Source organism: Corynebacterium propinquum DSM 44285, assembly GCF_000375525.1.
Taxonomy (GTDB): domain Bacteria; phylum Actinomycetota; class Actinomycetes; order Mycobacteriales; family Mycobacteriaceae; genus Corynebacterium; species Corynebacterium propinquum.
Window position 1 is genome coordinate 1 of the sequence record NZ_AQXC01000005.1, and the last position, 57,671, is coordinate 57,671.

Consider the following 57,671-nt stretch of genomic DNA (forward strand, 5'->3'; position numbering starts at 1 on the left):
ATCACAACACCGCGAACCAGACTGCCACACAAGCAACCAGCGAAACCCACCCACAACAACCACCAACCACACAGTCAGCAGCCACCAAAGGCAAGCATCGGCCCTATAAAATTATCATCCATCCCCGCCAGACAAACAAAGCAGAACAACCACCAGAAACAACATCCTGTGAAGTTATTTTCTCTGTCAGCCCCTCGCGGCGACTTGGATAAGCTTAAGCGATAACAAAAGTTTACGCAAATCGATTGTTCAACGGTTTCGTTGATGCAGGTCAAGCCATGTTTTTTCTTAACATGTCGCATAGACTTAACCGCGTTATAACCCGCTTATAACCGCGTCTATGTCAGGTGTTTAAGTCTTAATTCCCGCTAAACCTTTGTGCGCCCGCTTCCTTTCCGCCAAGCCCCGCATCCCGCGCCTCAACACCAGAATTTCCCAGTCTCTTACTGCCTTTCTCCTTGAATCTCCCTGTTAACGGTCCGGTTTAATCGACTCATTGCCCGTATTCAGGCAAACTAGATAGAGAAACTTATTTAGATCTATTAGAGAAACGGACTTAGGAGACATGCTTGAACGCACAGTTGTGTACGTCGATACCTCTTATTTGCTTGCGAGCTTTTATAACTCGTGGGAGATCGGCGCCCGCGCTCAATTAGAAATCGATTTACCTGAGGTCGTCGCCATCCTTGATGGCATGATCTCGAACCAACTAGGCCAACGCGTGCACCGGCAGAACTGGTACGACGGGATCCCCGATACCGGGCCACACCGCTACCAACGCGCCTTACGGACGTGCGAGGGGGTGCAACTTCGCACCGGCCAATTAATCGAATGGGGAGAACGGCGCACACAAAAAGCCGTCGACACGCGGCTTGTTGCAGACATGGTGACCACCGCTTGCAAACAACAATTCACCGATATGGTGCTGGTTTCTGGCGACGCAGACATGATTCCGGGCGTACAGGAAGCAACCAACGCCGGAATTCGCGTGCACCTCTACGGGTTTGGTTGGGATTCTATGTCGGCTGCGCTGCGTCACGCCTGCGACACGACCACGATCCTGGATCCCCGGGAGGATTTCACCGGTGCCATGGAACTACAGGTTTTGGAAGGCCCCCTGCCGCCTACCGTGCGAGAAACCCAGTGCGCTTCCCCAGAAGCAGACGATGCCAAGTCAGAAGCTGGAGCCGATGTGCAGGCAGGTTCTGCACAGCCTGAGGTTGACGACAACGACCCAACAACATCTGCATCAACCACAGGTGAATCAATTACGCCGGAAACTGCGGTCGCTGGCACCACTGCCAAAGCTTCCGAACCAGGAACTTCAGCTACCGCGACCGACCGCTCTGCATCGATTGCTCCGGGTGTTCCGGCTTCCTCTTCTGCCCCGGCGTCGACCGGATCGCCGAAGTTGCCGGACAACAAACACTCGGCGTCGGCAAGCGGCGCAAAACCGGGCGAAAACCTACGGAAACCAGACAGCGACGAATTCGCAGAGACCGTTGCGCCTGCTCCGAAACCAAGCGAGGTGTCCACGGCAAAGGATGCGCCCGTAGCGTCTGACGACGTAGCGCCGACTCCACCCACTACTCCCGGCGGCGACAATTCTGCACCAAAAATCAGCCCGGCAGCGCCTACTACCCAGCCCGAAACCGCGCCAGGCGAACAACTTGACGACGACAACGATCCGTCTGAAGTCGAGGCCGAATTGCATGCACAAAGCCGCGCAACCCCGGGTACGCACCAGGCTGAATCCCGTGCCTACGCTAAAAACAACGAAGGCACCCAGCCCGCAGCACCCGCATCCTCCCCGAAACCAGCCACGCCGCGGCCATCCCCATCCATGATGGCGCCGCGTCGCAAACTTCGTTCCCGCTACGTTCCATTGCCGGAGGAAGTCTGGACCTCGGCAGGATTCCAAACCCCTTACGACGTCGGCCAGCAGTACGCTCGTTGGTGGTACGACAACGCAGCATCGACTGAGCAACGCGATCAGGCGCACTTGCTTTCCGGTGGCGGATTACCCCCAGAGGTAGACCGGCCACTTCTGCAGTTCGCGTGCGAAACGCTCCACGAATACACCTTGAGCGAATCCCAACGCGTGAAACTGCGTGACGGGTTCCACTCCGGAATCCGCGGCGTCTTGCTCAACGCTGCGCGCGATAACTAACGGGTTCGCAGACAACCGGATAACCAGTAGATAGCCGCCAAACACAAAGCGCGGGCCACCTCAACGTGGTCCGCGCTTTTCGTTGTACAAAAGCCGGTCTCGACGGCTTATCGCCGTCGGCTACTGCGTACAAGAACCGGCATACTATTGCCAATCAGGGCCTGGAGCCTACCGTCTGCTGTCTGCTTACTGCTTTCCGTCGCCGTTGTCAGCAGAGTCAATAGCTTTGTTGTGCGATCCCGCACCAGTACCCATCGAGGCGCGAATCTCGTCTAATTTCGCACTGGCCTTGATATCACGGGTTGAAGTCCCAGCAGAGATCTCCGCCATGGCATCGTTCGCAGAACTACGGGAAAGTTCTTGTGCTCCCAGAGCATTCGCATAACGACGCTCGATCTTATCGCGAACCCCATCCAACGTTGGGGTGGAATCATTACTGCCAATCTGTGCATTCATCGAGTCCATCGCCTCGCTGGTCTTTTCCTGCATCTTGGTCTGATCGACCTGCTGCTCCAGGCGACGAACTTCATTGAGCTGTTCTTCTAACCGCGCCTCAGATTTCTGCAGCTCCGCTTTCGCCTGCTCCGAAGAACGTTTCGCGGAACTATACATTTCCTTGGTCTGTTCCAGCTCTTTTTCCACGCCGACTAACTGGGAAGCAATCAGCTCTGCGGTCTCGTTGAATCGCTGGGCCTTCGCCGCGTCTCCGTCGCGCTCAGCCTTATCTGCCGCCTGCAAAGCTTCCCGGGCTTGTGACTGATATTCCTCTTGACTCCGCAACAAGCGGTTCAGCTGCATTTCCAGCTGTTTCTGGTTACCAATCACCTTGGATGCTTGCTCAGAAATTTCCCGGTGCTGCTGTTTCGCAGCATCGGCTGCTTGCTTGATCTGTACCTTCGGGTCTGCGTGCTCGTCGATCTTGTTGTCGAACGACGCCATGAGGTATTTCCAGCCCTTGCTAATCGGGTTAGCCATGTTCGCTTCACTCCTTGGTTGCAACAGCCTGCTGTGCAATAGCATTCGCTGCCTAGCTCAATTGCATTCTTGCAGCCCATAATACGGAATCTATGTGCATGGTTCCGGAATGCGCAGACAGACAAAACCGGCCCGCCGATCCAGATTGTGTGGATCGGCGGGCCGGTAACCGCAAAATTATGCGTTCTACCGCTGCATCAGCAACACTGGCCAGCGACTAGCGGCTCGGCAGCCTGACAGCAACGGCAGGATTTACGCACCAACGATTTCGCGCATCAGGTTAGCTGCTTCGGTTGGGGTCTTACCGACCTTGACACCAGCAGCCTCCAGGGCCTGCTTCTTGGCTTCTGCGGTTCCGGAAGAACCGGAAACGATAGCACCCGCATGCCCCATGGTCTTACCTTCTGGAGCAGTGAAGCCTGCGATATAACCAACCACCGGCTTGGTGACGTGCTCCTTAATGTATTCCGCTGCGAATTCTTCAGCGTCGCCGCCGATCTCACCGATCATGATGATGGCTTCGGTATCAGGATCGTTTTCGAATGCCTCGATCGCGTTGACGTGAGTAGTGCCGATGACTGGGTCGCCACCGATACCAACGCACGAAGTGAATCCGATGTCGCGCAGCTCGTGCATCATTTGGTAGGTCAAAGTACCGGACTTGGAAACCAAGCCGATCTTTCCTGGGTTTGGAGCAGTCTCTGCTGGGATGATGCCGGCATTGGACTTGCCCGGAGAAATCAGACCTGGGCAGTTTGGTCCAACGATGCGGGTCTTGCCGCTCTTTTGTGCAGCAGCGTGGAATTCCGCGGTGTCCTTTACTGGTACACCTTCGGTGATCACGACGACGAGTGGCATCTCGGCATCAATGGCTTCTTCCGCAGCAGCCTTGGTGAACTTCGCTGGCACGAAGATGACAGAAACGTTGGCTCCGGTCTCGTTCTTTGCATCTTCCACGGAGCCGAACACTGGAACGGTCTTACCGCCCTCGAATTCGACCTGCTCGCCGGCTTTCTTTGGGTTGACACCACCAACGATATTGGAACCCGAGTTGAGCATGCGCTGGGTGTGCTTCATGCCCTCAGAGCCGGTCATGCCCTGAACGATGATCTTCGAATCTGAGTCGAGAAAAATAGACACTGTTTTTATGCCCCTTCCTTAAGCCTGGTCAGCCAGTTCGGCTGCGCGGCGTGCTGCTTCGTCCATGGTGCTTGCCTGCTCAACGTGTGCCAGGTCGGCTTCACTGAGGATCTTACGTCCCAGCTCTGCATTGTTGCCGTCCAAGCGGACGACCATTGGCTTAGCCTGAATGCCCTGATCAGCCAAAATCTTGTTGGCCTGGACGATACCGTTTGCTACCTCATCACACGCAGTAATACCGCCGAAGACGTTGACGAAAACGGACTTGACTTGCTCGTCGCTGAAGATAACCTCCAGTCCGTTAGCCATGACCTTCGCATTAGCGCCGCCGCCGATGTCCAGGAAGTTTGCTGGCTTTGGCTTCGAGCCAAATTCTTCACCTGCGTAGGCAGTAACGTCCAGCGTGGACATAACCAGACCAGCACCGTTACCGATCACGCCGACGCTGCCGTCGAGCTTGACGTAGTTCAGATCCAGCTCCTTGGCACGACGCTCCAGCGGGTCAGCTGCTTCGACGTCTTCCAGGTTGGCATGATCGCCGTGACGGAACAGCGCGTTGTCATCCAACGAGACCTTGCCGTCGAGAGCAATGATGCGACCGTCGTCGGTCTTGACCAGCGGGTTAACCTCAACCAACTGAGCGTCTTCCTGCTCATAAACTTCGTAAAGCTTACGGAAAACCGGAACCAGCTGCTCAGTTTCCTCGTCGCTAAAACCGGCTTCCTTGGCGATATCACGAGCGATATCGTTGGTCAGACCAGACAGTGGCGAGAAGTTCTTGCGCACCAGCTTTTCTGGCTGCTCTGCGGCGAGCGTTTCAATCTCCACGCCGCCTTCTTTGGAGCACATGGCCAGGTAGCGACGCTTGGTGCGGTCCAGCAGGATCGAGAAGTAGTACTCTTCTGCGATATCTGCACCCTCGGCAACCATGATGGTCTTAACGGTGTGGCCCTTAATGTCCAAACCGAGGATTTCCTCAGCCTTTTCAGCAACCTCAGCTGGGCTCTTGGCCAGCTTAACGCCACCGGCTTTACCACGGCCGCCGGTTTTCACCTGTGCTTTAACCACGAAAAGATCCGAGTTGATCTTCTCGGCTGCCTGCTTTGCCTGCTCTGGATTCGTTGCGACAATGCCCTGCAGCACAGGGACATCGTGTGCGCTGAACAAGTCACGAGCTTGGTACTCGTATAGATCCACGTTTGCTCCATTCCGAAATCGAATTTCGTCTATCGCCGTACCCCAAAAATAATACGGAATTCTGAGCGGCTTTTCAGTGACCTATCGCATAGTAGGCAGGCGCGGACGTCGCTGTGCCGTCGCGGGTTGGCGTGTTATCGGGATTTGCGGGCCTGCCGTCTCAGAAAGATATCGCTGAATCCGCTGCAAAACCCTAGGAATAGCCAAAACCGGCGAAATAAATGGAACGTTGCATTGGCTTCGTTCTACCTATTCCACCGGTCAAAATCCGGGCAAGAATCACACAGGAAACCCGTCGTGATCTAGAGCCGAAATCTAGGAATTGTCCTGCTGCGCGTTCTGCTCTGCAAGCTGCTTGCGCACATCATCCATGTCAAGCCCCTTCACCTGCTGGATAACATCTTCCAGCGCTGCAGGTGGCAAAGCACCGGCCTCACGGAAGACCATGATCGAATCACGGAAGATCATCAGAGTAGGGATCGACTGAATCTGCAAAGCCGCAGCAATGCCCTGGTTGTTATCAACGTCCAGCTTGGCATGTACGACGTCGTCATGCTTTTCCGACGACTTTTCGAAAGTAGGCGCAAACTGGCGGCAAGGACCGCACCAGTCAGCCCAAGAATCAACGATAACGATGTCGTTATCCGCAACAGTGCTTTCGAAGGTGTCTTCAGTAATGTCTACGGTTGCCATGGTGGCATTCTCCTCTAATTGATCGCATAGGGTCTACTTGCTTTTATCGACAGATCCCCACGGTACGCGCTCATGCTCGCCTGTGCGTCGGCTGGCTGCCGAGACGGCGTAGCGATGCGCACCGAAAGTACGTCGTACATATGACACAACAACTAACTTGCCGACGCTATTCCATCGGCTGTTGCACCGCCTAGATGTTCTGTACGTAGTTGTCGAAACGCGAAAAGCGCAACCGGTGCGCCACGGTCACGGTATCGATCGGCCCGCCACGGTGTTTCGCAAGAATAATATCGGCCTCACCCGCACGCGAATCATCGCGGTCTTGCGAATCCGGACGGTACAACAGCATGACCATATCCGCGTCCTGCTCCAACGAACCCGACTCACGCAGGTCCGCCAGCTGCGGCCGCTTATCCGTACGAGCTTCCGGGCCACGGTTCAACTGCGAAATAGCCACCACGGGCACCTCTAGTTCTTTCGCCAACAGCTTCAGCTGCCGCGAAAACTCCGAAACTTCCTGCTGACGCGACTCAACACGTTTACCGGAGCTCATCAACTGCAAATAGTCCAACACCAGCAAATCCAAACCATGCTGCTGCTTCAACTTGCGGGCTTTCGACCGGATCTCCATCATCGTCAAGTTTGGCGAGTCATCGATGAAGATCGGCGCATTTTGCACCGTGTTGAGCTTGTCAGTGAGTTTTTCCCACGCCCGCTCATCCATCTTTCCGGCACGCATATCCGTCAGCTGAATCTCTGCCTCAGCGGAAAGCAAACGCATCACGATCTCCGAGGCGGACATCTCGAGTGAGAAAATCACCGACGTCTTGCCGTTGTCGATCGAGCACGAGCGCATGAAATCCATCGCAAGTGTCGACTTACCGACACCTGGACGCGCCGCGACAATAATCATCTGGCCTGCATGCAAACCATTGGTGATCTTGTCCAGGTCGATAAATCCCGTCGGCACTCCGGATTCCAAACCACCCACGCGCTCCAATGCCGCCAGCTCGTCGACCGTGGGTTTAATCAGGTCACTCAACGCCTGATAATCCTCTGTTTTGCGCTTTTGCGCGACCGCAAATACCTCCTGCTGGGCGCGGTCGATCACCGAAGCGACCTCCGCGTCTTCCGTTCCGGAATAGCCCAACTGCACCACCCGGGTGCCGGCGTCGACAAGCTTGCGCAATACGGCCTTCTCCGCGACAATTTCCGCATAATACAGCGCATTCGCGGCCGTGGGAACCGTCGAAATCAGGGTGTGCAAATACACCGGACCACCGGCCCGCTCCTGATTGTTGAACCTGTTGAGCCGATCGGAAACGATCACCGGGTCAATATTTTCGCCATTGGCATACAGATCCAGCATTGCCTCATAAATCAGGCTGTGCGCAGGATAATAGAAATCCTCGGGATCTAATTCTTCGATGACTTCCATCACGGTGTTCGGGCTCATCAACATCGCTCCCAGCACACCTTGCTCTGCGTCGCGGTCATGCGGCGGCTGGCGCAATTCCGCGTACTCGTCGGCCTGCTCCTGCTGGAATTTACCGCGCCTGCCCCTGTTCCGGGAGCGGAACTGCGCGTCATTACCGGAGAATGTATTCGAGGAAAAATTACTATCCGAGACACTGAAGCCCGCATCGTGCGGATCAGGAACCGCGAAATTATCGAAGCTGGGCTCCTCCGGGGGTGGTTCCGGAAGCTGATAATCGTCATCGAAGTTCGCGTTGGCTTCCGGGCTCATGGGTTCTCCTTAGCGTGGCGGGTTATTCTGTGGAGTTTATTTTAACGACACGACCCTTGCGGTAAATTTCGGTGGTTTTCGTGCCTGGTGATGGCGGTCCGGTCTGGCTTGTGGTTGCAGGCTGGTGTGTTCGATCGCGGTGGGTGGTGTTTGCGGTCGGGTGAGTCTTTTCGTTGCAGGCGGAGACGCTTGCCGACGAGGCCGTCACCCCGGCCACGGCCACAACCAAAAGTTATCCACAGGTTTATTCACAGGCATGGTGGAGAATCCGTGGAGATTGCCACCGTGAGCGACTGCGACCTGCTGGTTTTCCGCAGCTTGTGGAATTCTTGTGGATAACCGTGTGTGCATATTTGCCATTCGCCATAAAACCCCAGCTAGACGGCATTACAAAGAATTAAACAGCTTGTGCACAAACTCTGAATATTCGCTGTACCAGCAGAAAGTTCTCTGCCCACAATGTTGGATTTTACGCAAATCGCACACCATCAGCACCATCGGGCGGGGAAACTTCTTCACAAATCCCACAAGTTATCCACAAGTGCGCTCGGCGCTGTGGGCAACTGTGCGGCGGGGGTGCGCAACCCTGGCGCGAACGTGTGCAACTGTCGGGCGGGCGTGCGCAACCCTGGCGCGAACGTGTGCAACTGCGGCGCGTCCTTGGTGCATTTTTACAAATAGGCACCGATTTAGGCCTTGTTTTGAGCCACTATTTGTAAAAATGCACCACCTTGGCCCGCCGCGCCCCATCGACCCGCGATGAACTCAAGCGGCGATGACCATGCAGGCATAGCTACGACAAAACTCCCCACCCAGGTGGTCCCCTCACAGACCACCCGAACGGGGAGTAATGCAAATGCTGTTGTCGTTAACTTAAAGAGCTTCTCTAGGACTCTCTAGGAAGCAGAGACGACAGAGAAGTTGATCTTGCCCTTGATATCGGAGTGCAATTCAACCTCAGCCTGGTAGTTACCAGTCTTTTTCACCAGAGCCTTTGGCAGGTCAATGATGCGCTTGTCCAGCTTCGGACCGCCGGCCTTAGCAACGGCCTGGGCGACGTCTTCTGCGGTAACCGAACCGAAGAGCTTACCCTTCGAGGAGGTTTTAACCTTGACGACGACGTCGTTCAGGGACAGCTTGTCCAGAGCTTCGCGGACCTCAACAGCGTGATCCAGGTCGCGGATCTCGCGCTGTTGCTGCGCACGGCGAATGCCTTCGATGTTCTTCTCTGCTCCGGCGGTGGCTGGGATAGCCAGGCCACGCGGCAGCAAGTAATTGCGTCCGTAGCCGTTTTTGACCTCTACGACTTCGCCTGCGGCGCCGAGGTTCTCAACGGCAGCGGTGAGGATCAGTTTCATGATCCCTGCCTTTCGTTGTTTGTGTGCTTTGGCCCCGCCAGTGATATGGGTGATTTGGCGCGGTGCAGCAGTTTTGCGGTGAATAAACGAGCTAAATCTTAGAACGGAGGTTCGCTGTCTCCGCCGAATCCACCAGCAGGTGGGGCAGAATTCCACGGGTCGTTATCCGGGCCGTTGTTGTTCGACTGGTTGGATTGGTTTCCACCAAATCCGCCCTGAGAACCGCCAGCAGGAGCACCGCCGCCGAAACCGCCCTGGTTGGACTGGTTGTTTCCGCCACCGCCGAAGTTACCGGACCCGCCCTCACGCGAGTTGCGGTTCACTTGTGCGGAAGCGTATTTCAGCGATGGGCCTACTTCATCCACTTCGATTTCAAAGACAGTGCGGCTTTCGCCTTCTTTGGTTTGGAAGGAACGCTGGCGCAACCGGCCGGTCACGATCAACCGCATGCCCTTGGACACTGATTCTGCAACGTTTTCGGCCATATTGCGCCATGCGTTGCAGGTCAAAAACAGGGCCTCACCGTCTTCCCACTGCTGCGTTTGCGCGTTGTAGCGCCGCGGCGTGGAAGCGATGCGGAAGTTAGCCACCGCTGCACCCGAGGGGGTGAAGCGCAATTCCGGGTCCGCAACCGCGTTGCCGACCACCGTGATGTTGGTATCTCCCTGTGCCATGTTTTCTCCTCAGTGCTTTCCGGGATGCAGGTTCGTGGTCTACGACCTCCAGTATCCGGATTTAGCTGTCGGTACGCAGAACCTTGGTACGCAGTACGGTATCGGAAAGGTTCAAACGCCGATCAAGCTCTTTAACCGAATCCGGTTCGCATTCCAGGTTGATGACGGCGTAGATGCCTTCGGAACTCTTCTTTATTGGGTAAGCCAAGCTGCGCTTGCCCACCACATCAACGTTTTCCACCTTGCCGTTATCCTTGCGGACAGTTTCCAGGAACTTATCCAGGGATGGGGCAACGGTGCGTTCATCCTGCTTAGCATCCAGAATGATCATTACTTCGTAGCGACGCACGGACCTCATCACCTCCTATGGTCTTGTTGTTTCGGCCATATCACCTTCGCGGATATGGCAGGAGGGTTCGTTGCGTCAAGCAACCATCAAAGACTAGCGCACCCAGGGTCTTTCCGCAATCACCCACGCCTGCGCCGTGGCGGATACCGCGCATCCATATCGGGGTACGCGGTGCGCCGGGGTGCCAAGGCTTCGGTCGCCAACAAGCGAAGCAAGCGAAGCTACCCGGCGTTGGTGGTGGCGAAAAATATTGCCAGCACTGTGGGGATGACGGTCAAAAACAGCAGCGCGACTAACCCGAGCACCACAGCGGGCCGCCGCGTAGGTTTGCGATGGATTGCCCAATACGCAGCACCTATGCAGGACAGCCCAATGATGATAGAGATAACTCCGAGGATCACGATGACGTTCATGCAGTCTCCTTAGCTGGGTGTCCTTGCCTGGTTTCAGGGGTTTGTTGTCCGCCGACGTGTTCTGCGGCTTTCTCGGGTGTCACTTGCAACGGTCCCGCCAGTGGGTCATATCCATTATGTGCGCGGTACACGGGATCTGCTTGGTTCCGGTCTCCCGATATCTGTTGCCCCGGTAGATTTTTTCCGAGCATTTGCCGCACCACGCACACCACCAGCACGACGATCAGTCCGGTGCGGGTGAGCACAACGACATCCAAAAATTCTGCAGGCAGGCCATTGTTGTCCGCGCCGTGCATATGCCACATCAATACCGGCCAGACCAGCATGTCGACGGCCATCCAGGTCAACAACAGCCGCCACCGTGGAAACGCAAGTACTGCCGGAATAACCAACCACAGCGAATATTGCGGCGACCAGACCTTATTAAACAGCAAAAACGCGGCAATAATCAGGAAAACTAGTTCCGCCATTCGTGGTTGCCGCTTGACGACGAGTCCGAGGATCGCAATCGCGACGCAACTGGCGATAAACAGTGCCAGGCTCACCGTGTTCAGAATCTGCGGTACCTCTGCACCGTCCGGGTCGAAGCCGTCGAAAAGCGTCAATCGTGCGGCCACTGCATAAATGGTGGTCCATTCCCAGCTACGGGTGCTGTTTAAACGATTGAACTCGTTCCAGGCCTCGGGGTATGCCAGCATCACTGGCAGGTTGACCACCAGCCACGTCACCGCGGTGGTTATTGCCACGATGATGAGCGCGCGGAATCTACGCAGCCGCAGTGCTAAGACGATGATCGCGCCCAGCAAAAATAGCGGCCAGAGTTTCGTCGCCGTGCCTAAGCCAATGGCGACGCCTGCCCACGCGGTGCGTCCGCGAGCAAACAGCAGCAACCCGGCGACCGCGAAAAAGATCGCCAGAATATCCCAGTTGGTAAACGCGTGCACCAGCACCAACGGGCTGGCTGCAACCAGCATGATGTCCCAGATTCGTCGTCCAGCAAGGGCGCACGCCATGCGCACGGTTGCCACCCAGAACAGGGAAAGCACCAGGACAGTCAGTATGAAATACCAGCCAGCCATCGGCACCGGTACCAGATATTTGCTCACAGCTTCCACCGGCGGATAGCTGACCCGGGCTAACCATCCCATGATTCCTTGGAAATAACCGGTGAGCACGGGATATTCCAGGTAGCGCGTGACGTCGTCTTCCTGCCAGGAGTAGGCATAGGGAAATCCCCCGGTATCCAGCCCTCGCCCGGCAAACAATGGAATTATGTCGTTGTAGCAAGCAGAAACATATGCCCGGTTACCGGACCAGTCCAGGTCGATTGCTCCGGTATCGGGGTTGATGCTGCCCCTGGTGCAGTGTGCTTTGGTGAGAAATCCACCGGCCAGGAACAGCATCGCCACCGAGACGATCACCTGCACGGGGTGGAACCAGCGCGACTCAGCCAGCCTGCCGTGCTTGTCGACGGGACCGCCGAGGAAATCGATGAATTTCCGGGCCGCCGGTTCGGTCTCAGCAGGCGCGACCCAGCCAGCCCGGTTGGTCATTACAGCAGGTTCTCCAGTTCGTTGATGGCATCTTCGATAACCTCACCAGGCGCCGGTGCCGCAGGTGGGGCCTGTCCGCCACCTTGTTGTCCTCCCTGGCCGCCCTGCTGACCGCCTGGTTGTCCTCCCTGGCCACCTTGGCCACCCTGACCACCTGGGCGTCCGCCCTGCGCTGGTGCTTCGTCGCCCTCGTTTGGCTCGCCGTCGTCCTCGTCTTCCGGCGCTTCTGGGCTCTCAGATGAGGTTGCAGCACCGCTTTGCGAACCGCCACCGGAACGTCCCGAACCGCTGGATGCCGGTGGCACGTAGCTTTCGATCAGGTTGGAGCCGCTGCCGCCGTAGGTGCGCCAGCGCACCGGAGCTGCACTCTCGAAGGACGTCTGCTCGCGGCCTTCCAGCGCGCGGTCCAGGGAATCCTTCCAGATCGATCCCGGGGTGTTTGCGCCGTACATGTTGCCGCCGTATTGGTTGAAGATCGCGGAGGTGTTATCAGCGGTACCGACCCACACTGCGGTGGACAGTTCTGGGGTGCCACCGACCATCCAAGCATCCTTGTTCAATCCGGTATCACCCAACTGCGCGGTGCCGGTCTTGCTTGCCGACGGGCGTCCCCCGGCCAGTACCTGCCCAGCGTGGGCTGCCACTGGCTGCATGGCCTGGATGACGTTGTCGGCCACCGTTTCGGAAACGCGTCGTTCCGGCTTGTGGTCGTTGTGTTCGTACAGCACCTCGCCGCGGGAGGTTTCTACGCGGGAGACGAAGTGCGGTTGGTTGTAAACACCGTGGTTGGTCAGGGTGGCCATCACGGTTGCCATATCGATCACGCGCGATTGGTACTGGCCCAGCACGATGCCTTCATAAGGTTGTTCGCCGTGTTCGGTCAGGGTTTCTTCCACCCCTGGGAATGACTTGGCGACGCCGAGCGCATGCCCCATATCGGCGGTGTCTTGTGTGCCGTTGACCAAATCGTCCTGCAGCCGGATGAACGAGGTGTTGTAGGAGTATTCCAATGCAGTGGCGATCGAACACACGCCACAGCCGTTGCCGTCCCAGTTGGTGACTTCAATGCCACCCGGCAGCGTTACTGGTGTCGATGCGTAGTTCGCGCCCAGCGGGATGCCCTGTTGCAAGGCGGCGGCCAGTCCGACGATCTTGAAGGTCGATCCGGTTTGCAGCCCGGCGGAAGCGTAATCCCAGCCGGAGGCCTCGTCGCCACCGTAGTAACCGCGCACGGCACCCGTGCTCGGCTCGATGGTGGCTACGGCAGAGCGCGCGTCTTCCTGCAGCCCGGCCATGTTTTCTTCTACGGATTGCAGCACGGAATCCTGCACGTGCTGGTCAATAGTGGTGGTGATCTGTAGGCCGCGGTTGGTCACATCATCTTCGGTGATACCTAAGGTTTCGAGCTCTTCGATGACCTTGTTTTTAATGTGCCCGTTCGGCCCGGTCGCCTCGGTGTATGCGGAGTATTCCGCCGGGTCGCGGGTTTCTGGGTAGACCATTCCGGCGCGTTGTTCGCCGGGCAGCAATTGCATTTCCACCATTCCGTCCAGCACGTAATTCCAGCGACCTTCGGCTTGCTCTAGGTTATTCCACGGATCAAGCTGGTTTGGCACCTGGATGGTCGCGGCCAGCACGGCTGCTTCTTCAATGGTCAGCTCGGTGGCCGGTTTGTTGAAGTACGCAGTCGAGGCAGCCTCAATGCCATAGGCGTTGCGCCCGAAGTACACGGTGTTGAGGTAGGACTCCAGGATCTGCGCCTTGTCCCACTCGTTGGTCATTTTGATGGAGTGGACAAGCTCATTCCATTTGCGGGCATAGGAGTGGTCGTCACCCACGATGACATTTTTCACGTACTGCTGGGTGATCGTAGAACCACCGCCGGCGCTGGCGTTTCCGGTGATTTGCCCCCAGGCGGCACGCAGAAATCCGGACAAGGAGAATCCGCTGTTGTCCCAGAAATCGCGGTCCTCGGCAGCTAGTACTGCATTAGAGACGTAGTCCGGGAGATCATCTAACGAGACGAAGGTGCGGTTGCCTTCCGGTGGCACCAGCCGTGCCAGTTCTGTACTGCCGTCGGCGGCATAAATATGGGACACCTGTGCGGTGGTGACTTCCCCGGGTTCTGGGGTATCTGCGCGCACATAGGCGACCGCAAAAATCATGCCGGGGATCGCCAAAATGGCCACGAAGATGATCGCGAGCGTGATCCATATCTTCTGGCGCCGTGTGCGCGGCTGCCGGGCATCATCGGTGCGGGAATCGTCGGTGTCAGTCTGGGAGTTCTCAGTCACCGTCAAACCTCTGTCATTGCCTTGTAGAAATATCTCCTCAAAGAATACGGGGTGTGTCCAATTCGGGGAAACCACTGCGAGCCCCTCGTAGTCGATCTTGATCGATTCACCTGGTTCTTCTTAATCGATACACCATCCATCGGGTGCAGTTTCTGCGTCCTGCCGGATTTATCCTGGGCTGGCTAACGAAAGGAGCACACCATAATGTCTAAAGTTCGTGTGGCCATCGCCGGTGTCGGTAACTGCGCTACTTCCCTGGTGCAAGGCGTGGAGTTTTACCGCGATGCCGCCGTCGACGAGAAAATCCCTGGCCTCATGCACACCCAGTTGGGTGATTATCACGTCGGCGATGTGGAGTTCGTCGCGGCGTTTGATGTGGATGCTGCGAAGGTCGGCACTGATCTTGCCGACGCCCTCGACGCTTCGCTGAACTGCACGATCCGCATCGCTGATGTCCCGCACACCGGGGTGACCGTGCAGCGCGGGCCGACGTTGGATGGTTTGGGCATGCATTATCTTGCCTCTATCGAGGAATCCGCGGAAGAGCCGGTTGACGTCGCCCAAGCGCTGCGCGATGCCGAGGTCGATGTGTTGGTGTCTTATCTGCCGGTTGGCTCGGAAGAAGCCGATAAGTTTTACGCGCAGGCTGCTATTGATGCTGGCTGCGCTTTTGTGAACGCGCTACCGGTGTTTATCGCATCCGATCCTGAGTGGGCGCAGAAATTCGTCGATGCCGGGCTGCCGATCGTCGGCGACGATATTAAGTCGCAGGTGGGAGCCACGATCACCCACCGTGTGATGGCGAAGCTCTTTGAGGACCGCGGCGTGCGTTTGGACCGCACTATGCAGTTGAACGTCGGCGGAAACATGGATTTCAAAAACATGCTGGACCGCGACCGCTTGGAATCGAAGAAGTTGTCCAAGACGCAGGCGGTGACCTCAAATCTGCACAATGGCCCGTTGGCGGGTCTGAAATCCGGCCGCGACGTGCACATCGGCCCATCGGATTATGTCGAATGGCTCGATGACCGCAAGTGGGCGTATGTTCGTTTGGAAGGTTCTGCGTTTGGCGAGGTTCCGTTGAATCTGGAATACAAGCTTGAGGTCTGGGATTCACCCAATTCTGCGGGTATTATCATCGACGCCGTCCGTGTGGCCAAAATCGCTTTGGATAGGAAAGTAGCTGGCCCGGTGGATTCCGCGTCGTCCTATCTCATGAAATCACCACCGATTCAGCTTTCCGACGACGAAGCTTCGGCCAAGCTAGAAGCATTCATTGCAAAAGGTGACTAAGCTATCAGTTATGAGCAAAACAGCGGAAGAAGTGGCAGCGAAACTCCAGGAACCAATGACTCGTTTGCGAGTACTATACGATCGCATCGCTAGTCACTATTCGTTGACCCCCGCGCAGATGACCATCATGGAGTTTCTGTACAAAAATGGCGCTAGCCGTATTAGTGCAGTCTCTGAAGCCGAAGGTATCCGGATGCCCACCGCGTCCAATGCCTTGGTGCAGTTGGAGCGCCGGGAGTTAATTCGTCGTGTACGTGACAGCGTTGATCGTCGTGGAGTGAAAGTCGCCCTAACTAACTTGGGCAAAACTGAATATGAAGAAGCGCGCGAGGCACGTCGGAAGACGTTGGCGCAGCTTCTGGATACTTTGGATGAAGATTCTTTAGCCACCGCGCTTGAGCTTGCCGACGTCATCGTCGAGTTGGCGGAGCGTTATACCCCCGCAAAGCACAACGAACTACACTAAGGTTCATGGCCCCTGATTCTGCCGGCGCTGTCTCGTCGACAAGCACGCGCCAACCCGCACGCATCCTCGTCGCCTGGAATCCCTCTTCTTCTGGGCACGAGGCCATTGCTTATGCCGCCTGGCTCACCCGTGCCATGCCCGTCAGAATCCGGGTCGTATCCATTCTGTTACGCCCGTGGCCAGCGACTTCTTTGGCGAAACTCGGTGGGAAATACAAAAAGTCTTTCAAAAAAGAAGCCAAAGCGTGCAAGGAAGCGGTCGAACAAGTTTTGACTGAGACTGGGGTGGACCAGCAGTACTGGGATGATGACGTCTCGGTGCTTGCCGACGGCTCGTCGCCCGCCCCGATCCTGACCGACGCGGCGAAAGAATTTAACGCTGACCTCGTGATCGTCGGATCGAGCACGTCGACGCCCAAGGGTCGTTTCAATACCTCCTCAACAACATCCGCGCTGCTGCACTCGTCGCCAAGCCCACTGGGCCTGGCACCACGGGCAACGAAGCTGTCGAAAAACGGCATCACCCGCCTGAATTACGCCTTCTTAGAATCCGGCGAAGACACCTCGCAGGCAGGCTTGTTATATGCCGCGAATTTAGCGGACAAGTTGTCGGTTCCCCTGCGCATCATGGCGTTTTCCCCGACCGGGCTGGTGGATATCCCGGTGATGATCAAGAAATCGTTGGTGCAAGACCTTACTGATCAGTGGCACGAAAATGCGCTGGCGATGCTGGATCGGGCGCGCGATCGGATCATGGACTGCTTCCCCGACATCACGGTGGAAACGGGCATCGGTTCCGGCGACGGTTGGAGCGGTGCCATTGATGCCTTGAAGTGGAAGAAAGGCGATCTGTTGTGCCTGGATTCCAGCAACGGCGGCCCTGCCCCGCGGGTGTTTATCGGCTCCCCGACTTCCGAGTTTTTGCAGCATATCCGGGTTCCCACCGTTGTGCTGCCCGTGGATTACCAGCAGCCAGAGTTCACACAACCCGAATCCGGTACACCGCAGCAGCATTAGGCCGGGAGAATCCGGCTGGGCGGAATGTAGCCGGACTAGTGCGGCCGGGCTAGTGTGGCTGGACGCATGTAGTCACAGCCAAAATAGTTCCGGGCCCCTAGACTGGTGACATGTCTGCTACACCGAATTTTTCGCACCCAGAAAACGATCTCTATGATGACGATCCCTCTCGGTTGACGCAGAATCCCCGCAGCCTCGACGAACTCGCTCACAGCCCAGACCCGTATATGCGGGCAGGCAAAGACGAAGAATCCTCCCGGCAGGCCCTGCGTTTTCTCATTTGGGCCATGGCGGGATCGTTCATCGTCGGTCTGGGTTCGCTTGTGATCACCCGGCTGCTGGGCGGCACGTTGTGTGAATCCGGCGAAGCGACGTGGTTATGTACCGAAGCCTCGCACACCTGGTGGCCGATCCTCGCGTGGACGATTCCATTTTTCAGCATGGTGATCTGCGCGATCATCATGGTGCGCAAACTCCGCGCCGGCGTGCGGTGGCGCACCTGGATGGGCGTGTTCTGGGTATTAGTACCCAACGCCATGTTTTGGGGGCTCGGCGCCGTGCAGATACTGGCGCTATAAAAAGCCCCGCTTTAAAACGCCTAAACATAAAAGCGCCCCGATATAAAATATCGAGGCGCCGCAGCACTGCAGAAAGCTACGCGCCCTGCTTTTGCGCCTCCTGCTTTTGCGCTTCTGCTTTTTCTGCGATTGCCTCGGCAACTTCCTGGCAGTCCTCGCGCCCGCAATGCGCGGTGCGTGGGTTAGCGTAGCAATCATCGCAAATCAGCACTTGCTTGCGGCAGGTGTCTTCATTAATGCAATTATTGAACTTATTATTGCCCACTCCACAGTGGATGCAGTGCCCTAATTGCACAAAATTGGGATCATTGTCCTGCCCAAATTCCATGTGCATGCGCTCGTCGAAGACGTACAACGAGCCTTCCCACAGGCCTTTGTTTCCGTATTTTTCGCCGTAGCGCACGATGCCGCCGTCGACCTGGTAGACCTCGTTGAAGCCGCGGTTTTTCATCAGCGAAGACAAAATTTCGCAGCGGATGCCGCCGGTGCAATAGGAAATCACCGGCTTGTCCTTCATCCAGTCATACTTACCGGATTCGATTTCTTTGATGAAGTCATGCGTGGTTTCCACATCCGGCACCACCGCATTTTTAAACTTGCCGATCTCGGCTTCCATGGCGTTGCGGCCATCGAAGAAGACCACGTCGTCGCCGCGCTCTTCGACGAGTTTATTCACCTCTTCTGGCTTCAGGTGCACGCCGCCGCCGATCACGCCGTTTTCATCAACCTTCAATTCGTCGGCTGCATTAAAAGCCACGATCTCATCGCGAACTTTCACAGACAAGCGTGGGAAATCCTCGGCGCCGCCGTTGGACCACTTGAACGACATGGAATGAAAACCATCGTATTCGCGGGTGCGCTTGCGGTATTGCTTGCACGCAGCAACCGTGCCGCCGACGGTGCCGTTGATGCCGTGTTTGGAGATGAGGATGCGGCCTTTCAGCCCCAGCGACTCACACAAAGCCTTCTGCCACAGCATCACCGCCTGCGGGTCTGCGATTGGGGTGAACTGGTAATACAGCAGGATTTTGGATTCAAGCGATTCGCTGCGGCTAGTCATAAGCCGCATTGTAATAACCAGCTGGAAGTTTTCCTAAAATACTAGGCCGAATTACCGGGCACGCCGAAATCCCGGCCACGCCGGGGCCGGTGCCGAACTACCGAGCACGGCCGAGGCTGGGTGGAAGCGGCTGCAGGCTTAGACCTTGTGGTACAAGCCCTTCCGCCAGAACACCGGATCACTGCTCACGCGCACACCGAGGTTGCGGAAGATTCCCTCGTCGACAGACCCAAGGATCGTGGTGGTGTGCACCTCACAATCGCGCAGGTTCTTCAGCTCCGCCAGCGCAGCGCGGGCGTCGGCAGAATTAGCCGCGGACACAGACAAGGCGATCAGTACTTCATCGGTGTGTAAACGCGGATTCTTCGAGCCCAGATGCTGGGTTTTCAGAGTCTGGATCGGTTCGATGGCTTCCGGAGCCAGCAACAGGACGTCGTCAGGAATACCAGCCAAGTGCTTCAAGGCATTCAGCAACATTGCCGCCGAACACCCCAGCAGGCTGGAGGTTTTCCCGGTAATCATGGTGCCGTCGGCAAGCTGGACGGCCGAACCCGGCTGCCCGCTTTCCTCGGCTACCCGGCGCGCCGGCGCAAGCACCGCGCGGTCGTCGACAGCAACACCGGCTTTGTTCATCACCACGGCCACACGCCCGGAAATCGTGCTGTCGAGTTCCTCGGTGCGCTCGGTAACCAGGGCTTTGAAATAGCGGCGGATGATTTCCTGGCGGGCGGCTTCCTGGCACGCTTCGTCGTCGCTGATGCAGTAGCCGACCATGTTCACGCCCATGTCCGTTGGCGACTGGTATGGCGATGCGCCCACCAGTTTTTCCAACAGGCGCTTGAGCAGCGGAAAGGCTTCAACGTCGCGGTTGTAATTCGAGGCTTTCTTGTCATAGGCCGACAGGTGGTACGGGTCGATGACGTTGGCGTCGTCCAGATCCGCAGTGGCTGCCTCGTAGGCCAGGTTGACGGGGTGCTCGAGCGGTAGGTTCCAAATGGGGAAGGTTTCAAATTTTGCGTAACCAGCGTTCACGCCGCGCTGGTGTTCGTGGTAAATCTGCGACAGGCAGGTCGCCATCTTGCCGGAACCAGGCCCCGGCGCGGTCATGATGATCAGATCGCGGGAGGTTTCTGCAAAATCATTGCGGCCGAACCCGTCTTCGGAGACGATACGGTCGGCGTCGGTGGGGTATCCCGGGATGGTGCGGTGGCGGGATACTTTCAGCCCCATGCGATGCAGGCGCTGGATGAAGGCTTCTGCCTGGTGGTTGCCGTCTTCCAGCTGGGTGATGACGATGTTTTCCACCAAAAAACCGCGCTCGCGGAAGACGTCGACAAGCCGCAGCACGTCGTCTTCGTAGGTGATGCCCAGGTCCGCACGGATTTTATTGCGCAGCAGGTCCTTGGAGTTCACGCAGATCATGATCTCCAGGTCGTTTTTCAGCTGCTCCAGCATCGCAATTTTGTTGTCCGGGGTGAAACCCGGCAGAACGCGTGATGCGTGTAGGTCGTCGAAAAGCTTGCCCCCCATTTCGAGATAAAGCTTGCCGCCGATTTCTTTCCGCCGAGCGTTGATGTGCTCCGATTGGAGTTGAATGTATTTCTCGCGATCAAACCCGATCTTATGCGCCATTGTGCCTTACTTTCTCTCGCGAGGATACCCCGCGTGCAGCCTCGAAAAATCTATGACGCATGACTAGTATACGCGCCTACCCAGCATTCAACGCATACGCAGCGCTGGCCTCGCTAGTCTAGAGGCATGCCTGAAGGTCACGTCATCCACCGTCTTGCCGACGAATTCACCCGCATTTTTGGAACTCAGCGCCTGCATATCACCAGCCCACAGGGCCGTTTTGCCACGGAGGTGGCGCTTGTCGACGGCTCCCGGCTGGAGCGTGCGGAAGCGTTTGGCAAGCACTTATTCTTGCATTTCGATGCCGCTTCTGACGAGCACATCATCTATATCCATTTGGGTCTGATTGGGCATCTGCGTTTTGAGGATCGCGAGAAAATCTGGGGGCAGATCCGGTTGCGCATCGAACCACTTGCCGACGACGCGAGCACCCACAATCTGGCGGCGAATCTGCGCGGCCCGCAGTGGTGCCGGCTGATCACAGACGAGGAATATGCCATCGCCGTCGGCAAGATTGGGGAAGATCCCATCCGCGATGATGCCGATCCGAAGCAGGTGTGGGCGAAGGTGCGGCGCTCGAAGCGCAGCATTGGTTCGTTGTTGATGGACCAGAAGCTGTTCGCGGGGGTGGGCAATATTTATCGTGCAGAGGTGCTGTTCCGGCATCAGCAGTCTCCGTTTACTCCGGGTAATGCGATTGATCGCAGCGTGTTTTTCGCTATGTGGGAAGACCTGGTGGCTCTGATGCGCCAGGGCGTGGTCGACGGCGAGATTAATACGGTGCGCGACGAGCACACCCCGGAGGTAATGCACCGCCCGGCGCGTGACGACGAGCACGGCGGCGAAGTTTATGTTTACCGGCGCGCGGGAGATGATTGTTATGTCTGCGGTTCAGATATTGCGATGAAAGCCTACGAAGGGCGCAATCTGTTTTGGTGCCCGACGTGCCAGGCTTGATCATTGGGGCGCAGCTTCCCACCACAGGTTTAAGCCGGGGTGGTTAAGCTGGGTTTATGTTCGCTTATTCTGCTGATCAGATCCGCGCTGCGGAAAAAGCACTCCTGGCCCATAAGGTGGCCGACGACGAGATGATGAAGCTCGCCGCCGCTGCCGTGGCCGATACCGCTTCAGACATGTTGCGGGCGCAAGCTCGGCGCACCCCCGAACATCAGGAAACGGCTAAACAGGCTACAGGCGGGCAGGGCATGCAAGCATCGGGGACGGCAGACGTCGTGGTTGCGGTGGGCCCCGGCGGTAATGGCGGCGACGGTTTGTTTGCCGCCACGCATTTGTTGTTGGCGGGTTACCGTGTGCAGGCGGTCCCGGTGGCTACGCGTGCCGACGGCTCCCCGAAGGTGCACCCTACTGCGTGGCAAGCCTTTTGCGCCGCCGGTGGTGAGCAGGTTAGTGCTAGTGAACTGGTTGCTTCCGCACAATCACCGGCTCTGATTATCGACGCGATCGCGGGTTTATCCGCAGGCCGCGGCCTTGCCGGCGAGCTCGCCGAGTTCTTTTCCGCGCAGCGGCGCGCAGGCACCGATGTTCTTGCCATTGATGTACCGACCGGGGTGCACTGCGATACTGGAGCCACCGCCCCAGAAACCACAGCTCCGGAAACACCAACAGGTGAGCGCCTCCCCGGGGATAGCTATGTGCGTGCGACGGTCACTATCTCCTTTGGTGCTGGCCGCTTAGCGCACGCAGTGGCACCGGCATGCGGGAAAGTCGTGATCGCCGATCTGCGATTGCCGCAGGGTCCGCGTTCGTTTGCAGAAGAACTTGCACACCAACATTGTGCGGACATCAATAACGCAAAACACAGCAGCGCCAGCGCTAGCTCCGAGCAGGGCACCGTCGAGTTTTTCCAGGTTCCAACAATTGCAACCAAGGCTCAGGCGTCGGCAAGCGGGAGCACACCGGAATCACCACAACCACCAGAATTGCCAGAATTCCAGCACGGCACAGCCGGCGTCGGCAGCGGCCCGGGAAACCTAGAACCGCAGCCAGCTGGGGACAAATATTCCTCGGGGGTGGTTGGTCTGTGCGCCGGCTCGGCGGCGTATCCCGGCGCGGGCATTTTATCTGCGGCCGGTGCGATCGCCGCTACGCCATCGATGGTGCGGGTGCTGGGGCCTGCTGAACTCACGCGTGATGTGGTGCGTGCGCACCCGGAGGCAGTCACACATACCAGTGTGCGCACCGCCGGTCGCGTGCAAGCGTTGGTTGTTGGGCCGGGGCGCGGAACGGATATTTCCGCAGCGTTGGAATTGGAATATGCGTTGCGGGGCGCTCAGCCGCTGGTGTTGGATGCCGACGCCATCACGTTGCTAGCGGCCAGCGCGCAGTTGCGGGAGCTCCTGCGCGACCGGGTAAGCGCTAGCCCGGTGCTGCTGACCCCGCATGATGGAGAGTTCCAGCGTTTAGCAGACTCGCTACCTGCACCAGATCAGCAGGCAATGACCGCTGGCACCTCTGGTTCTTCTGCTACCACCGACCGTTTGCGCACAACCCGTGCCCTGGCGGCACAACTCAATGCGTGGGTGCTGCGCAAAGGGCGGATCACTCTGATTGCCAGCCCTGACGGCAGGTTGGTGTCGGTGAATACGGGTTCTTCGTGGGCTGCCACGCCTGGTTCCGGTGATGTGCTGTCCGGAATTCTTGGGGCTTTCCTCGCCGAGTGGAATGCACCAGCAGCCGCTCCGGAGACTAAACACGCCGGGGCAGCCCAGGCGGATCTTGCCGACGTTTTCCGGCGCGCTGTTGTCGTGCATTCTTGGGCCGCGCAGCTTGCTGCACAAACAGAATTTGGGATGGCGCCGACGTCGGCAAGCGCGATTGCTACCGCGATACCCCGGGCACTGGCATATTTCTCCAGCCAGTAAGACTGGTAAAGCTAAAACAAGCATTGCTCCGTGCAGGGGTTGGGGGCATCGGGCATTCACCGCTGCTGCACCGCTGCACCGCTGGCCTTGTTATCCCAGGATCAACAATGTGACCACTGCTGGGGCGTCGGCATGCAAGGCGTGGATTTTGCCTTCATCGACGTGCACAGCTTTACCTGGGGCAAGCTCGAGTTCATCGACGGGTTCACCAGCATCCGCGTCGCCGATGGTGAACGTGACTGAACCCGTTTGCCCCAGCACCAGGATCGGGCGCGGGGCCTTGTGGTTCGCCATCGTGTCACCGGCGCGGAAGGATAACCGCACCACGGTGGCGCCTTCCAGCTCGGCAACCTTGGTTACTTGTGGCACCGCACGGGCTTGGCGTGACTGCGCATGGGTGGAGTTCTCATCCTCCTGGTATGGCAGATTGAGACCTTCCACCAGTTCCCATTCGTGCTCATTAATGCGCATGACAGTTCCTTTGCTTACGAGGGGCATTTAGCACCAGTTTACTGCGAAAAATGACTGCCCCGATTTTCCGGAAGCTATGATCAGATTAACGTAAATTATGAAAGGTAGGGCCGGTATGGTGGCTAGTTCGCAGGTAAATCTTGCCGATTGGACGCAGAAGGCGAAAGACTACATCGATTCGAAACAGCACCTTCTACTCCCCGGCGTATGCCAAGATGATCCTTGGAGTCAAAAATCATTAAAAGCGTGCGAAAAATGGTTGCTTGCGGATGCAAAAACGATTCCTGCCCGTCGCCGAATTGAATACGAGATGTTCCTTGGAGAAGGTCTACGCAGGCGGTTTTCAGGGCAATGGGCACATGCTTCTATCTTGGACAAGAAAATTAGCCATGAGCATAATCTACTTGGAATTTATTATCCTCAGCTAGAGCAATTTGATGTAACCGGCTCCCTGCTTGCTAATGCGCTTGCTGCAAAAGCAGGAGATTTCTGGGCTTCAGTTTTCCAGTTAAACGAAAGCCTTCGTTTGGCGGGCCTTGCACATTGAAGAATCCCGGATTCTGCTGCTATAAACCATTGAAATTGGGAGCCATGGTTGAGCCTGCCCCGGTAATTCAGCGTGCGAGGGATTGTTCGGCCGAATGAAAAAGAGATGTTTTATGGGCGTAAATAACCCCGTCCTAAGGAATTAGAGAAAGCGATTCATGAATATGCCGACTTCTATAACGAACGAAGAATCAAGCTTGAGTTCGGCGGCTTAAGCATCAATCAACGCCGACGCAAGCTGCTACTCTGAATATTCCTAAAAATGTCCGCATCCCCCCAGTTTACTACTTAGACCTATAACGCAGCCGCCACCAACAGAAATCGAGCGCGTAAAAACTCCGCCCAGCTCTCTACGATAGGCGGAGCTTCAAGCACAAAGATTGATACTATTTTTTATTCCCCTTATCCTTCCGCAAAAACATCAAAGTTATACTTACCGAATAGATAGCGAGAAAAATGATAATAGCTGTAGTCATACTCACACCTTAACAGCAGACTTTCTTAGTCGCAGCAGTACAGCCCAAGTGAAGTGTCCCAGGTTTTGTTCCGTCTGAGTAGATGGGAAAATCTGGGACACTTCAAACGTTCTGGGTATCAGGTGTCCACCAAACAGGGGGTCAGGTCACCTTTCTGAATATCAGAACCTAGGATCTTCGCTCAAACTTTCTGAGTGCCACGAAAAACCAACGCGCTGTTAGGCTAAAAACAAGTAATTCAGTTATCACTGCAAAAATGAGCCGTTCTGGAGTATCAGCAATCTCTGGCCAGGCAGGCAACGCTACAACCCACAAAATGGATTCAGCCAGGACATCACCTCCCAGAGTCGCCGACAATACCGTGATAAAGATTGACCATGCGATCGTGAGGCCAGCACCGTAGGACACACACAGCACGGTACTTATAGTCACCAGCACGACTCCCGTCGTTGACCACAACACGACAAGCTTCATCGTTTCAGCAAAATTCCCGCCCGCAAACGTATGACAAACTCCTAGTACCATCGCGAGAAATACGAGCAAGATGTAATGCCATATAAGGTAGGAAACACGAGTTTTAGCGTTCTCCAATACAGTGACTCTCCACGCAGAAGACAACAATTTCCAACTCAAGATAGGAAGAAGGCCTGCGCCTAAGGGTAGGACGAAAAATGTATAGAAGCCGCTGATATAGCTTGCTGGATAAAAGACAGCCATCATCCCAAAAACCACTAACACGGCAAATAACAACCACGAAATGCTGCTACGGAATAATGCGATCCCGATGGACGATAAAGCAAGAGCCAGGTTGTCTGGACTATTGCGCCCAGAAAAATCAGGCGAAGCGTATACAGAATCAAGAGAAAACTGTACAGGTGAAATGCTCTGTTGTCGTTGGGCTTGAGTATTTTTCTTATTCGTAACTTTTCTTTGGCGCCCTCGCGCGAAAATTGCCAAGCTAAAAGCAGCAAGCGCCAAGAGGCTATTACGGATAATGCCTTGCAAAGGAGTTTCTTGCGCAAGTAACTCTCCTCCAGTCAAAGGCACCGCATTAGAGTGAACACCAAGCACAGGTAGAAGCAAACGCACAGGCCAGGCTGGTGGAAACAGATGCCACAATGAGGATTCAGATAAAAGAGTTCCGGCTACTTGATACACCACCGCTGCTAACAACGTCATTACAATAGAGAAATACCGTGCAACCAGGCTGAAAATACAAATTGTCGAAATGCTGCACATAAACGCTAGCCCACCTGCAACAAGAAGGGAATTCGCCCCGTCACGGCCATCCATTATTGTTAATGCCCAGGACGACCCAAAGTTCAACAGGTGAAATAATGCAGACACTCCAATGAGAACACCACTACGTGCCGCGCGAGTCGCGTATGGCGACACCGGCCGAACGTCGGTTCCTCCGTATCGGTTAGCTTTTTCCCTATCTTCTGCAAGACCAGCTAATAAAGCCAGGAGCGGAGCAGCCATACCAGTGACGTACATAGCCTGCCAACTCAGCGCACCCGAGGCATCATGATCCCCAGAAGTCCAGAAAGCTAAGGTCGAACTAGTTATACCAATCCACAGACCAATCAGAGGAAACCATTGCACTGTTGATCCTTTTGTGCGAATAATTTCGGCCTGAATAATATAGGATGCTTTCGGCGCACTCTGCGATCGAGCAAACACAGACCTTATTTTGCTCATGATTCTTCACTTCCTTGGGTCATGCCCAGGAAGCGTTCTTCAAGGTGATCTCTTGCTGCAAAATGGCTCAACGGCCCAGAATAAGCACTCTGTCCTTTGGCTAGGATCGTGATGTCATCAGCGAGTTTAGAAATTTCCCCGAGCTGATGGGAACTAACCAAAACGGTACCTTCACACTTCACCCAATTACGTATAAGAATTCGCAGATCTGCGATCCCCTGCGGATCAAGACCGTTTTGAGGCTCATCGAGAATAAGGATAGGAGGGCGTCCAAGAATTGCCATTGCAAGAGCAAGTCGTGCCTTCATGCCAGTGGAAAAAGAACGCGCCTTCTTTCTCCCGGCATGTCCCAGTCCGACGAAATCAAGCGCTTCCTGTGCCTGGAGATCTGGAATATTGAGCAGCTTAGCGTGGACACGGATATTATTTAGCGCTGAGAGGTGACCGTAGAAGGCTGGCCCATTGATGGAGGCACCGATATTCTTCAGACTGTCTCTAGTCCGGGGAGAGCCAAATATTTGGATAGCCCCTTGTCCGCGGTCTTCCAAACCAAGAATCATACGGAAACAAGTAGATTTCCCTGCTCCATTCCGTCCCAGAAGCGCATGGACCCGACCAGGGATTACGTCCATCGAGAACCCATCAAGAACTACATGCCCTGAATAACTAATCCGCAGATCATTACATGAGATTGCAGGTGTTAGTCCGTCTGTCTTAGCCATGACTCTATGATGCGTCGCACCTAAGACAAAAACATCTATCTCTAGGATGCTTTTCACGAAGTCTTGCTACGTCACACGGCGGAATACGGCATCAGCCTAGAGGATGAAGCGAGCCGTTTGTCCGGTTGCTTAATACTGCGATGATTCTTCTGGATTCGTCAAATGGTTTTTGTGTGCCCAGACAGCTAAGCCAACGCGGTCTCGAACTCCTAATTTATTTATCAGCCGAGAAACATATGTCTTGACCGTCGCGGTACCTATAAAAAGAGCACCCGCAATCTCTGCATTCGTCTCCGCACAGGCAATACGTCCTAAAACTTCTTTCTCACGTTCGGTCAGAGAGTTCACTATCTTGACTTCGTCATTAGTGGGTTTACGCTTCCAGCTTGATCTTCGCCGAAATTCCTCGAATACGAAGTTAGTTACATCCGGAGAAAGTATCGAAGCTCCTTCATAAATTCGACGTACAGAACTGATGAAGTTTTCAGGATCAATATCTTTAAGCAGGAACCCGTGAACTCCAACTTCTAGGGCACTTTCCACTAGATTATCGTCGCTAAAGGTTGTTAACATCAGCACCTTAGTATCTTTATGCTCTTTTAAGATCTGCTTTGCAGCTTCCAACCCATTCATTTGTGGCATTTGAATATCCAGCACCGCAACATCAATCTTCCATTGGGAGGCAATCTGAACCGCTTCAATCCCATTTTGCGCTAAACCAACAACTTCAAGGTCTGTTTGAGTACTCAAGATTGTTTTCAAGGCAGAAGCCATCAGCGGCTGGTCATCCGCGATTAGCACTCGAATCTTCATCTCTACCACCGTCTAAATAATTCACGCTTTGCGCGTCCGGGGATATTATCCCAGCAGAATCGGCACCGAAGCTGTTACGGCGAACATGTCACCTTCACGTTTGAAAGTAATCCAGCCGCCGAGATTGGCCACTCTTTCTTGCATACCGATTATGCCACTTCCTGAGCCGTCAAACGATTCGACATTTTTTCCTTCTGATTTGCTTGTAATAATCAAAGAAATTTCATTAGTGACAAAAGAGATTGACATCTTTATAGTCGTAGAAGTTGCAACGCCCTGGTGGCGAAGGACATTCGTTAGCGACTCATCGATGATTCTGCGTACAGCCAATTGAGTAATTAAAGGCGCAGATTGTACAAGTTCCTGCAGCTTTTCTGGAGATGGCAAATCAGCGTGTATTTTGAGTCCAGCTTTCGAAAAATTCTCTAGCTGAGAATGCACATTGCTTAAACCAGTCAGGCCTTGATCTTGGCTTTTACTAGTGTTGTCTCTTAATGCTCGGACAATCCCGCGAACTTCCACTAACGAATCAGAACTGATTCTACGAATATTCCTTAGAGCTTCCTCTTGCGCGTTGTTGCTATTATCGGCAGAGGTTTTCCCAGCTATTTCTCCTGCAGAAGCTTGGACATTAATTAATGTCAAACTATGGGCAAGGATATCGTGAATTTCTCGCGCAATCTGCATTCTTTCTTGGTCTTGGATTTTTCTTAATTTCTCTAGATTTGACTGTTCCTTTATTCTTCTATCGAGTTCCCGTTGCTGTTCTTGTTTTCGTTCAGCCCGACCGAACTGCAGGACTATGGAAAGCGCGAGCCACTGTACTAGAAGCCACGAGATGGCTTGTTCGAGGCTACGGTAGGCCATTCCGTCAGGCCCAAATTGCCACATGACTGGAGAGATAACGCAATAGAGGAAAGCTAGCAGTGCAATACCAGTCACCCACCTTTTACTGTCAGATTGGCGCGAAACTCGATATACGGCGACAGGAAGAAACAAGAAGAAAGGGGTTAATCCCAGGTTAGTTGGGAGTGCAGTAATCCAATTAAAGGACCATGCATACAGAATCATCACCATCAAGAATGAAGACAATAGGGGTTTAATCCGCCAGAAAAAGCTGACGGGTACAAAAGCAACAGCCAAAGCAGCTTGAATAGATCTGTGGAGTCCCCCATCAAACGCTATAGAGACGTAAAAGAGAGCCAAAAAGAGCACCAATAAAGAAAACATCAGTTCCCAAGCTTTCAAGGGGATTTTCTGAATCATTACGGTGTCCTCGCTTCGGTGGGCTAACGTCAAATAATGGCGAGTTTATCCTCATCACTATCGTGAGGTTTCTCGCTCCAACACGAGTGAAGCTTATCCCGACTCTGTTCAGTTGACTCGGGTGAAGTGAAGTGTCCCAGGCGTTGTTGCCTCTGAGTAGAAGGGAAAATCCAGGGCGCTGCAAATTAAGCCAGGTTGCTAAATAATATCAATCCTATTTACTTAGAATTATTTGTCGCGGGTAAAGAGGGCACGATCGTCTAAAATCAAGACCTCGATTCTTTCTGTACTCACTGGAAAGACATTGCCGCCCCAGTAACGCTGCTCCGGCACCACGGAGACCGTTGTGCCCCACCGAACAGCGAAATAGAGACACTGGAGAAGCAACTCCTAATTTTTGTTACTGACTAAGGCGAAAAAGACAAACCGAAAATGGTGTCTGCGGTGGATCAATCGCAGACACCAGACCTAGTGCATCTACCGATGGGCAACGCCATCTTTAGGATTAAGCAGTCGGTAAAGCAATCGGCCCACCGCATATACAGCGAGGACACCCACCAGTGCTAGAACTAGAATTCTGTTGGCGGAGCCAATCGCTAAGTATGCGCAAATTGCTAAGACTGCCATTGTCAGGAAAAATACGGCTGCCTCACGTCCGATCGTCGGTGCTGGAGTTAATCGAATCATATCGTGAAAAATTTTCATGATAATGCCTTCCCCGCGGGTTCATTTGCTTATTGTGTTTCCACTGTGCCGGTCCCCTCGCCTGAAACCTAGTGCCAAATATATGCAGTTCATATGAGTTTTATCATGCGCAACCAGTGGAAATCTTGCCCCGCCACACTGCGAATAATGACAAATGTCATGCCATCCTAATGACCTCAAGCAGAGAAAATAGTGATCAATCCTAGCGTTCAAACGATTGAAATTTTGCCAGCATAGAAGCATGAAGGAATTAGCAAGACCTGAAACAGTTCTTCGAGTCAACGCCCTTACCCGTAGCTACGGTAAGGGGACGAAAGCGTTCCGAGCTGTCAAGGGGCTTGATTTCCGTGTTTGCCGAGGTGAAGTTTTTGGCCTTCTTGGAACCAACGGCGCTGGAAAAACATCCACGTTGGAGATTCTCGAAGGGCTAGCCCCTGCAACTTCTGGTGAAGTCAAAGTCTTCGGGCGAGACCCCTTCGTTGATAAGGCTCTCATTCGTCCAAGAATGGGCATCATGCTCCAATCGGGTGGGCTTCCCTCGCAGCTAACGGTTCAGGAGACTATCAAGATGTGGCAGGGTACATGCTCTAATCCTCGCGATGCGGAGGAAATACTTGCAGACGTCGAGCTATCCCACCGACTTGATGTTCGTGTAGGAGTCCTCTCTGGCGGCGAACAACGTCGGCTCGATCTCGGCTGTGCCCTACTCGGGAATCCGGAACTGCTATTCCTCGACGAGCCCACCACGGGGCTCGACCCGGAATCTCGTAGAAATGTCTGGGATCTACTCCTGCGACTCAAAGATCAGGGTGTCACGATGATCCTCACCACCCATTATTTGGAAGAAGCCGAACTGCTTTGTGACCGCATCGCCATTATGAATGCAGGAACCATTGCCCGCGAGGGCACACTCTCCGAACTGGTGAATTCGGTCTCCGCCGAGATCACGGTATCCAGTGTCCACACCCCGCCCCGGCTTCCGGGTACCACCATCACCACCGAGGAGAAATACCACACGATCTCTACAAAGCAGCTGCCCCAGGACACTCTCGCGGTCTTAGAGTGGGCCCGTGAAAACCATATTGAGCTAGAAAGATTCTCCGCTCGCCCTGCCTCTCTGGAAAAGGTATTCATGAGCATCGCTGACAATCAAAACTCTCAAACTAGCTACAAAGGAGCGTAGGCGATGGCTTCTACTAACTCCCGCAGAGTCAATGCCGTCGGCGGATCGGCTTCAGAATCCTCCAAGCACCGGGGCTGCAGCTGGAATCGCTACCGAGCTTTAGCTATAGCCGAAATCCGACAGTACCTGCGCAACAAGACACTGCTGTTCATGGCTATCGTATTTCCCATTGGAGTGGGCCTATTGATGCTGATCATGGGCGGAGACGGACAGCCCGCAAGTACACAAGTACGCGCCGCAATCTCAATGGAGGTGTTTTTCCTCATTACGCTGATGTTCGTCCAGTTCTACTCCGTGCTGTCTATGACTACTACGCGTCGTGATGAGCGCGTGCTCAAACGATTACGTACTGGTGAGGCTCGCAGCGCGGAGATTATAGCTGCGTTGGCGACGCCCGGGGCGATCATGTCACTCCTGCTTACCGTATTAATGTCCGGCATACTCATCTTCTACACGGGCAGCATACCGAGCACAGGTATTCTGCTGCTTCTGGCCATGGTGTTAGGAATCGTCATCTCCACAGGTTTGGCGCTGCTTACCAGCTCGATCACTGCCAATGCCGAAGCCGCACAGATGACGTCTCTTCCCGTCATGGTTTTGGCCATGTTCTCACAGTCTCCCCTGCGATCGGCGCTACCCGATCAAATCCAAAATCCGTTGGCACGCACTCCGTTTGCACTGCTTGGTGATCTCACTTTCATCGAGTGGACTGGCCAACCACTTACGGCGGATATCGCCCCTACGGACGGCGAACTAACGACCACTCTGGCCACTGCACTGGCCCCGATTGCGCTCATGATGGTCTGGAGTGTTGCGTTAATGTGGGCCGCATTCCGCTACATGAAATGGGAAACCAACCGCTGATTGCTCATAAAACTCAATGTACTCTGACAGCATGACGGTGCTACGAAGGTTCGCGGAGATGTCAGAGACCGAAAAATTCTCCACCTACGTTCGACTCTCGACGCATGTAGCGCTGCTAGCGATTGCTGTCTTGAGCTTCCGAGAAGTATTGGTATCGTCCAGCGAATTTCAGCCTGCCCTCGTCTTGCTCGTCGTATTATTCAACGGCGGGCTCACTGCACTAGTAATCGAACGAACACCAGCCTTTTCAACGGACTCTCGCCCGCTCGGGAAGCTTTATCCGGGAGCTATCACTGTAAATCTACTGTGCTGGGCTATCTCCATCGGGCTTCTTGCCACGCAACGCGCTTCGCATCTCACGGAAATTACTAGCGGGCTGTCGCTATTTTTATTATGCAGCTTCGCGTTCGTGCTATCGATCCATATTAAACACGCCTATCTGATCGTGATGGTACTAAGCGTAATCACTGCATCCGTGGTTAAGCACCCCGTGCTGGATCATCCCATCTATATCGTTGCTTTTGCATTAGCATTGGTTTGGGTGAACAAGGTAACTGTGTGGTCGGTGGAGATTGTCACGGAGCTCTACCGGACGCGAGAGTTGCAGTCACAAGTGAAAGTACAGGAAGAACGCCTGCGCTTCGCCCAAGAACTGCATGACAGCTTGGGACAACGCCTCGCGGCGCTGTCCCTGAAGACACAGCTCGCCATCTCACTGCACAGGAAAGACGCTAACCGGACAGATGATGAACTTCGCGACATTGAAAAGCTCGTACGTCTTATGCGTACGGATTTACATCAAGTGGTAACAGGCTATCGCACGTTGCACCCAAACTCTGAGCTGGAAGAGGCCAGTAACCTACTGGGAAAAGCAAACATCGCGGTCACCGTGACAGGACATCCACAAGACATCCCGAACACCTGCCAACAAACCGCCGCCTGGTTCATACGCGAAGCGACCACCAACGTAATGAAACACTCGAGCGCAAGCGTCGTTAACATCAATTTTTCTGAACACGCGGTATCCATCACCAATGATGGGGTGGAGCGCAATATCGGGCCGCTCGGTGGCATACAAGCGCTACAGGAACGGGCTAAGCAAATCGGTGGCACCATCTCTCTTATCCACCAAAACAATCAGTGCACCGCGACACTTTCCTGGAAGGACACGAATCGATGATCTCCCTAGCAATCGTCGATGATGAGCAGCTGATCGCTTCATCGCTTGCAACCTTGTTAGATCTGGAAGACGATCTTAAGGTGACCGGGACCTTTGCCTCCGGTGAAGAAGTGATCTCTTGGTGGAAAAAGGCCAGCACCCTCGACTCCCCATTGCCTAGTGTGCTGGTGACAGATCTGCAGCTCGGAGGCATTGATGGTGTCGAGCTAGCACAGGAAATTTCGCAGCTGTCACCCCACACTGCGATAGTGATAGTTACGAGTCATTCGCGACCACACCAACTGAAACGAGCGCTGACCTCCGGGGTACAAGGATTTCTTCCGAAGACGGCGACCGCAGAAGAGTTTGCCACCGCGATTCGCTCGGTACACGAAGGCAGAAGCTTCATCGACCAAGAACTCGCTGCTATGACCATCACCGCAGCTTCCAGCCCACTGACCGAACGCGAAGCTGATGTTATCGAAGCCGCTGGTAAAGGAGGTTCGATAGAACAAATTGCCAAAGAAGTCTTCCTTGCACCCGGAACGACCAGGAACTATCTTTCCTCAGCAATGACAAAGCTCGGTGCACAAAACCGATTCGAAGCACATTTGCGCGCCCGAGAATTAGGGTGGATTTAGGCTGAGAACTCTAGCTCCTCGCTATCCCCAACTACATTAACGACTACGAAGTCACCGTCCACAATCGTCCAGTCAAACAATCGATTAACTAGCTGGTAACTAAATTCCTATTTAAAAAGACGCTAAATGGACATACACCAAAGACAGGGCATTAGTCCGGCTCTCCACATCGCAGCTGAGCGGTTCCCAAAAAACTACGCAAGGTGAAGTGTCCCAGGTGTTGTGCCCTCTGAGTAGAAGGGAAAATCTGGACTATGCCCAAAAAATTTACCAGGATGTTTACTCCAGATGGGTCATTGGGTGGGCACTATCGGATTTGATGCGCACCGAAGTATTGCCGCTGCAAGCGTTTAACCAGGCAATTGTCGCGGCGAGGAAAAGGTCTTATTCACCATTGAAGACCATGGCTCGCAATACGTCATTGCATTGTCTACAACGAGAGCCTTTCCCAGGACTGCATTACTGCTTCCATCGCAACTGTCAGCGACTCCTATGACAATGCTCTAGCTGCAACAGTGATCGGGTCCTGCAAAAATGAGCTGATCCATAACCGAAAATGGGATGATGCTGTCGAGGAGAAAATCGCGACGTTTGAGCGGGTGCATTGGTGGAACGAGAAAAGTCTCCACCAAAACTTGGGATATCGCACACCGCCTTAGGACGAGGAAGAGTTTTGGTCCGGCACCCCGGGGCACGAGACAATGGAAAACCTAGGCAAAAGCCGAAGAAAACCAGGCACCTCATTCCCAATAGTCCCTTTGCATACCCCGCATACAAAACCCAAATGCACCTATCCTCTTCATAAAATGCAAACTACAATTTCTTTTCATTTCCGTTATTCGTATCAAGAGCTTGGAACAGTTCTTGCCTTGTTGGGTTCTCAAGGTTCTTTATCAACCTTCCATCCGACAAGACAACGGCACGCTGTGCCTGTGCTGCCACATCTAAATCATGCGTCACCATGACCACAGCAGCGCCTTGTCGGCTGAGCTCTGCAAGTTCGTTCATGACTAAGCTCCCAGACCGAGAGTCCAACGCACCCGTCGGCTCATCGGCGAACAACACTCGAGGCTTCGTGGCTAAGGCTCTGATAATCGCCACTCGTTGGCGTTGGCCACCAGAAAGTTGGGCAGGATAATAATTCTTTCGTTCGGCCAACCCAAACTTTTCAAAAAGGCCATTCAGCTCCTTTTTCGCAATCTTTTTAGATACGAATCGTAAGCCAAGCTGGACGTTTTCCATGGCTGTCATGGAATCTACCAAATTATAATCTTGAAAAACGAAGCTCGCGTTTTTACGACGAATATCGCTCCGCTGGTTTTTGGACGCAGTCACCAAATCAACTCCACACAAAAAACTGTGCCCAGAGTCAGCTTGCACGAGTCCAGAAATGCAGTAAAGAAACGTTGATTTCCCCGATCCAGAAGGGCCAACGATTGAGATAAACTCGTTCTCAGTGACAGAAAAGTTAATCCCCCTAATGACTTGCTCTTTTTCCTTCTTATTGATTGAGAATGATTTTTTCAGTTCTTGTGTCTCGATAATATTAGTCATTTTATTTTCCTTAATGCGAGATTGCGGTAATATTGAGCTTTCTGGATTCCTTAAATGTTGGAATCACAATAGATACTGCAAGTAGCGAAAATCCGGCAATAAGCAGGAAATAGGTTTCGTTTCCAATCCATATGGGGCTTGCGTCTGGAACCGGACCTTGTCCAAATGCGACACCGATGGCCAAAGCATTAAAACCCAGAATAATTGAGGAAATCACAACAGCCGATAAGAAATAAATAATGCATTCAAATACGGAAGACCACCGAATTGAAGCTGTAGTTGCGCCCAAGGTTTGCAGCAAGGCAACGTCATGTCGTCTCCACTCATTTGTGAGAGACACGGCAATCACGCCAGAAAAAGCAGCGATAATGACGGGCGCACCAAAGATCAGGATGATTTGGCTTGTTGGACTAACCTGAAGGTCCGACTCATTTGCACCCGAGACAAACATAATGTTCTTGGTTTGGTTAACCATGCCGAAGATAGAGCCAACCGCCGCCGCTGCCACAACCAATGGGGTAACAACCGAGGTAGACAACGTGGCTCGTCGACGAGCCGATGTTCTGGCAAGCACCCAACTGTCCAGCCAGTTCAGTGGCAATAGTCTACCTATTAAGGTAACAACTGGCTTGACCACCACTCGGTCTGACAAGCCATAGGCGAGCAACAATCCAAGCCCTGCACCCCAATAAGAGGAGAGTAATCCGCTGAGACGCTCCATGTCATCAAGTGGTGGAGTTGATGCAATACCTATATACCCAACAATGATGCCTGTTATGATGAGACCTGAGATTATTAGTCTGACAATGCTGCGAGAAGGCGCTTGCTCAGGCATGTCCATCACGGCCTCTACCGGCTCTACCTTTTTCAGCTGTCGTGTTCCCAAAATCAATGCTAAAAACAACACAACAAAAGCTATCCCCGGCCCAAAAGTCCAAGCCCACACAGTCAAAGGCTCTGATAGTGCAGGCAGTACCAGGAACCCTGTGTGGTCAATAATGCGCCCGAGAGCTGGCCACGATAAGAATGCTAGAACACTTCCCATCAGAGACCCTGCTAAGGAACTAATAGTAGCTATTCCTATGTATCTCAACCTCGCTTTGTGAGGAGAGGCACCGATAACCTGCCAAAGTGCTATGCGCCGAGAATCTCGTCGAATAGCTACTTTGACAACAGACGGAAGGCACATCAGCACCGCCAAACATGTTAGGGCTATTTGAAGACCTCCCATAGCCGCGAACTGTTCACCCGATTCCGCTTCAGAAGCCTGAGCGCCAACGACTATAACGCCAAGAGAAAGAGAAAGCATCCACGAAGATACTAGAGTTAACAGTAGAACCGCCATGGAAACCGGTTTAAGGTCTCGAATTTCTTTATACATACATTTCTCTCACTCATAGAATTTTATTATCGCATATAATGTATAGATAATATAAATCAGCATAAATAGGACACTAGCCAGGCGTACGCCTTTTAATGTTCCACTCATTCCTTCGGCTTTTTCTTTTATTCCCAGCATGCACAGTAACGTTTTGTAACCGTCTGAATTATAAAACGGAAAAAAATCAACACAGATTCCGAATGTATATAAAATAAACGTAACGGTTACAACATTTCCCCAATTTAGCTTCTGTGCGAGAACCAACAGAAAAAGATTGATAACAGAATTAACAAACACTCCGGCTAAATGCACCGTCATTCGCCGTCCCGGTGGCAAAAGGAGCACCTTGTTCACCCGAACAAAAAAGGAGGGGATAAAGCCATAGTCAAAACCTCCTCCCTGAATTCGTCATTTACTCGTTAGTTGTAGCATACATCATATTTTCTAGAATTCGTTATTCAACTAATAAATATTGTTCTTATTGAGAGATACACTCCCGATTGGGGGTTTGCATGGTCTCATTTTAGACCTGACATGTCCCAGGTTTTGTTCCGCTTGAGTAGGTAGCAAAATCTGGGCACTTTAGAGAACCGAGCATGCTGTGCCGTGAAATACGGCAAAGAACTCTAAATATCCCCGTCGAACTGCTTCCGCTAAATTGGTTGTCATGACAACACAGGCTGTGCTTTACGACGGAGCCGTTCACCCACTTCCCGAGGACCTGCAACAGGCCCTAGTCCGCGAAAATCTCGCAGAACTGTGGAACGGACTCACTCTACTAGCTCGCAATGAATTCATCTGTTGGGTATCAGATGCGAAAAAGGAAGAAACCCGCGCCCGCCGTATCCGGCGCACCTGCGAAGAGCTCCATGAAGGCAAACGTCGCCCGTGCTGCTGGCCCGGATGCAAACATCGCGAGAGAAATGGCAAATAAAAATAACCTTTACGTGAAACTATGCAGACAAAGGATCCTCATCCGCCATGGCGACTCTTAGATAGCAACTAGCTCGAGACTAGAAATCACCCCGGAGCGAATATCTTGATGATGCTGGCTGCCCGGGGATTGAATAACTTCAACCGTCGCTTTATGGGCACCTATTTCTACATTGAACTGTGGCGGAAAACCATTGCCCTGTACAAATAAGCTCGCGACAGACTGTCGGATAGAATCATAGTCATCATCCGCCAATGGCCGTGCCGGATTTTCCAAAGAAAGCACACCGTTTAATGCGTTACCATCCATCTCGATCTCCCGCGCCATATACAAACTCAACAGCAGTCCCGGGGCTTCCATCCCAAGACCGAAATACGGCATCTCCGCATTTTCTCCGCTCCCAGCCATAGTGGCGTATTTAGTTTGCCGTTCTACGCGGTAGCGCATCTGTTCGTCGACAAGTTCCCCGTCGACGGCGTAGACCGTACTTTCGATGGTGCCACTCCGATAATCGACTGTTCCCTCTTCACGGATCTGGGCGACTTCCCCACCGGCTTCCAGGGTCCTTTGTGTGTAGGTGAAGTGGTATGCCGATGCTTCCTGAAACTCAGATATTCTCTTTAGCAGATTTTGCATTACAGCTCCTTAAAGGCCCAATAGAATCTACCTAGCTCCGCGATGGGGGTCTCCGATGCTATTGTTCACGATACATGAAAGGCGAATATATCCCTGGTATGTTTTTCTAGCAGAGTCTCGAATTCATTCCGATTAAGAATTAGCTTTTCCCAGATTGCCGCCTAAGCCTTTTCAATCCTTTATTATCTAGTCGATGAGTGGCAAGCATCAGAAGCGCTGTCATTTACGTTCAAATTTCCATGTTTCTTCCCTACTCATGCTTCTGCTTCATCCTCCTTCAACAAGATCAAAGATTTTCCATCTTTACCCAGGCAGAAGACCCACGACATCTCATTTAAGAATCCGCGAACTTGTCGAGGTCATTGATCCGCCCGGCGGCAATCACGAGGTCGCCGGAGCGGAGCACGTAACCGGCAGGTGGAGTAGAAAAGTGCGCATCTGCCGAGCGCACTGCAACAATGGCGATCCCCTGCGGGGTTTGTTCTACCTTCCGCCCATGCATCCACAGCGGTGGGGCTAGCTTAGCCATGGCGAAATCAGAATCGAACTCGATGTATTCCTGCACGTGCCCAGCAATCAAATGTGCCACGCGTCGGCCAGTATCCCGCTCTGGGCGCACAACGTGGTGCACGCCAATTTGTGTCAGGATCTTGGCCTGTTGCTGGTTGTCTGCTTTCGCCCAAACGTTAGGCACGCCCAGATCCATCACGGCAGATGCCGTTAATAGCGACGCCCCCATATCGGATCCGATGCCGATCACCACTCGGTGTGCATCGTGTACGCCGAGTTGGCGTAGTGCTTCTTGGTCGGTGGTTTCGGCGACGACGGCGTGTGTGAGTAGCGAGGCGGCTTTGGTTACTACCGCTTCGTCTACATCGATGCCCAGTACTTCTACACCGGATTGGACTAGTTCCTCACCCAACGCCATGCCAAATCGGCCAAGGCCAATGATGACGACGGGTTGTTTAGCGTGGTGGAATAACAGCTTAGCCAATGAAAGGCCTTTCTACGGGGAATGAATAGCGGCGTTGGTTGGTGCGGGCAGCTAGGGCGGCGACAACCGTGATGGGGCCGATACGCCCGGCATACATCAGCACTACCAGCCATACACGCGCGAATTCCGGCAGATCCGGAGTAATACCGGTGGTCAGACCAACGGTAGCGAATGCAGAGATGGTTTCAAAGGTGATCTGGTGGGAGTTGAACTGCGGTAGCAGCATTTGTAACCCCATGATGGAGCCAGCAATCAGAATGAAAGCCATCATGAATACTGCCATCGACTGACGCACGATACGCCCGGGTATGCGCCGACCAGCAACCAGTAGCTCGTCGTCACCGCGCACTTCGGCGATTAACACTGCCACTAGTACGGCGGCGGTGGTTACTTTCACTCCGCCTGCGGTACCGCCGGATCCGCCACCGATGAACATCAAAAAATCCGTCAACATCAGCGAAGAAGGCCGCAGGTTCGATAGATCAACCGAGTTGAATCCGGCAGTGCGGGTGGATACAGAATGAAAAAATGCCGCTTGCACCGCCGACCACGGGCTCAGGCCGCGCAAGCTGTTCGTCCATTCCATGATCCCAAACCCGATGGTGCCGACAACCAGCAAAATCGCGGTGCCAACCAGAGTAAACAACAAAGTCAACGACCGCGGGCGTTGAACTTTCGAACAACGCCGCTCCTTGATCTCTAGCAGTACCGGAAACCCCAGACCACCGACGATCACGCCCGCGGCGACCGGCAAGATAATTCCAGAATCGTTGACGTAAGGAATCAAGTTGTTGGACTGGAGCCCGAATCCTGCATTGTTGAATGCAGAAATGGCGTGAAAGGCCCCCTGCCATACTGCGGGCAGGAAGGCATATCCGTATTTCGTGGCAAAACGGATAGTGAGTACTACGGTGATCACGAATTCCACGGCTAAGGAAAAACCAATTGTGCCGAGGATAACGGTGCGCACCTCACCGAGGTTTCTTCCGCGTTGTTCTGCAACGGCACGAAGCCGCCCCTTGACGCCCATCTGCCCGGCCAGCACAAAACTCACCACCGTGGCCAAGGTCATGATGCCAAGACCACCGATCTGGACAAGCACCAAGATGATTACCTGTCCGAAATGAGACCAGTACGTCGCTGTATCTACAACTGTTAAGCCGGTGAGGCACACCGCGGACGTAGCGGTGAATAGTGCAGTGGTGAACTCCGGGTTGTCAACCCCACTGCGGGATACAGGCAGCAACAAGAGGACTGTTCCCGCGAGAATGAGCAGCAGGAAGCTCACAGAGACCAGCTGCGCGGGGCTAAATCCCCGCCAGCGGCGTGCGCGTGAATGGAAAATCACAAGTCGGTATTCTAAACCTCATGCGGCTACTAATCATACCAATATGTGAAATTTTTACTTGATTTTGCCGTCGATGACTTCCACCACTTCGTCCACGTATTTCAACATTCCCCGATCATGGGTGACAACGCACGTCGCGATCCCCAAATCGCGTGATAACTGCTGCAATAGTTGCATGATCTCTTGAGACAATTCCTGATCCAGCGCGGAAGTAGGTTCGTCGGCAAGCAAAACATCCGGATCATTCATCACTGCGCGTGCAATATTCACCCGCTGGCGTTGACCACCGGATAGCTTGCCGACGCTGCGGCTGCCAAGCCCCTCCAAACCCACCTTAGCCAACAGCTCTTCTGCCCGCTCCCGGCGCGGGGTGTGTCCACGCAAATGGTCGGTGATCAGCAACTGCTCGGCAACAGACAACGATTCCAACAAGTTCGGCTGCTGGAAAATCATCCCGATGTGCTGGCGCCGTAATTCGCTGCGCTTTTCCTCCGAGCCGACGCTCATCAGTTCACCGGCGATACGCACCTCACCTTCCGTGGGCTGCAACAACCCCGCCATAGCTGAAAGCAAAGTGGATTTGCCGGATCCTGATTCGCCCACGATGGCAGTCACCGTCCCCGGCAAAACCTGCAAGGACACCTGGTCCAAAGCGCGCACGGTGCCGGTGCCGTCTGGGAAATCAACCGTGACGTTGTGGCAAGCGACCGCTGGATTTATATCGGCTAGGTTTTTATTTTCAGTATTCATTAGGATTTTCCCTCCAATGCCGATGCCGGATCAATCTTTTTCACTCGTCGGGTTGCTACCAATGCGCCACACATACCGAGCACCCAGATGCCCGCGGCGGGCACCACGATGGTGGTCCACTGCAAATCAAACGGAACAGAACCCCCGGCCCACACGCCAGCTGCCCAGCCGACGCCGGCGCCAAGCACAACTCCGATGCCAACCACCACAGCGGCTTGTCCCAGCGCATCCTTCCACACGTACCCCGGACTGGCACCAAGTGCGCGGAGCACGGAAAGATCACGGCTACGCTGGATTGTCCACACGCTCAAAAACGCCACGGTCACCAAAGCACTAATGGCATACAACAACACCTGAATCAGCTGGAGCGATGCCTGCTCCGACTGGTAGGCAGCCAAGCCAGAAAAAGAATCCTCGACTGTTGCAACACTATCCCCGGTCTGGTTTTCGGCATCCTGCCATTCCTCATCGCGCAAGGAACCTGCGTGCCGGTCCCGGGTATCCACCGCCAGGACAGTACCGACGACGCCGTCATGCGCGCGCGAAATCTGCTGCCACACCTGCGTGCTTGCCCAAACGACGGGCTGGTGCGAATAGTGCTCGTCTTCTACCACGGCACTCACGGGCTGTTCGACGCCACCGATTTCTACCGTCTCACCTGGTTGCACACCGGCCTCGGCAACAATTTCGTGGCTGACGACGATGCCGTCTTCGGCGACCACCGTCTCCTGCGTCTCCAGCGACGCGGCCGAATCTGCTCCTGCCTCTGCTTCTGTTGCCGCACCTGCGGCTGTGACACCAGCTATTTCTGTTCCCGCGGCACCCGCACCGGATACTACGGGCGCTGGAACCTTAGTCCCTGCTGGCAGGCCCAGCACGGCGACCCCCATCGCAGATCCAGCTTCCAACCGGGTTTGCGCGGTACCGAGCGGGATAACCTGGCTGCCATCGTCGACAAGCTCCTGCCATTCCTGCACATCAGAGGTGGTGACTTGGGATTCCTGGAAAGACGGCCCGTCACTAGTGAACACGTACCGCTCTGGGGCCAGGGCTTCCAAAGCAGAGGTGTTGTGCTTAGCCAACCCACCGGTCAGGCCAGTGAGCATCACCAACAGTACGGTTATCAGCCCGACGACGAAGCTGATCAAGCTGAAACGTCCGCGGGCGGAGACGATATCTCTGAGTGCCAAAAACATAATACCTATTGTTGTTTTGGCAGCTCAGTGCGGCATCGGGGTGCTAGTTGATTCTGCTATCAACCAGATGGCTGATCTTGCCCAAGCGCTGACTCACCGGCCTCACCGGCGACTATCCCAGTAGCCTAGGTGAGGTGACTATGCCAGACCATCTTGCCTCGTCCACTCCAGGTCTTGCGAGCGTGTTGCGCAACCTGCGGGTGGGCTTACACGCCATGTTTTGCGCGCTCCTCGTGCTTGGGGCGGTGCGGGTCTGGCTTGCCGACGACGCAGCGCACGCCGGGCTTCCGGTCGTTTTGCTGGTCGCGGCCGCCCTGGGGCTGGTCTATGCGGGCGGCATCGTTGTGGAATACCGATCCCGGCGCGGTGTGGGCAGTTTTTCCAGCCCGACTGTGAATCAACAACGGAGCGCGCGCTGGTGGTGGGCCGCCGTTGTTGTGCTGTGGCTGAGTGCACTCGTATTGGCGAATGATTTTCTTTGGGTGTTGTTCCCGCTGGTTTTTGTCACGCTTGCCGTATTACCCCGTTCGGCGAACTTGCTGGCCGCTGCGGTGTTGTGGGCTGCTGGGGTGGTCGTGGTTGCATGGTTGCACCCGCAGCATTGGCATATTGCGGTGGCGATTGGCCCGGGCATCGGCACGGTTTTTGCCGTAGCAATTTATGTGAGTTATCGCGCGTTGCACCGTGAGGCACTGACCCAGCGGCGTATCGCGGAAGAATTAGCCGCAACCCAGCAGGAACTAGCAGCCACCGAGCACCAGGCCGGGCGTTTGGAAGAGCGCGAGCGCCTGGCCCGCGATATTCACGACACGCTCGCGCAGGGGTTGAGTTCCATCGTGTTGTTGGCGCGTGCTGGACGGGCGAGCGCTAGCACCGTGGAGGCAGCATCGCCCGAGTCCAAAAATGCAGCTACAGACGTGTTTTCCACGATCGAGGACACCGCCCGTGACAACCTGGCAGAAGCGCGCCGTTTCGTGCGGGATCTGACCGCACCATCTGCGCAAGCAGATCTGCCAGATGCCATCACTGAGATTCTTCAGCGCATGCGTCGCCGTGGTAGCGGCTTGGGCGAATCCACCGAATTCCGGGCGAATTTCTCTGGTGATACGCACCGTCGCCTGCCCGCGTCCGTGGTCACCGCGGTGGTGCGATGCGTGCAAGAGGCGTTGAATAACGTCGCCAAGCATGCTCATGCTGCTCATGCGGTGGTGTCGGTGGCGGTGCTTGGCGATGAATTAACCGTCGATATTTTTGACGACGGCCGTGGTTTTGACCCGGCGCAGGCACCCCAGCAAGAGTCCAGCCACGGCTACGGGCTTGGTGGGATTCTGCAACGCATTGCTGCATTATCTGGCACAGTGAATATTGAATCGACCCCGGGTGAAGGCACGGTTGTTGCGGCCCGCATCCCGCTGACTTCGCAGCACACACCAGCTAGCTAGTTCCAGGAGACCACCATGATCCGCGTTATGCTTCTCGACGACCACCCCGTTGTCCGCGCTGGCCTGCGCGCAATCCTCAATAGCTTCGACGGGGTGCATGTCACCCACGAGGCTGCCGATGGTAGCGCAGTGGATGGGCTTGTCGACGGCAGCATCACTGATGTGGATGTAGTGGTGTGCGATATCCAGATGCCGGGGGTTGATGGCATCACCGCGACCAGCAAATTAGCGAAGGCAGGCGGCCCACCTGTGTTGATCTTGACGACGTACGACACCGAAGCCGATATCGTCGCCGCTCTCGAGGCCGGTGCGTTGGGGTATCTGCTGAAGGATTCGCCCGAGACAAGTTTATTCGACGCCATCATCGCCACCCACGAACGCAAGCGCACGTTGTCGCCGGATGTGGCAGCGGCCCTGGCGCAGCGGACTTCGCAACCGCAACAGAGCCTTTCGCAGCGTGAAATTGAAATTCTGCGGGAACTCGCCACCGGTGCGAGCAACAAGGCCTTGGCAAAGAAGCTTTTTATTTCTGAGGCGACGGTGAAAACCCACCTGATTCATATTTTTCAGAAACTAGGTGTGGAATCGCGCACCGCCGCCGTCACCGCTGCCCGGGATCGTCGATTAATTTAGACTGACCAGGGTGTGCCGTAGTCGAAATCTGGGGCACTTCACTTAGGCGAGAGATTCCTTTTAGACTACTTCCTCGATGCCAAAGTGGTTTGAGTCTCTTTGCCCTTCACACCAGAGAATCCCAGATACAGGAGCGGCACAAAAATCATAACGAGAATAAACACAGATATTAGTGGTTGCCAATATAACTCACTCAACATTTCAATCAAACTGATATTCCAGACGAACATCATGAGTAGTCCTAGAAAAAACACGCAAGCAAGCACTAATGCCTGCGAAGAAAAAACTATTGAAGCAAGCGTGAGAAGTAATGCGAAATGGTATTCACGGCTCATAATCCCTAGCTTGAGGAATTTATGGAGGCTACGGTTGAGCAATTGGCTAAGTATGAGACTTGCGGAGATAATCGCTAGTAACGTAAAGGCTAGAGGCACGGCCATAAGCACCCAGAAATCCCACTGCGCAATACCGCCTTCTCCCATGGCTCGGGCTTGCATACCAGATGCGCTGAAAAGTAACGCGGGGATGCTTGCAATGAGGAACAGAAATAACGAGATACCTGAAAAACGTGACCGGTATTCAGAAGTCACAGATTTACTCAAAACGGGGCTGGGACGGTACGAGGATAACCTAGCAACGAGTGTCGTAAGATTGAGCGCAATACGCGGAGCCGCCTGGGGAACAAGAGTAGAACCAACAAGCAGTATCCCTACCGTAAAAAGAATTCCACCTTGTTGTCCGTTTTCATAGACTATTCCGAATATAATTAATGCCGTCCCGCCTAAAGCGAAAATCCCCCGCAAGAGCCAGCGTTTGATGGAGCGCAACCTTCTGAAGCTATTGTTCACCCTCGTCACTAAATTCGTGCTCAAAAACAATACCGAGATAGTTAGTGGAATGAAGAGGCTGATTATTGCGAGAACTATGCCGAAAAAAGTGGGAACGCCAAATCCACTGACACTGATTAATGGATTTCCATTATCATCGGGAAGCCATTCTAACAGCGCAGAAAATGGTAAATAAAGCACGACTGTGAGGAGTAAGGCGCCGACGAACGGCTTCCACATTTGCCCAAGCATTACGCGGATAAAGTGACGCCGACCTAGTCCAAAGCGTATAAGCGTTATGGATTGCTCGCGAAGGAGTAAAGACCCGAGAACTGCAAGCGGAATGTTCATGGCGATGGCGACAAATGTCGCCCAAAAGAGCATATTGCCACCAATAAACTTGAATTGGTCATCCGGAAACTCAGCAATCAATCGCGACCAAACTGAACCTAAAACAAGAACAAAGCTGCTGGTGATTCCGAGGGCTAGTGCAAGGACAAAGAAATATATTTTGGCCTCGCCGACGATCGACGCCCCAATTTTTTGAAGATTCTTATTCATGGTTTGCATCGTCCTTTTCCATAGTGATTACAGAATCAACGAAGCTTTCGACGACTGGATCGTGTGACACCATGAGAACGCCTGTTCCCTCGTGCACCGCATCGTCAACGACACGGAATAAGCTGTCCCGCGAGTCGCTATCTAATGCACTGCTCGGCTCGTCAAGTAGAAGTAATTTAGGTTGTCGTATGAGTCCACCAGTGATCATGACTCTCTGTAATTGACCCTTTGAGAGTTCATTCAGCATCTGGTTTACAGTGTGCTCTACACCTAACGATTCAAGAATTCCGACATAGAATCCTGAATTCACCTTTTTCTTGCAGATTTGTAGATTGAATTCTAAATATTCTTTTACCGTAAGGCCTGGGAAAGCTACTAATTCTTGGCCAACGTAGGAAATATCGCTTCGGAGTAATTTCTGGCGAGTCGATACTGAGGTCTTAGATATGTTGAACTCGTCAAGTAGCACTACGTTTCCTTCATGGAGGGGGTGTAAGCCTACGATTGCGTTCAGGAATGTGGTCTTTCCGCATCCAGAAGAACCTGACAATAATGCTTTTTGCCCGTGAGTAAGCTCAAAATCTAGTGGTAACGCTAGAGGGGAGCTATGCCTTGGGGTCGCCTTAACCGCAACTGCTTGAACTTCGAGTACGGGGTTAACGGTTCTCACGGAAATGACTTTCTAATAGAGGAAGGAAAATAATCAGAGGGCTGTAGCTGAAACTGTCTGATAACCTCCGAAATGAGGGGTGGACAAGATACATGACAACCCGGATTATACGTAAACCTCTTTTAAAGTAACACAGATTATGTTACCCCGAAAGATGCAGTAGATCACTCATCTGTCTCAATCTCAGTTCGGCGGAGGGGGGGTCCTATACAACAAGTTGATTCATTCTCTGTCTTGGAATCGCGCACCGCCGCCGTCACCGCTGCCCGAGATCGTCGATTAATTTAGACTTGCAATATGACTTACACAACACCCAAGACATCGTCGCAAAGTGGCCCAACAAAGACATCCACAGACTCGTCCACCGCCCCCATCGTCATCGTCGGCTCCGGCCTGGCGGGCATGGTTGCAGCCTACGAGGCATTACAGGGCGGGAAACAGGTCGTGATCCTCGACCAAGAAAACCGCAATAACCTGGGTGGCCAAGCCTTTTGGTCGCTGGGTGGTTTGTTTTACGTGGGAAGCCCGGAGCAAAAATTGATGCGGGTGAGCGATTCTTATGAGCTTGCCTGGCGCGATTGGGAAAACAGTGCGGATTACGACGACGCACCCCATGATCGCTGGCCGAAGGCCTGGGGCCAGGCATACGTGCAGTTCGCGGCCGGTGAAAAGCGAGATTATTTAAAAAAGCTGGGGCTCAATGTCTTGCCGACGATCGGCTGGGCCGAGCGCGGTAGCGGCGATGCCAGCGGCCACGGCAATTCCGTTCCACGATTCCACCTCACCTGGGGCACCGGCCCGGAAGTGGTACGGGTTTTCCGCGAACCACTCGAACGGGCAGAAGCAACCGGACAACTCACCTGGCGCTTCCGCCACCGCGTGGAAGGCCTGCTACAAGACGAGTCCGGCCGAGTCACCGGTGTCCGTGGAGTGGAATTAGCAGCCGATGATGCACTACCCCGTGGCCAGGCCTCAAGCAGAAAAGCCGTGCGCGAATTTCAACTGAATGCAGCATCCGTGGTCATCGCCACCGGCGGTATCGGAGGCAATCTAGCAAAAGTACGCGCCAGCTGGCCAAGCGATCGCTGGGGCCCGTGTCCCGACGATCTAGTAGCTGGCGTTCCGGCGCACGTGGACGGCAGCGGCATCGACGTCGCCAAGCACGCCGGCGCAAACCTAGTGAATACGGACAGAATGTGGCACTACCCAGAGGGAATGCACAACTGGGACAGCATCTGGCCGCACCATGGCATCCGCATTATTCCCGGGCCGTCGTCGTTGTGGCTGGATGCTACCGGCACCCGCTTGCCGACGAACATTTTTCCCGGCTCCGATAACCTCGCAGCATTGAGTCATATTGGTAAAACAGGCCACGGCTATTCCTGGTTCTTGTTGAACTCCACCGTCGCGGATAAAGAATTCATCTTTTCTGGTTCCGAACAAAACCCAGACTTAACGGAGAAAACAATCCGGCAACTGGCCAGCAAGCTTGGGCCAAAAACGCACCCGGCCGTGCAGGCTTTCAAAGACCATGGTGTGGATTGGGTGATCGCCGATAACCTCGATGAGTTAACCGCAAAAATGGCCGCGCTTGCCGACGACGGCCTGCTGGACCGCGAGCGTGTCGCACGCACCGTCGCTGATCGGGATTCCCAGCTGGATAACCCGTTTTCCAAAGATGCCCAGGTGAATTATTTGCGCACGGCCCGGAAATTTCTGGGCGATAAGATCGTGCGCGCTGCCGCACCGCACAAACTCGCAGATGCGAAACATGGGCCGCTCATTGCTGTACGGCTGCAGGTATTAACCCGCAAAACACTAGGCGGGCTAGAAACAGACCTTTCCGGGCGCTGCCTCGATTCAGACGGTAATATCATCCCTGGCTTGTTTGCCTGCGGGGAGGCAGCTGGTTTCGGCGGTGGCGGCATGCACGGGAAGAATGCGCTGGAAGGCACCTTCTTAGGCGGCTGCATCCATTCCGGCAAACGCGTGGGAGAAGCGCTCGCTATAGACAAATAACCTGCTCCTGGGCAAAACGGTGCCCTTGGAGCAGGTTAGCGCGGGCTTGTCAGAGCCCTGTTGAAGCGCTGGTTATTTCAGCGCTCATATTAAAAGTCGCGCAGGATGCGCTGTGCCAGAGGCTCAGACGATGCTGGGTTCTGACCGGTGTAAAGGTTGCGATCTACTTCGACGTACGGCTGCATCGGATCGGTCTGCTTAAAATCAGCACCGAGTTCACGCAAACGAGTCTCAACTACCCATTTGGCAGCTGCGATGGTCTCCTCGCCTTCTTCGGCGTTGGTAAAGCCAGTCATGGTATAGCCCTTCAGCGGCCAGTTGTCATTGTCCATTGCGAGCAAAGCAGCTGGAGCGTGGCATACCAGGGAAAGCGCACGACCGGATTCAATACGGTTCTGCAGCAGTTTGGCGGAATCCTGGTCATAAGCCAAGTCTTCCATTGGACCGTGGCCACCAGGGTAAAAGACGAGGTCATAGTCAGCCTCGTTAACATCAGCCAGATTAAGCGGGTTGTTCAGCTCCGAGTCGATTTCTCCGAGGTAGTTCTCGTATTCCGCGCGCTCGCTGTCGGACAGGACATCGAGGCTGTACTGGTCTACTACTGGAGCCTTTGCATTCGGCGTCGCGAAGTCAATGTTCCATCCAGCGTTTTTGAATACGCGGTGTGGAGCAATCAGTTCTTCGGCCCAGTAACCGGTAGGGCGGGCGCTGCCGTCGGCCAGCGTCCATTTATCTGCGGCAGTAACTACGAATAGTGCGGAAGGCATAACTTCCTCCTTATATATAGGTGAGCTATCTAATGTTCTTCAGATGTGTTGTCCCCCGGAAGTGCGTTGCACCCGGAAGGACAACGACACCAAGAATACGCCTCAATGGATCTTCGTTGGCGAGATTTTTCTTCATGAGTCTTACGGCAGAGGCAGAAAAACGCCGCTATTTCGGGTCGGAAATTCTTATTTCCGAGTATAGTCCCGCTGTTCAAAGCGGTATAGAGAGAAATCACGATATGCGTGAAGCCCAATAACTGCAACCCTGAGAAAAAAGATGATTTGTCAACTATTTCACATTCTTGGAGAGGCAATTAGTGGCGAAGTATGTCGTTTAACCCCGATTTCCGGTCTATTTCGCTGCCTGAGAACCAGACCTTAGGCAGTTAATGACATCGCGCTGGGGCCCAGCGCCCTGTTTAGCTTTTATTCACGCCCGCGCCACTCAATTCATTTGAGATGTACGTTAAAAACATGGAAACAAAATCAATGACCGTCAGCCAATTTCGTCAATCCCAAAGCCAAATCCTTGCGGAAGCACAACATATGCCTATCACCATCACCAGCCAGCAAAGCCGCGCCCGCGCCGTAGTCGTCTCCCCCTCATTTTATGCTCGCGCTGTTGCAGCATTAGAAGATCAAGAAGACATCCATGCTGCCGAAATCGCCCGAGAAGAAGCTGAAGAAATCTCACATGATGAGCTCAAAGAAGCTCTCGGACTTACCGAAACCAGCGCTTCTTCATGCACAGGCAACGAAAGGAATTGGACGAATTAGCGTTTTTATAACGGGATTCACAGTAACCTTGTATCTATGAGGTTACAGACAGTTTTTATCCCGACGGCAGTAGCATTTTCTGTGTTATCGGCGTGCTCCACAGCCGAGAGCGAACCTCCGACGTCTCAAACGCAGATTCCAGTCACCACGTCCCCAACATCACCGGCCACGGCAACACAGCACCAAGAAGCACCTGACTCCCCTGACGCCGAGCACAACGGTAAACCCACTGCACCAGTTCACAATGACCACGGAATGTTCACCGTAAAATGCCAGGTAGCAAAAATTGAATCAGATCATGGCATCGTCGGATACGTATACGGAAACCATAAAACCAGCATCCCCATCGCTGAGCAGGATGCCGAGCAGTTCATCCCGAAATTCGGCCCGGGAAACGAGAAGCAAAATTGCAGCACGGTCGAAAAATATCTTCCTAGTGGAGCCTATGATCTGCATGACCAGGTGTTCTAAACTAGCTGCATGACTACTCCAGATTCCGGCCCAGATTCTGTCGCTGCCGATGCCGCTTCCGCTGCCGCCGCTGGCTCAGCCGAGAATTTGCACCCAGTCAAGTTGATTGGTGGCGGCCCCGGCGCGTGGGATCTCATCACGCTCCGCGGCCAAGCCGCACTCCACGAGGCTGATGTCATCGTCGCAGACCACCTGGGCCCCGCCCCGTTTCTGGATCGATTGTGCGATATTTCCAGCAAAAAGCTTGTCGACGCTTCCAAGCTGCCGTATAAAAAACAGGTCGCCCAAGAAGAAATCAACCGCATGCTCGTCGAATACACCCAAGCCGGATACAAGGTGGTACGGCTCAAAGGCGGCGATCCGTTTGTGTTCGGGCGCGGTTTTGAAGAAATCACGGCACTCGCAGAAGCTGGGATCGCCTGCGAAGTCATTCCCGGCGTAAGTTCCGCTTATGCTGTTCCGGGGTTGGCGCACATACCTGTTACCCAGCGTGGCGTCGTGCATGCCGCCACCGTCATCAGTGGGCACCTGCCACCGGGACACGAAAAATCCCTGGTGGACTGGTCTGCACTGGCGCGCTCCGGCGCCACGCTGTCCATCATCATGGGGGTGCGCAACGCCAGTGCAATCGCGGATGCGCTTATCGACGCTGGCCTGGCCGCAGCTACCCCCGCCGCCGTCATTCAGGAAGGAAGCCTTGCCGACGAGCGGGTGTTCCGCTGCCAGCTCGAACAGCTTGGCGCAACCATTGCAGAAAATTCGGTGGAACCACCTGCGGTGATGGTCATCGGAGATGTAGCCGGGCTGGAATCCTCTGTTCAGTAGCGTCTGGATCAGCACCCGCTGGCTCACGAGCTGCCGACTCAGCAGCCACCGGTGGCTCTGTGCGCGATTCGGTGCTAGGCGCGGCTGCGCGTTGCAAAGATTCCACCCGCATGCGTACGCGGTAACGGCGCACCCCGTGCACGGTCAACGCGATACCCACCGCCATGATCGCTAGCTGCACCGGCCACACCGTATCCAGTGGCAGCAGGTAGCGAATATTCAATGCAATAATCGCCGACCCCACCAGCCCACCCAGGGCAACCGGGTTAATGCGGGAAATCAGCCAGGCAGCGATGGGAGCGGCAATGCTTCCGCCAATCAGCAGGGCAACAACCGCGGCGGTATGCGACACGATTTCCTCCCACAGACCCACCACAAAACCAGCGGATGCGCCCGCGGCCACCAGAAACTCCGAGGCAGAAACCGTGCCGACGATATACCGCGGCTGTTGCCTGCCGACGCCCAGCAGCGTGGAGGTAGTCACCGGACCCCAGCCACCGCCACCGGTGGAATCCACCAGACCACCCAGAGCACCCAAGAATCCTAAAAATGGTGTGGAATATTCCGCCTTTTTTGCCAGCTTGCGCTTCGTGCGCCCTTGGCTAAATCGCCACACCAGGTTTGCCCCGATGGCCACCAGCACGACTGCGGTAATCGGCTGCGCCTTATCCAGTGGCAAATTGGATAAAAACATTGCGCCGACAAACCCGGCGAGTGCCCCGGGAAATCCCAGCCGTGCCACCACGGACCAATCCACGTTGCCAAACCGCCAGTGGCTAAAACCTGAAACCGCGGTGGTTCCAAGTTCTGCCACGTGCACCACGGCCGAAGCTTGCGCAGCACCCAAACCAGCGAGGCCCAGGAGGATCGTTGTTGAGGTCACTCCGAAACCCATGCCGATGCCGCCGTCGACAAGCTGCGCGGCGAAACCAGCCAGGGCAATAAAAATTAAACCTCTCATGATTTTCCTCAAATCTGCGCGGCTACTACCTCTGCAAGTGCCGTGCCTAGTGGTTGGGAATAGGTGATTCTGCGTTCTTGTTCTGCGGATTCTCCTGCTTGCGCTGCACCAGCTGGTGCTCCACCGGCTGGTGCAGCATTAATTTCTTCGGCTTGGCGATACATTCGATCCAGCAACAAGCCATGGCTGACAAACAGCGGCACCAGGTGCATTCGCTCGTGGTGCTGGGCCAGCTCTGCCAACCGATTCGGGCCGGTGGCAAATACCACGCTGATGCCATCGGCACTGCTCTGTTCGGCATCGGGCTGATTTACGCCGGACTGATGAGCACCGGCATGGTTCACGCCGGCACGCCTTGCAGCAACACGCCTGGCGAGCTTGTCGACGCTCGCATTGGCCGCATGATCAGAAGATCCCACCGACACCAACACCACGTGCGCCCCGGCCGGAGCGTCGCGGGCAATCACCCGGGACAACAATTCCTCCATGGCCAGGCCGGTGCCCAGCCCGTCGGCAAGTTCCACGTCCACCCCGGCGCGCTGTGCCTGCTGGCGCACCGCAGCGAGTTGTTGCGGAACATCAACTTTTTGGTGAAACCCACGCGTAAACAGCAACGGAACAATCACCAGATGCTTGTGCCCATCGGCAATCGCCTCGGCCACGGCGGTGTGCAGGTCAGGTGCGTTGAATTCCAGGTGGCTGCTGTAGCCTTCCAGCCCAGCACGGTTCGCGGCTGCTGCGCTGAGCTCATTGATCAAACCGACAGCCTGCGGGTGGCGTGAGCCGTGCGAAAGAGTAATCAGCGCAGTCATTATTAGCTCTCCCCCGTTACTTCTGCCCAATTAATCCCGCAGCCAGCGAGTTGCCATCGTGCGGGTCTGCCAGCACGAATGCGCCCCGTTTGCCACGGGCGGCATAATCATCCACTGCGATCTCCACGGCGGTTTCTAATTCCACGGTGGCGATCTCGTTGAGCGCTAGCTGGGCTTGCGCTGACTGTGACTCGTCCTGCGCTGACTGGTCCTGGCGAGTCTCGATGCTGGCCACGCGCGCCTTATACTTGCCGCTGTCATACAGCAGGTGCAGTTTTTGCCCCGCACGCACGCCTTTATCGGAGAGGCCCACCAGCGTGGCAGTAAATTTCCGCGTACTGCGCGGGCTGCTACCAGCGGAAATGAAATCGCCGCGCACCAGATCAATCTCATCAGCCAACCGCAGCACCACGGAATCACCAGAGTGTGCCTCCTGCAGCTGTCCGTCGGCAGTATCAATGCCAACGACGGTGCTGGTACGCCCGCCACTGACGGTAACGGCATCGCCCACGGCAACTGCACCGGTGGTGACCCGCCCGGCGTACCCGCGGTAATCAGTCTGCGGCTCGCGGATGACGTATTGGATGGGGAAACGGAAATCCAGCCCGGCAGCGATATCGCTTTCCGCCGGTTGGATGGTATCGAGCAGTTCCACGATCGGCTGGCCGTCGTACCACGGTGTGTGCACAGATCTTTCCACCACATTGTCACCAGCCAATGCGGAGATCGGCACCACGCGAGTATGACGTGGTGCCAGCGCACCAAGCTCAACTAAGGCGTCGGCAAGCTGGGCTTGGATGTCCTCGTACACGGCCTGGTCATAGCCAACCAGATCGATCTTATTCACCGCGATGATCACGTCTTGGATTCCCAGCAACGCCGCGATATGCAGGTGGCGCTTGGTTTGTTCCACCACCCCATAGCGGGCATCGATGAGCAAGATGACGACTTCCGCCGTGGACATGCCCGTGATCGTATTTCGGGTGTACTGCACGTGCCCCGGAGTATCTGCGAGGATGAAGCTGCGCTGGTCAGTGGCGAAATACCGGTAAGCGACGTCGATGGTAATGCCCTGTTCGCGTTCGGCGCGCAGGCCGTCGACAAGCAAGGAAAAATCCAGACCATCGAAGCCGCGTTTCGACGAACTCGCTGCCACGGCTTCTAGCTGGTCAGACAACACCGATTTGGTGTCGTGCAGCAAACGCCCCACGAATGTGGATTTGCCATCGTCGACCGACCCGGCGGTGCAGATGCGCAACGCTCGGCGATTGTCCAGGATGGTTGCGGTGGATTCGGTACTTGCGGTAGTTGCGGTGGTTGCGGTGCTAGTCATCAGAAGTAACCTTCCTTCTTGCGGTCTTCCATGGCGGATTCGGAGATACGATCATCAGCGCGGGTCGCACCGCGTTCTGTGAGTGGAGAAGCCGCGATTTCCGTCAACACCTCGTCGATGGTTTTGGCTTCGGACAACACCGCACCGGTGCAGGACATATCGCCGACCGTGCGGTAGCGCACCGTGCGGGTTACCGGGGTGTTCGAGTTTCCCGGGGTGGCCGGGTCTGCACCAGCTGCGTGTGCGGCGCGGCTGCCCGCGCCCCAGGGCCCGGGAGATAGCCACATGCCGTCGCGCTCAATTACCTCACGCTGGTGCGCGAAGTAAATGCTGGGAAGTTCCAGCCCGCGCGCGGCGATGTATTGCCAGACGTCAACTTCTGTCCAGTTCGAGATAGGAAACACGCGGATATTTTCTTCCGGCAACTTGCCGCCGTTGTAGATATTCCACAGTTCCGGACGCTGCCGCCGTGGATCCCAACCGCCGAAACTATCGCGCACCGAAAAGATGCGCTCTTTCGCTCGGGCGCGTTCCTCGTCGCGCCGCGCCCCGCCGAGCACCACGTCGTAGCCGCGTTGTTCAATGGTTTCCACCAGCGGGACGGTCTGCAGCGGGTTCCGCGAGCCGTCGGCACGTTCTTGCAGATCACCGCGGTCGATCCAGTCTTGCAGCTTGGCGACGTGCAAGTTTACGCCGTATTTCTCGACGGTGCGGTCGCGAAATTCCAACACCTCTGGAAAGTTGTGCCCGGTATCGATGTGGATCAGTTCCGCCGGGATCGCACCCGGGGCAAACGCGCGGCGGGCCAGTTCCAGCACCACGACGGAGTCTTTTCCGCCGGAAAACAGCAGCCCGACCTTGTCGAATTGCCCCGCGACCTCGCGCAAGATGTGGATGGATTCGTTTTCGAGTTCGTGCAGGTGCGGCGATAACGCGGTGCCAGTTGTGTGGGTTGGCTGGCTGGTGTGGGCTGGTTGATTGATTTGGGGTGGTTGGTTGATGTGGGTTGAGTTTTTCACGCTTGTGCTCATGTGTGTAGTCCGCATTCTGTTTTGTTCAGTCCGGCCCAGCGCCCGGCGCGTGGGTCTTGGCCTTCCGCTACTGGCAAGGTGCAGGTCGCACACCCGATTGATGGGTAGCCCTGCTTGGTCAACGGGTGCATGATCAGGTCGTGCTTGTCGACGTAGTCTTCCGTGTCTTGCAGGCTCCATGTCACCAGCGGGCTGATTTTCAACCGGCCCGTATCGTCGAGACTTAGCGCGGGTGCTTGTGCGCGCGTGGGGCCGTCGTCACGCCGCAGCCCGGTGACCCAACCTGCGAATGGCGAGAGGTTGCGCGCGAGTGGTTCGACTTTGCGCATCCGGCAGCAGGCAGTCGGGTTCGAGGCATAGAGCCGCGGGCCGTAGACCTCGTCTTGCTGGCTGCGTTCCAGAGCGGGTGTGGCAGTAATAAACTGCTGGTCGTAGCGCTGTTGGACCTGCTTGGCGACGTCGAGGGTCTCGTCGAAGTGGTAGCCAGTATCCAAGAACAACAAGCTAGCGCGTGGGGCATAGCGGCTGGCGAGTTCTGCTAACACGGTGTTTTCCATGGACATGGTCACCGCGATTTCACCGGGCACGTGTTCGTCCGCCCACGCCAGGATGTCTTCGGCACTGGCGTCGTATAGCGCGTCGGCGTAGTCGGTTACGAGCTGCCGGTTGTGTGCCACGATGTCGTCGGCAAGCGGCTCCGTCGTGGTGGAAGCGCCTGCTGGGGACTGTTCCGGGTCGCGATAACTCTGCTCCGTGTCCGATGTTCCACGTGAAACATTGAGAAAATTCAGCGACTTGTGCAGGGAGTTCTGCAAAGCCTCATTAGTGGACACCGCCGGTTCCGGCGCGGCCTCCTGCTCATCCTGGCCGTGGAACTGCACGGAAAACACCCGCAGGCATTCGCTGCAGCTCCAGGCAAACTCCGTTTCCTCGTCCGGGAATAGCCCCTCCCCCGCGCAATACGGGCAAAACAGCGGGTGGTTCCGGTTGGGGTTCGGTTTCCGGCGAAACTTCATGACAAAGCCTCCTCATCGGCACGGACAGTCCACTGCGCAAAAGACTCGCCCTCTTCACGTTGCTGCTTGTAGTTCTCGACGACGCGCACGACATAATCGCCCAGCTCACTGGCCAGCACCTTGTGACCTTTGAGTTTGCGGCCAAAATTCTGCTCAATGCCCAGCGCACCGCCGAGATGCACCTGGAAACCCTCCACACGGTTGCCGTCGGCGTCGGTCAGCGTCTGGCCCTTCAAACCAATATCCGAGACCTGCGAACGCGCACACGCATTCGGGCAGCCGTTCAGGGAAATCGTCAGGCTGGAATCAATATCGCCAATGCGCTCTTCCAGCTCGTCGACCAGCTCAATCGCGCGCGACTTGGTGGTTACGTGTGCCAACTTGCAAAACTCCAAACCGGTGCAGGAGATGATGCCGCGGCGGAACTCAGAGGGTTTGGAATACAGGCCAGTGGCATCCAGGTCACGAGCTACCTCGGCAAGCTTTTCGCGCGGAATATCCAAAAACAGCAGTTCTTTCATCGGCGTGGTCCGGATGCGCGTGATGCCGTGCTTTTCCGCGGCTTCCGCAATCGCAATCAGCTGTTCACCGGTCGCGTGGCCAACAGTCGGTTTCACACCCAGGTAGAAGTTGCCGTCCTTTTGCGGGTGCGCACCGATATGGTCACGGATGCCGGATTGCAACGGGGTCGGCTCG

Annotated in this window: 55 protein-coding genes and 1 pseudogene (1 of these 56 running past the window's edge); 21 read left to right on the plus strand and 35 right to left on the minus strand. The window is 54.9% G+C overall.

The window, feature by feature from the left end; genetic code table 11:
• On the plus strand, positions 1-212 hold a 212-nt coding region (locus tag B142_RS13855), incomplete at its 5' end, for a hypothetical protein (protein WP_208853757.1).
• Between the two features lie 353 nt (positions 213-565).
• On the plus strand, positions 566-2,170 hold the full coding sequence (locus B142_RS0105455; protein WP_018120540.1) for an NYN domain-containing protein: 1,605 nt from the start codon (positions 566-568) through the stop codon (positions 2,168-2,170).
• Between the two features lie 186 nt (positions 2,171-2,356).
• On the opposite strand, the gene B142_RS0105460 is transcribed toward B142_RS0105455, so the two are convergent.
• From B142_RS0105460 to B142_RS0105510, 11 genes are all read right to left on the minus strand, one after another.
• A complete protein-coding gene (locus B142_RS0105460; protein WP_018120541.1) occupies positions 2,357-3,145 on the minus strand; it encodes a PspA/IM30 family protein in 789 nt (262 codons plus the stop codon).
• 252 nt (positions 3,146-3,397) lie between these two features.
• The gene (sucD, locus tag B142_RS0105465; RefSeq protein WP_018120542.1) at positions 3,398-4,285 is read right to left on the minus strand and encodes a succinate--CoA ligase subunit alpha; all 888 of its coding nucleotides are present in this window, start codon (positions 4,283-4,285) and stop codon (positions 3,398-3,400) included.
• An 18-nt stretch (positions 4,286-4,303) separates the two neighbouring features.
• Positions 4,304-5,482: an ADP-forming succinate--CoA ligase subunit beta gene (sucC, locus tag B142_RS0105470; protein ID WP_018120543.1), complete on the minus strand. Its 1,179-nt coding sequence runs from the start codon at positions 5,480-5,482 to the stop codon at positions 4,304-4,306.
• Positions 5,483-5,797: 315 nt separating this feature from the next.
• Positions 5,798-6,175: a thioredoxin gene (gene trxA, locus B142_RS0105475; protein ID WP_018120544.1), complete on the minus strand. Its 378-nt coding sequence runs from the start codon at positions 6,173-6,175 to the stop codon at positions 5,798-5,800.
• A 190-nt stretch (positions 6,176-6,365) separates the two neighbouring features.
• Positions 6,366-7,922 carry a replicative DNA helicase gene (gene dnaB / locus B142_RS0105480; protein WP_018120545.1) on the minus strand — a complete coding sequence of 519 codons (1,557 nt, stop codon included), beginning with the start codon at positions 7,920-7,922 and terminating at the stop codon, positions 6,366-6,368.
• An 896-nt stretch (positions 7,923-8,818) separates the two neighbouring features.
• Entirely contained in the window at positions 8,819-9,280 is a 462-nt protein-coding gene (rplI, locus tag B142_RS0105485; RefSeq protein WP_018120546.1) for a 50S ribosomal protein L9, read from the minus strand.
• A 98-nt stretch (positions 9,281-9,378) separates the two neighbouring features.
• The gene (locus tag B142_RS0105490; RefSeq protein ID WP_018120547.1) at positions 9,379-9,954 is read right to left on the minus strand and encodes a single-stranded DNA-binding protein; all 576 of its coding nucleotides are present in this window, start codon (positions 9,952-9,954) and stop codon (positions 9,379-9,381) included.
• Between the two features lie 61 nt (positions 9,955-10,015).
• Positions 10,016-10,303 (minus strand): 30S ribosomal protein S6, encoded by a 288-nt coding sequence (gene rpsF / locus B142_RS0105495; RefSeq protein ID WP_023018753.1) that lies wholly within the window; start codon positions 10,301-10,303, stop codon positions 10,016-10,018.
• Between the two features lie 221 nt (positions 10,304-10,524).
• A complete protein-coding gene (locus B142_RS0105500) occupies positions 10,525-10,716 on the minus strand; it encodes a hypothetical protein (protein WP_018120549.1) in 192 nt (63 codons plus the stop codon).
• Positions 10,713-12,269: a glycosyltransferase family 87 protein gene (locus B142_RS0105505; protein WP_018120550.1), complete on the minus strand. Its 1,557-nt coding sequence runs from the start codon at positions 12,267-12,269 to the stop codon at positions 10,713-10,715. Before B142_RS0105505 ends, B142_RS0105500 begins: the two co-directional genes overlap by 4 nt.
• Positions 12,269-14,563, minus strand: coding sequence for a transglycosylase domain-containing protein (locus B142_RS0105510; protein WP_018120551.1), 2,295 nt, complete (start codon positions 14,561-14,563; stop codon positions 12,269-12,271). Before B142_RS0105510 ends, B142_RS0105505 begins: the two co-directional genes overlap by 1 nt.
• Positions 14,564-14,767: 204 nt before the next feature.
• Here B142_RS0105510 and B142_RS0105515 point away from each other — a divergent pair, with 204 nt between their 5' ends.
• From B142_RS0105515 to B142_RS0105530, 4 genes are all read left to right on the plus strand, one after another.
• A complete protein-coding gene (locus B142_RS0105515) occupies positions 14,768-15,856 on the plus strand; it encodes an inositol-3-phosphate synthase (protein ID WP_018120552.1) in 1,089 nt (362 codons plus the stop codon).
• A gap of 10 nt (positions 15,857-15,866) precedes the next feature.
• Entirely contained in the window at positions 15,867-16,322 is a 456-nt protein-coding gene (locus B142_RS0105520) for a MarR family winged helix-turn-helix transcriptional regulator (RefSeq protein WP_018120553.1), read from the plus strand.
• 5 nt (positions 16,323-16,327) lie between these two features.
• The gene (locus B142_RS0105525; RefSeq protein ID WP_018120554.1) at positions 16,328-17,338 is read left to right on the plus strand and encodes a universal stress protein; all 1,011 of its coding nucleotides are present in this window, start codon (positions 16,328-16,330) and stop codon (positions 17,336-17,338) included.
• Between the two features lie 110 nt (positions 17,339-17,448).
• Positions 17,449-17,916 (plus strand): hypothetical protein, encoded by a 468-nt coding sequence (locus B142_RS0105530; RefSeq protein ID WP_018120555.1) that lies wholly within the window; start codon positions 17,449-17,451, stop codon positions 17,914-17,916.
• 76 nt (positions 17,917-17,992) lie between these two features.
• Here B142_RS0105530 and trhO read toward each other — a convergent pair whose 3' ends face one another.
• Together trhO and B142_RS0105540 are read right to left on the minus strand one after the other, a co-directional pair.
• Positions 17,993-18,976 (minus strand): oxygen-dependent tRNA uridine(34) hydroxylase TrhO, encoded by a 984-nt coding sequence (trhO, locus tag B142_RS0105535; protein ID WP_018120556.1) that lies wholly within the window; start codon positions 18,974-18,976, stop codon positions 17,993-17,995.
• 138 nt (positions 18,977-19,114) lie between these two features.
• Complete coding sequence (locus tag B142_RS0105540; RefSeq protein WP_018120557.1) at positions 19,115-20,608, minus strand: DUF1846 domain-containing protein; 1,494 nt, start codon at positions 20,606-20,608, stop codon at positions 19,115-19,117.
• Positions 20,609-20,734: 126 nt separating this feature from the next.
• On the opposite strand from B142_RS0105540, the gene B142_RS0105545 reads away from it, so the two are divergent.
• A complete protein-coding gene (locus tag B142_RS0105545) occupies positions 20,735-21,565 on the plus strand; it encodes an Fpg/Nei family DNA glycosylase (protein WP_018120558.1) in 831 nt (276 codons plus the stop codon).
• Positions 21,566-21,621: 56 nt separating this feature from the next.
• Entirely contained in the window at positions 21,622-23,490 is a 1,869-nt protein-coding gene (locus B142_RS0105550) for a bifunctional ADP-dependent NAD(P)H-hydrate dehydratase/NAD(P)H-hydrate epimerase (RefSeq protein ID WP_018120559.1), read from the plus strand.
• Positions 23,491-23,580: 90 nt separating this feature from the next.
• Here the strand turns inward: B142_RS0105550 and B142_RS12000 are convergent, their stop codons facing one another.
• Positions 23,581-23,988 carry a cupin domain-containing protein gene (locus B142_RS12000; RefSeq protein WP_236658183.1) on the minus strand — a complete coding sequence of 136 codons (408 nt, stop codon included), beginning with the start codon at positions 23,986-23,988 and terminating at the stop codon, positions 23,581-23,583.
• An 88-nt stretch (positions 23,989-24,076) separates the two neighbouring features.
• On the opposite strand from B142_RS12000, the gene B142_RS0105560 reads away from it, so the two are divergent.
• Together B142_RS0105560 and B142_RS14265 are read left to right on the plus strand one after the other, a co-directional pair.
• Positions 24,077-24,508: a hypothetical protein gene (locus B142_RS0105560; RefSeq protein WP_018120561.1), complete on the plus strand. Its 432-nt coding sequence runs from the start codon at positions 24,077-24,079 to the stop codon at positions 24,506-24,508.
• A 147-nt stretch (positions 24,509-24,655) separates the two neighbouring features.
• Positions 24,656-24,757, plus strand: a pseudogene (locus B142_RS14265) (hypothetical protein); the annotation flags it as partial.
• 394 nt (positions 24,758-25,151) lie between these two features.
• On the opposite strand, the gene B142_RS0105565 reads toward B142_RS14265, so the two are convergent.
• The 5 genes from B142_RS0105565 to B142_RS13860 form a co-directional block, all read right to left on the minus strand.
• Complete coding sequence (locus B142_RS0105565; RefSeq protein WP_018120562.1) at positions 25,152-26,684, minus strand: ABC-2 family transporter permease; 1,533 nt, start codon at positions 26,682-26,684, stop codon at positions 25,152-25,154.
• Entirely contained in the window at positions 26,681-27,406 is a 726-nt protein-coding gene (locus B142_RS0105570; protein ID WP_039733887.1) for an ATP-binding cassette domain-containing protein, read from the minus strand. The genes B142_RS0105565 and B142_RS0105570 overlap by 4 nt, the downstream gene beginning before the upstream one ends.
• A 129-nt stretch (positions 27,407-27,535) precedes the next feature.
• The gene (locus B142_RS0105575) at positions 27,536-28,219 is read right to left on the minus strand and encodes a response regulator (protein WP_018120564.1); all 684 of its coding nucleotides are present in this window, start codon (positions 28,217-28,219) and stop codon (positions 27,536-27,538) included.
• 45 nt (positions 28,220-28,264) lie between these two features.
• The gene (locus tag B142_RS0105580; protein WP_026167867.1) at positions 28,265-29,485 is read right to left on the minus strand and encodes a sensor histidine kinase; all 1,221 of its coding nucleotides are present in this window, start codon (positions 29,483-29,485) and stop codon (positions 28,265-28,267) included.
• Positions 29,486-29,962: 477 nt separating this feature from the next.
• Positions 29,963-30,190: a hypothetical protein gene (locus tag B142_RS13860; RefSeq protein WP_155860941.1), complete on the minus strand. Its 228-nt coding sequence runs from the start codon at positions 30,188-30,190 to the stop codon at positions 29,963-29,965.
• Positions 30,191-30,431: 241 nt separating this feature from the next.
• Between B142_RS13860 and B142_RS0105585 the strand changes: the two genes are divergently transcribed.
• The 4 genes from B142_RS0105585 to B142_RS0105600 are packed head-to-tail and all read left to right on the plus strand — an operon-like array spanning position 30,432 to position 34,037.
• Positions 30,432-31,373 (plus strand): ABC transporter ATP-binding protein, encoded by a 942-nt coding sequence (locus B142_RS0105585; RefSeq protein ID WP_018120566.1) that lies wholly within the window; start codon positions 30,432-30,434, stop codon positions 31,371-31,373.
• 3 nt (positions 31,374-31,376) lie between these two features.
• Positions 31,377-32,237: an ABC transporter permease gene (locus tag B142_RS0105590; protein ID WP_018120567.1), complete on the plus strand. Its 861-nt coding sequence runs from the start codon at positions 31,377-31,379 to the stop codon at positions 32,235-32,237.
• Positions 32,238-32,295: 58 nt separating this feature from the next.
• A complete protein-coding gene (locus B142_RS0105595; RefSeq protein WP_236658184.1) occupies positions 32,296-33,417 on the plus strand; it encodes a sensor histidine kinase in 1,122 nt (373 codons plus the stop codon).
• The gene (locus B142_RS0105600; protein ID WP_018120569.1) at positions 33,414-34,037 is read left to right on the plus strand and encodes a response regulator transcription factor; all 624 of its coding nucleotides are present in this window, start codon (positions 33,414-33,416) and stop codon (positions 34,035-34,037) included. Before B142_RS0105595 ends, B142_RS0105600 begins: the two co-directional genes overlap by 4 nt.
• Positions 34,038-34,850: 813 nt before the next feature.
• Here B142_RS0105600 and B142_RS0105605 read toward each other — a convergent pair.
• Positions 34,851-35,591 carry an ABC transporter ATP-binding protein gene (locus tag B142_RS0105605; RefSeq protein WP_018120570.1) on the minus strand — a complete coding sequence of 247 codons (741 nt, stop codon included), beginning with the start codon at positions 35,589-35,591 and terminating at the stop codon, positions 34,851-34,853.
• A gap of 10 nt (positions 35,592-35,601) precedes the next feature.
• Entirely contained in the window at positions 35,602-36,900 is a 1,299-nt protein-coding gene (locus tag B142_RS0105610; protein ID WP_236658185.1) for an FtsX-like permease family protein, read from the minus strand.
• A gap of 739 nt (positions 36,901-37,639) precedes the next feature.
• Between B142_RS0105610 and B142_RS13215 the strand changes: the two genes are divergently transcribed.
• Positions 37,640-37,906: a YdeI/OmpD-associated family protein gene (locus B142_RS13215; protein ID WP_081604936.1), complete on the plus strand. Its 267-nt coding sequence runs from the start codon at positions 37,640-37,642 to the stop codon at positions 37,904-37,906.
• 57 nt (positions 37,907-37,963) lie between these two features.
• Here the strand turns inward: B142_RS13215 and B142_RS0105625 are convergent, their stop codons facing one another.
• From B142_RS0105625 to B142_RS0105645, 5 genes are all read right to left on the minus strand, one after another.
• The gene (locus tag B142_RS0105625) at positions 37,964-38,542 is read right to left on the minus strand and encodes a hypothetical protein (protein WP_018120574.1); all 579 of its coding nucleotides are present in this window, start codon (positions 38,540-38,542) and stop codon (positions 37,964-37,966) included.
• Positions 38,543-38,876: 334 nt separating this feature from the next.
• On the minus strand, positions 38,877-39,536 hold the full coding sequence (locus tag B142_RS0105630) for a potassium channel family protein (protein ID WP_018120575.1): 660 nt from the start codon (positions 39,534-39,536) through the stop codon (positions 38,877-38,879).
• Positions 39,529-40,884 carry a TrkH family potassium uptake protein gene (locus B142_RS0105635; protein WP_018120576.1) on the minus strand — a complete coding sequence of 452 codons (1,356 nt, stop codon included), beginning with the start codon at positions 40,882-40,884 and terminating at the stop codon, positions 39,529-39,531. Before B142_RS0105635 ends, B142_RS0105630 begins: the two co-directional genes overlap by 8 nt.
• Positions 40,885-40,938: 54 nt before the next feature.
• Positions 40,939-41,634: an ABC transporter ATP-binding protein gene (locus B142_RS0105640; RefSeq protein WP_018120577.1), complete on the minus strand. Its 696-nt coding sequence runs from the start codon at positions 41,632-41,634 to the stop codon at positions 40,939-40,941.
• Positions 41,634-42,830 carry an ABC transporter permease gene (locus B142_RS0105645; protein ID WP_018120578.1) on the minus strand — a complete coding sequence of 399 codons (1,197 nt, stop codon included), beginning with the start codon at positions 42,828-42,830 and terminating at the stop codon, positions 41,634-41,636. Before B142_RS0105645 ends, B142_RS0105640 begins: the two co-directional genes overlap by 1 nt.
• Before the next feature lie 140 nt (positions 42,831-42,970).
• Between B142_RS0105645 and B142_RS0105650 the strand changes: the two genes are divergently transcribed.
• Together B142_RS0105650 and B142_RS0105655 are read left to right on the plus strand one after the other, a co-directional pair.
• Positions 42,971-44,272: a sensor histidine kinase gene (locus tag B142_RS0105650; RefSeq protein WP_018120579.1), complete on the plus strand. Its 1,302-nt coding sequence runs from the start codon at positions 42,971-42,973 to the stop codon at positions 44,270-44,272.
• Between the two features lie 15 nt (positions 44,273-44,287).
• Positions 44,288-44,905, plus strand: coding sequence for a response regulator (locus tag B142_RS0105655; protein ID WP_018120580.1), 618 nt, complete (start codon positions 44,288-44,290; stop codon positions 44,903-44,905).
• 65 nt (positions 44,906-44,970) lie between these two features.
• Here B142_RS0105655 and B142_RS0105660 read toward each other — a convergent pair whose 3' ends face one another.
• Positions 44,971-46,293 carry a hypothetical protein gene (locus B142_RS0105660; RefSeq protein WP_155860942.1) on the minus strand — a complete coding sequence of 441 codons (1,323 nt, stop codon included), beginning with the start codon at positions 46,291-46,293 and terminating at the stop codon, positions 44,971-44,973.
• Complete coding sequence (locus tag B142_RS0105665; RefSeq protein ID WP_162138202.1) at positions 46,286-46,963, minus strand: ABC transporter ATP-binding protein; 678 nt, start codon at positions 46,961-46,963, stop codon at positions 46,286-46,288. Before B142_RS0105665 ends, B142_RS0105660 begins: the two co-directional genes overlap by 8 nt.
• Positions 46,964-47,365: 402 nt before the next feature.
• On the opposite strand from B142_RS0105665, the gene B142_RS0105670 reads away from it, so the two are divergent.
• Positions 47,366-48,982 (plus strand): FAD-binding dehydrogenase, encoded by a 1,617-nt coding sequence (locus B142_RS0105670; RefSeq protein WP_018120584.1) that lies wholly within the window; start codon positions 47,366-47,368, stop codon positions 48,980-48,982.
• 89 nt (positions 48,983-49,071) lie between these two features.
• On the opposite strand, the gene B142_RS0105675 is transcribed toward B142_RS0105670, so the two are convergent.
• Positions 49,072-49,749 (minus strand): type 1 glutamine amidotransferase domain-containing protein, encoded by a 678-nt coding sequence (locus tag B142_RS0105675; protein WP_018120585.1) that lies wholly within the window; start codon positions 49,747-49,749, stop codon positions 49,072-49,074.
• A 474-nt stretch (positions 49,750-50,223) separates the two neighbouring features.
• Here B142_RS0105675 and B142_RS12005 point away from each other — a divergent pair, with 474 nt between their 5' ends.
• The 3 genes from B142_RS12005 to cobA are packed head-to-tail and all read left to right on the plus strand — an operon-like array spanning position 50,224 to position 51,822.
• Positions 50,224-50,526, plus strand: a complete 303-nt coding sequence (locus B142_RS12005; RefSeq protein WP_051067307.1) for a type II toxin-antitoxin system Phd/YefM family antitoxin — start codon at positions 50,224-50,226, stop codon at positions 50,524-50,526.
• 36 nt (positions 50,527-50,562) lie between these two features.
• The gene (locus B142_RS13545; RefSeq protein WP_155860943.1) at positions 50,563-50,997 is read left to right on the plus strand and encodes a hypothetical protein; all 435 of its coding nucleotides are present in this window, start codon (positions 50,563-50,565) and stop codon (positions 50,995-50,997) included.
• A 9-nt stretch (positions 50,998-51,006) separates the two neighbouring features.
• Complete coding sequence (cobA, locus tag B142_RS12015) at positions 51,007-51,822, plus strand: uroporphyrinogen-III C-methyltransferase (protein WP_018120588.1); 816 nt, start codon at positions 51,007-51,009, stop codon at positions 51,820-51,822.
• Here cobA and B142_RS0105695 read toward each other — a convergent pair.
• The 6 genes from B142_RS0105695 to B142_RS0105720 form a co-directional block, all read right to left on the minus strand.
• Entirely contained in the window at positions 51,782-52,783 is a 1,002-nt protein-coding gene (locus tag B142_RS0105695) for a sulfite exporter TauE/SafE family protein (protein ID WP_018120589.1), read from the minus strand. The genes cobA and B142_RS0105695 overlap by 41 nt on opposite strands.
• 8 nt (positions 52,784-52,791) lie before the next feature.
• Positions 52,792-53,595, minus strand: coding sequence for a sirohydrochlorin chelatase (locus B142_RS12020; RefSeq protein WP_018120590.1), 804 nt, complete (start codon positions 53,593-53,595; stop codon positions 52,792-52,794).
• Between the two features lie 16 nt (positions 53,596-53,611).
• Positions 53,612-54,928: a sulfate adenylyltransferase subunit 1 gene (locus B142_RS0105705; protein WP_018120591.1), complete on the minus strand. Its 1,317-nt coding sequence runs from the start codon at positions 54,926-54,928 to the stop codon at positions 53,612-53,614.
• Positions 54,928-55,959, minus strand: a complete 1,032-nt coding sequence (gene cysD / locus B142_RS0105710) for a sulfate adenylyltransferase subunit CysD (protein ID WP_018120592.1) — start codon at positions 55,957-55,959, stop codon at positions 54,928-54,930. The genes B142_RS0105705 and cysD overlap by 1 nt, the downstream gene beginning before the upstream one ends.
• Positions 55,956-56,762 carry a phosphoadenylyl-sulfate reductase gene (locus tag B142_RS0105715; RefSeq protein ID WP_407927003.1) on the minus strand — a complete coding sequence of 269 codons (807 nt, stop codon included), beginning with the start codon at positions 56,760-56,762 and terminating at the stop codon, positions 55,956-55,958. Before B142_RS0105715 ends, cysD begins: the two co-directional genes overlap by 4 nt.
• Before the next feature lie 209 nt (positions 56,763-56,971).
• Positions 56,972-57,671, minus strand: the final stretch of a protein-coding gene (locus tag B142_RS0105720) for a nitrite/sulfite reductase (protein ID WP_018120594.1). It continues 974 nt past the right edge of the window; the window shows 700 of its 1,674 coding nt (coding positions 975-1,674); its start codon lies beyond the right edge, outside the window — the gene reads right to left on this strand; the stop codon is at positions 56,972-56,974.

Excerpts from the sequence above, each read along its gene's own strand:
- trhO (WP_018120556.1), bottom strand. The coding sequence starts at position 18,976 with ATGACTAGCCGCAGCGAATCGCTTGAATCCAAAATCCTGCTGTATTAC.
- B142_RS0105460 (WP_018120541.1), bottom strand. The coding sequence starts at position 3,145 with ATGGCTAACCCGATTAGCAAGGGCTGGAAATACCTCATGGCGTCGTTC.
- B142_RS0105500 (WP_018120549.1), bottom strand. The coding sequence starts at position 10,716 with ATGAACGTCATCGTGATCCTCGGAGTTATCTCTATCATCATTGGGCTG.
- rplI (WP_018120546.1), bottom strand. The coding sequence starts at position 9,280 with ATGAAACTGATCCTCACCGCTGCCGTTGAGAACCTCGGCGCCGCAGGC.
- B142_RS13860 (WP_155860941.1), bottom strand. The coding sequence starts at position 30,190 with ATGAAAATTTTTCACGATATGATTCGATTAACTCCAGCACCGACGATC.
- B142_RS0105560 (WP_018120561.1), top strand. The coding sequence starts at position 24,077 with ATGGTGGCTAGTTCGCAGGTAAATCTTGCCGATTGGACGCAGAAGGCG.
- B142_RS0105565 (WP_018120562.1), bottom strand. The coding sequence starts at position 26,684 with ATGAGCAAAATAAGGTCTGTGTTTGCTCGATCGCAGAGTGCGCCGAAA.
- B142_RS12020 (WP_018120590.1), bottom strand. The coding sequence starts at position 53,595 with ATGACTGCGCTGATTACTCTTTCGCACGGCTCACGCCACCCGCAGGCT.
- B142_RS0105655 (WP_018120580.1), top strand. The coding sequence starts at position 44,288 with ATGATCCGCGTTATGCTTCTCGACGACCACCCCGTTGTCCGCGCTGGC.
- B142_RS0105605 (WP_018120570.1), bottom strand. The coding sequence starts at position 35,591 with ATGACTAATATTATCGAGACACAAGAACTGAAAAAATCATTCTCAATC.
- B142_RS0105705 (WP_018120591.1), bottom strand. The coding sequence starts at position 54,928 with ATGACTAGCACCGCAACCACCGCAACTACCGCAAGTACCGAATCCACC.
- B142_RS0105540 (WP_018120557.1), bottom strand. The coding sequence starts at position 20,608 with ATGGCGCATAAGATCGGGTTTGATCGCGAGAAATACATTCAACTCCAA.
- B142_RS0105505 (WP_018120550.1), bottom strand. The coding sequence starts at position 12,269 with ATGACCAACCGGGCTGGCTGGGTCGCGCCTGCTGAGACCGAACCGGCG.
- B142_RS0105650 (WP_018120579.1), top strand. The coding sequence starts at position 42,971 with ATGCCAGACCATCTTGCCTCGTCCACTCCAGGTCTTGCGAGCGTGTTG.
- B142_RS0105575 (WP_018120564.1), bottom strand. The coding sequence starts at position 28,219 with ATGAAGATTCGAGTGCTAATCGCGGATGACCAGCCGCTGATGGCTTCT.
- B142_RS0105545 (WP_018120558.1), top strand. The coding sequence starts at position 20,735 with ATGCCTGAAGGTCACGTCATCCACCGTCTTGCCGACGAATTCACCCGC.
- B142_RS0105570 (WP_039733887.1), bottom strand. The coding sequence starts at position 27,406 with ATGGCTAAGACAGACGGACTAACACCTGCAATCTCATGTAATGATCTG.
- B142_RS0105600 (WP_018120569.1), top strand. The coding sequence starts at position 33,414 with ATGATCTCCCTAGCAATCGTCGATGATGAGCAGCTGATCGCTTCATCG.
- B142_RS0105455 (WP_018120540.1), top strand. The coding sequence starts at position 566 with ATGCTTGAACGCACAGTTGTGTACGTCGATACCTCTTATTTGCTTGCG.
- B142_RS0105585 (WP_018120566.1), top strand. The coding sequence starts at position 30,432 with ATGAAGGAATTAGCAAGACCTGAAACAGTTCTTCGAGTCAACGCCCTT.
- B142_RS0105660 (WP_155860942.1), bottom strand. The coding sequence starts at position 46,293 with ATGAATAAGAATCTTCAAAAAATTGGGGCGTCGATCGTCGGCGAGGCC.
- B142_RS0105695 (WP_018120589.1), bottom strand. The coding sequence starts at position 52,783 with ATGAGAGGTTTAATTTTTATTGCCCTGGCTGGTTTCGCCGCGCAGCTT.
- B142_RS0105580 (WP_026167867.1), bottom strand. The coding sequence starts at position 29,485 with ATGATTCAGAAAATCCCCTTGAAAGCTTGGGAACTGATGTTTTCTTTA.
- B142_RS0105675 (WP_018120585.1), bottom strand. The coding sequence starts at position 49,749 with ATGCCTTCCGCACTATTCGTAGTTACTGCCGCAGATAAATGGACGCTG.
- B142_RS13215 (WP_081604936.1), top strand. The coding sequence starts at position 37,640 with ATGACAACACAGGCTGTGCTTTACGACGGAGCCGTTCACCCACTTCCC.
- B142_RS0105520 (WP_018120553.1), top strand. The coding sequence starts at position 15,867 with ATGAGCAAAACAGCGGAAGAAGTGGCAGCGAAACTCCAGGAACCAATG.
- B142_RS0105590 (WP_018120567.1), top strand. The coding sequence starts at position 31,377 with ATGGCTTCTACTAACTCCCGCAGAGTCAATGCCGTCGGCGGATCGGCT.
- B142_RS0105525 (WP_018120554.1), top strand. The coding sequence starts at position 16,328 with ATGGCCCCTGATTCTGCCGGCGCTGTCTCGTCGACAAGCACGCGCCAA.
- B142_RS0105550 (WP_018120559.1), top strand. The coding sequence starts at position 21,622 with ATGTTCGCTTATTCTGCTGATCAGATCCGCGCTGCGGAAAAAGCACTC.
- B142_RS12005 (WP_051067307.1), top strand. The coding sequence starts at position 50,224 with ATGGAAACAAAATCAATGACCGTCAGCCAATTTCGTCAATCCCAAAGC.
- cysD (WP_018120592.1), bottom strand. The coding sequence starts at position 55,959 with ATGAGCACAAGCGTGAAAAACTCAACCCACATCAACCAACCACCCCAA.
- B142_RS0105515 (WP_018120552.1), top strand. The coding sequence starts at position 14,768 with ATGTCTAAAGTTCGTGTGGCCATCGCCGGTGTCGGTAACTGCGCTACT.
- B142_RS13545 (WP_155860943.1), top strand. The coding sequence starts at position 50,563 with ATGAGGTTACAGACAGTTTTTATCCCGACGGCAGTAGCATTTTCTGTG.
- B142_RS0105610 (WP_236658185.1), bottom strand. The coding sequence starts at position 36,900 with ATGCTTTCTCTTTCTCTTGGCGTTATAGTCGTTGGCGCTCAGGCTTCT.
- B142_RS12000 (WP_236658183.1), bottom strand. The coding sequence starts at position 23,988 with ATGCCCCTCGTAAGCAAAGGAACTGTCATGCGCATTAATGAGCACGAA.
- B142_RS0105640 (WP_018120577.1), bottom strand. The coding sequence starts at position 41,634 with ATGAATACTGAAAATAAAAACCTAGCCGATATAAATCCAGCGGTCGCT.
- trxA (WP_018120544.1), bottom strand. The coding sequence starts at position 6,175 with ATGGCAACCGTAGACATTACTGAAGACACCTTCGAAAGCACTGTTGCG.
- B142_RS0105490 (WP_018120547.1), bottom strand. The coding sequence starts at position 9,954 with ATGGCACAGGGAGATACCAACATCACGGTGGTCGGCAACGCGGTTGCG.
- cobA (WP_018120588.1), top strand. The coding sequence starts at position 51,007 with ATGACTACTCCAGATTCCGGCCCAGATTCTGTCGCTGCCGATGCCGCT.
- B142_RS0105530 (WP_018120555.1), top strand. The coding sequence starts at position 17,449 with ATGTCTGCTACACCGAATTTTTCGCACCCAGAAAACGATCTCTATGAT.
- B142_RS0105625 (WP_018120574.1), bottom strand. The coding sequence starts at position 38,542 with ATGCAAAATCTGCTAAAGAGAATATCTGAGTTTCAGGAAGCATCGGCA.
- B142_RS0105645 (WP_018120578.1), bottom strand. The coding sequence starts at position 42,830 with ATGTTTTTGGCACTCAGAGATATCGTCTCCGCCCGCGGACGTTTCAGC.
- B142_RS0105595 (WP_236658184.1), top strand. The coding sequence starts at position 32,296 with ATGTCAGAGACCGAAAAATTCTCCACCTACGTTCGACTCTCGACGCAT.
- dnaB (WP_018120545.1), bottom strand. The coding sequence starts at position 7,922 with ATGAGCCCGGAAGCCAACGCGAACTTCGATGACGATTATCAGCTTCCG.
- B142_RS0105670 (WP_018120584.1), top strand. The coding sequence starts at position 47,366 with ATGGTTGCAGCCTACGAGGCATTACAGGGCGGGAAACAGGTCGTGATC.